This is a genomic window from Nocardia sp. NPDC050712 (genome assembly GCF_040654295.1).
Classification (GTDB): domain Bacteria; phylum Actinomycetota; class Actinomycetes; order Mycobacteriales; family Mycobacteriaceae; genus Nocardia.
Map to the genome: position 1 here is coordinate 115,343 of NZ_JBFAHT010000003.1, position 56,870 is coordinate 172,212.

Sequence of the window (56,870 nt, forward strand, 5' to 3'; positions counted from 1 at the left end):
CGCGCAGCAGCGCCGTGAACCAGCGCGCGAAGCTCGCGACGGTGGTTTCGTCGAACAGATCCGAGGCGTAGGAGAACTCGGCGGGAACCTCCGCCGGTGCCGAACCTTCCCTGTGTCCGGCACCGGCGAAGCCGTCAGTGACCGTCAGTTGTAGGTCGAACTTGGTCACTCCGGTGTTCACACTACTGGTGGAGACCGACAACTCGGGCAATTCGAAACGGATTGCCGCCGCGGTATCGATGGCGAGCATCACCTGGAACAGGGGGTGCCGGGCCTGGGAGCGAGTCGGATTGATGGCCTCGACCAGCTGCTCGAATGGCAATTCCGCGTGCCCGAAGGCCGCCAGATCGGTGTCGCGGACCTGCCGCAGCAACGTCGAGAACGGCGCCGCGAGATCGATCGGCGTGCGCAGCGCCAGGGTGTTCACGAACATCCCGACGAGCTCGTCCAGCGCCCGGTCGCCCCGGCCCGCGACCGGGGTGCCCAGGACGATGTCGGTACTGCCCGAGATCCGCGCCAGCAGCGCCGCGAACCCCGCGTGCAACACCATGAACGGCGAGACGCCCTGCGCCCGCGCGAGTTCGGCGATACCGGCGACGACCGGCGGGGGTAGCTCGAACCGGTAGACCCCGCCGCGCCCGGAGGCGATCGCGGGCCGCGGCCGGTCGGCGGGTAGGTCCAGCTGATCCGGAGCGCCTGCCAGCGCCTCGGTCCAGTACTGCAGCTGCCGAGTGAGCACCGAGTCCGGATCGTCGGCGGCACCGAGCAGTTCACGCTGCCACAGGCTGTAGTCCGCGTACTGCACCGCCAGTGGCTGCCATTCCGGCTCTCGGCCGGAATGGCGTGCGCCGTAGGCGATCATCACGTCGCGGGCCAGTACCGGCAGGGAAAGGCCGTCGGCGGCGATGTGATGCAACACGAATGCCAGGGCACAGCTGCCGTCGTCGACGCGGAGGATCCGCGCGCGGAAGGGGATCTCGCGTTCGAGGTCGAACCCCCGTCCGGCGAACGTGCGCAGCGCGCGGTCCAGGGCATCCGCGCCGACCGGCTCGACCGCCTCGACGGCGTCGGTCTCGGTCAGCACCTCCTGCCGCGCGAACAGGTCCGCGCCGCGCACCGCCGGAAAGACCGTGCGCAGCACCTCGTGCCGGCCGACGACATCGGCCAGTGCCTGCCGCAGGGCGGTCACATCGACCGCGCCGCGCAACCGCACCACGAACGGCATGTTGTAGTCGGCGCCGCCCTCGAACCGGTTCAGGAACCAGATCCGCTGCTGCGCCGGAGACAGTGGAACCAGCGGCGGCCGCGGCCGCGACCGCAGGAGCACGACATCACCGCCGCCGCTGGTTCCCCGCGCCGACTCGATCAGTCCGGCGAGTTCGGACACCGTAGCGGCGCCGAACAATTCGCGAACTCCGAGTCGGCAACCCAGGTCAGCGCCCAACCGCGCCGCGACCTGGGTAGCCATCAAGCTGTTGCCGCCCAAAGCGAAGAAGTCGTCGTCGAGCCCGACCCGCTCGTGCCCGAGCACCTCGCCGTAAACCCGCGCGACGGCCGCTTCGACGGTCGTCGCGGGCTCGCGATACGCGGCGGCGATCCGCTCCGGGGCGGGCAGCGCGCTGCGGTCCAGCTTGCCGGAGGCGTTCACCGGCAGCGCGTCGAGCAGCACGAAGGCGGCGGGCACCATATAGGCGGGCAGGGCACGGGCCGCGACGGCACGCAACCGCTCCACCTCGACCGCACCCGCGGCGGTGCCCACCACGTAGGCGACCAGTTGCTCGTCCCGCACCACGACGACCGCGCGCGCCACGGAATCGACGGCCCCGAGCACGGTTTCGATCTCACCGAGCTCGATCCGCAAGCCGCGCAGCTTGATCTGGAAGTCGGTGCGCCCCAGGTACTCCAGTTCCCCGCGCGGCGTCCAGCGCACCAGATCGCCGGTGCGATACATCCGCCCGCCGTCCGCGCGCGGATCGGCCACGAAACGCTCGGCCGTCAGGCCGGGTCGCGCCACGTAACCCCGGGCGAGCTGTACCCCCGACAGATACAGCTCGCCCGGAGCCCCGACCGGGACGGGCCGAAGGCCGCTGTCCAGGACATAGACCCGGGTATTGAACACGGGTGCGCCGATCGGCACCGTCCGGGTGTCGGCGTCGGTCACCTCGTGGAAGGTGACGTCGACCGCGGCCTCGGTGGGACCGTACAGGTTGTGCAACCGCGCCCCGGTCAGTACCCGCAGCCGTCGCGCCGGCGCCGCGGGCAGCGCCTCGCCCGAGGCGAAGACCGTCCGCAGGGTGGTGTCGCGGGAGCTCGGGCCCTGCGCCAGGAACGTTTCCAGCATCGAGGGCACGAAATGCGCCGTGGTGACGCCGTATTCGGCGATCACCGCGCGTAGATAGGCCGGATCCCGGTGCCCGTCCGGCTCCGCGAGCACCAGCGTCGCGCCGATCTGCAACGGCCAGAAGAACTCCCACACCGACACGTCGAAGGTGGCGGGTGTCTTCTGCAACACCACGTCGTCGGTGCGCAGCCGGTAGGCCTGCTGCATCCAGACGAGCCGGTTGACGATCGCCGCGTGGCTGACCGCGACGCCCTTCGGCAGTCCGGTCGACCCGGAGGTGAAGATCACATACGCCGGGTGCGCGGGCCACAGCGCCGTCGTCCGTTCGCGCTCCCAGACCGGCCCGTCCGGATAGCCGGACAGGTCCAGCTCCTCGAGCACGACGGCCTCCGGAACGCCGGACGGCGCGTCGAGCGCGGTGGCCAGCACGCAGGCGGGTCGCGCGGTCTCGAGGATGTGGGCGGTCCGATCGATCGGATGATCCGGATCCAGCGGTACATAGGCCGCACCGGCCGCGAGAACCGCGTACATCGCGACCACCAGATCCACCGAGCGCCGGATATGCAGGGCGACCAGCGTCTCCGGCCCGACCCCGCGTTCGATCAGGCAGCGCGCCAGCCGGTTACCGCGCCCGGCCAGGTCGTGGTAGGTCAGGGTGTCCGGGCCGGACCGCAGGGCGACCGCGTCCGGCGTCCGCGCCACCTGCGCCTCGAACATCGAGATTAGCGTCGCCGCCGAGCTGCCCGGCAGGTCGAATCCGGTCGCGTTCCAGAGCCGGGTGCTGACCTCGATTTCGAGTTCGGTGGCCACGGCCACCGCGCCCAGCGCCGTCTCCAGATCGGCGTCGACCAGTCGCTCCAGGTAGCGCAGGAAGCGCGCGTGATGCCGGGCCAGGTCCTCGGCGTCGTAGAGGTTGGGGTTGGCCTCGAAATCGAGGTGCACACTGTCCTGTTCGCCGTAGTAGACGTTCAGGCTCAGGTCCTCGACGGGGCCGGTGGACAGCACGTGATAGCGGCCGACGGTGTCGCCGAGGGCCAGATCGCTCTTGAAGAGCATGATGTTGGCCAGCGGCCCGAACAGCGCCCGGTGCGCCGGCCGCCCGTCGTGCGCGGCGTCGCGCCGGATGTCCTCGTGCCGGTAGCGCTGATGCCGCAGGGCGCCGGCCAGTTCCACCCGCATGGCCCGCAGCAGTTCGGCCCAGCGCACCGCGTGACCGGTACCGATCCGCAGCGGAACGATATTGGACAGCATGCCCGCCGAGCGCCGCATGGCCGCGGTGGTCCGCGCCGTCACCGGCAGGCTGAGCACCACGTCGTCGCGATCGGTGAACCGGCCCAGGTACGCCGCGAACGCCGCGAGCAGCACCACCGCGATGGTCGAATCCTGGCTCGCCGCAAGCGTGTTCATCCGCTCGACCAGAGGCGCCGGGAGCGCGCGCCCGGTGACGAGGTTGGCCGCAGCGCGCGGGGCGGAGCGCGGGTCGAGGCTGGTGACCGCGTCCAGCCCGGCCACCCGCTGCGCCCAGTGCGCCCGATCCGCCTGGAATCGGGAGCTTTCCCGGTAGCTGAGCTCGCCGCGCACCAGCTCGCCCAGCGGCGCCGCCCGCACCGGCTCCATCTCGGTGCCGCGCACCCGGGCCGTGTACCGCTCGGCCACCCGCATGGTGTTGGTCAGCGCGCCGTACCCGTCCAGGATCAGGTGGTGCGAGCGCAGGTACCAGAACCAGCGCTGCTCCTCGATCCGCAGGATCGCCCCGGCGTACAGCCGATCCCGGATCAGGTCGATGGGCGTGCCGGCTTCGGCGCGCATCCAATCTCCGGCCGCGGTCACCGGATCCGCGTGCCCGCGGAGGTCGACCAGCGGCAGCTCGAACGGCAACTCCGGATCGAAGCACTGCCGCGGTACGCCGTCGGACTCGTCGAGCCGGACCATCGTGGACTGGAACTCCGCCGCCGCTTCGCGCGTAACCTCTTGCAGCACTGCCACATTCAGTTCACCGCGGACATCCACGTACTGCGCGATGGTGATCGGGATCTCGGGCTCGAGCTGCTGGGCGTACCACAGCCCCAGCTGGGCGGGTGCGAGCGGAAACCACTCCCTGGCAGCTGGTTCGGGCGTAAATCCACCCAACTCCATACCGGGCACCAGGGCCTCCTTCTTTCGGGCAGCGCGAACCAGAGGCCCGAGGCCTCTTGGCACCACAGATGTTTCAGCGAGAGCGCGGGACGATCGGCGTCACCAGCGCGAGATTCCGACTGATTGCATGAGACAGATTCGGCGACCGGTGTCGCCGCGGTGGCCGGCCGCCAGGGCTGGCCGCCGGTGGATGTCTAGCGTTTGATCGTTCCTCCAACTCGGCTGCCGCGGCCGGTTCCCGATGCCGCGACGGTGTTTCCTGCATCACACGCATGTTTCGCGCAAACCGAACATTAGGCCTTTTGTTAATAAAAAGGAACTAAATCCAACAAAATAATCTGGTCACTTGTCCAGTCAACTTGGGGGGCGAAAATGCCAGGGCATAACGGGGCCCGGAACGCCCTGTTTGTGAGCCAGGGCACTTTCAGAACTGCAGACTATGAGCGGGAACGTTGCATCCGCGTTGCATCGGCGCCGAGCCGCCGATCGAGCACCCGAATCTTGGCCTCGATCTGGGCATACAGGGGCGAATCACGATCGACTGTCGCGCGATAGGCGGCCCATGCGGCGGCATCGTCGCGGCCGTCGGCGCCGGCGGTCCAACGCCGCAGCACCCCGGTATCCGCCGAACCCAGCACCGCGGTGCGCAACCGCACCCGCAACTCGTCGCGCAGGTCCACGATCCCGGGCGCGGTGGAGCGCGGCAGCACCGGACCGGCATAGAGCTGTAATGCGGATTCGATATCACCGGAGTCCAGCGCGGCTCGCAGCGCGTCCACATCGGTTGCGACCTGAGAGCGCAAACGGTATGGGCGCGAACCGATCGCGTCCGCGCCCACCACGGTGCGCAAGCGCGACATCGCGGCGCGGATGGTGCCGTTGTCCAGATCGGTGTCGTCCAGCAGCAGCGCCAGGTGATCGGCGCCGAGTCCCTCGGCGTGCTCGGTGAGCAGCAGGAGGATCTCGGCGTGCCGTTGCGACAACGGAACTCGCTCGCCCGCCTTGCTCAGTTGCGGCTGGCCCAGGCCGAGCACGTCGAGCCCGAGCCGGCCGGTCGGCGCGGGCGCCGGATCCCGCGGGGCGTGCTGCGCCGCGCGCATGGCGGCCAGCAGCAGGTCCATCTCCGCGGCGGTCGCGGCCGCCTTCACCAGCGCCAGGATCTCCGGCTTGGCCACCCGGACCCCGCCCGCGATCATCAGCACTCCGACCAAGCGGCCGTCCGGATCGTGCATCGGCGCGGCGGCACCGGTCAGCTGGTGCATCCGATGCAGGAAGTGTTCCGGGCCGTGGATCCAGACGGCGCGCCCGGCGCGCACCACGAGCCCGACGGCATTGGCGCCCACCCGGCGCTCGCTCAGATCGTCGCCCTCGCGCAGCCCGATCTCGGCGGCGACGCCGACCTGCTCGGGATTGCCGTGGATCCACAGCACCCGGCCGAACTGGTCGGCGACCACGACGATCAAACCCGTTCTGGCAGTGTCCTGTACGAGGAGTTTGTCGATCAGGGGCAACAGCGGCGCGATGGGATGCGCGTCGCGGTAGCGCTGGAGATCGGCGCCGCGCAAACCGCGTTCACTGCCCGGGTCCATCGGGTCGATGCCGGCCTGCACACTGCGCAGCCACGATTCGAGGACCAGAGGCCGCAGGAGACCGGCCAGCTGGGACAGCTGGTCGTCACCGGCGGTGAGATAACCGTGGGCCTGTGCGGCATAGGCTTCCAGAGCGCCGAGTTGCGTCCCCGGCTCGACGCCGTGCCGTGGGTGCCGCCCACCTGCGAGATTGCTGACCATTTGCCTTTCTTTCCGTCGCAGACTTTACCGGCGGCAATACCGGGGGTAGGGCGGAAATTCCCGTTTGTCTGCCAGGTCACATCCGGATAGGATCACCGAGTTTTGTGACCTGCGCGTCTTTCACACGGCTTCGAGAAGGAACCCGGCGGCGCGTTCGGCAATCATCAGCACGGTCGCTTGCGGTCCACGGCTCAACGGAACGGGAACAACCGACAGATCCACGACCGACAATCCGGTGAGCCCGTGCACGCGGCAGTGCTCGTCCACTACCGCGCTTTCGTCGTTCGCCGGTCCCATCCGGCAGGTTCCCGACAAATGCTGGGACGTCCCGAGATTCGCGCGTAACCAGGAATCGTCCGGTTGCTGGGCGGCTACTGTGGCACCGGGAATTGCGTGTAGCAGTTCGGTTGCCAGCTCGGCCGCCTCCCGCAATCGCCGCCGATCGTATTCGGCGGCGAGATAACGGAAATCGAGGATCGGAGCGACCCCGGGGTCGGCCGAAGCCAGTCGCAATTCGCCCGTCGAGTGCGGCCGCATGAGTGCCGCGCCGAGCCGCCGGACTTCCGGATCCGGACCGAAACTCACTGCATACGGGCGTAATTCGAGGTCGTCTACAGTAAGCACGTACTCCAGCGCGACGGTGCCGGACCCGGGTGTCGCGGGTGCGCGGTAATCGATTCCGACCTCGGGGTGATCGGTGAACCAGGCGCCGACCGCGGCCGGCGCGACCACCGGAATATCGAGTGCCTGGAGTTGGCCGGGCGGCCCGACCCCGGAGCGCAGCAGCAGCGCCGCCGATTCCACCGCGCCCGCGCAGAGCACGATCCGATCCGCGGCGATTGTGCCGGCCCGCCCGTCGCGCACATAGTCGACGCCGACCGCGCGAGTGCCGCGAAAACGAATGCGAGTCGCCATTGCCGAGTCGTGCACCGTCAGATTCGGGCGGCCCAGCGCGGGCAGCAGATACTCCGTCGCGGGTCCCGCCCGCATTCCGGAATCGACATTGCACGGGACCGGCCCCAGCCCGGCCGCGGGCACCGCCGCCGGGAGCGCGTTCAGGTCCGGTATTTCCGGGAACCCGGCGGCCAGTGCGGCCCGCGCGAATTCGACACTCGCCGGTACCGGATCCACGGTCCGGCGCACCGGAATCGGGCCGTCGCGGCCATGTCCCGGGAACTCGCCGTAATCAAGATCGCGCTCTATTTGCTGATATCCCGGCAGCACCGCGTCGAAAGTCCATTCCGGGCAGTCCCGGGCCCACGTCGCGAAGTCCGTGCCGAGGGCGCGGACGAAATAGCCGCCGTTGATCGCGCCGGACCCGCCGAGCACCCGGCCGCGCACGATGGTTCCCGCGACGGGTCCCTCGGCCAGGCGAACCGGATAGCGAAAGACCCACGGCGAGGCGGGCCCGATCGGCATGCGCCCGGCCAACCGCAGATCCGCGGGCAGCGCGGCGGCGTCGGCCCACACCGGGCCCGCCTCCAGCAGGCACACGGTGTGGCCGGGATCCGCGCTGAGCCGCGCCGCGAGCACACAGCCCGCGGTGCCGCCGCCGATGATCACCGTGCCGGCCGGGCCGCCCGCACCCAGCGCTACCGCCGCCGCCACCGCCGCTCGCTCAGTGCGGGGGCGCCGTGGGTTTCAGCGCCTCGACGCTGCGGGCCCGGTACGCGCCGAGCCACAGGCCGGTGCCGTAGGCGATGTCGTCCAGGCGCTTGTAGGCGATGTAGCGGAACGGATCCAGCCCGCCGGCATCCCGGTGGGTGAACCAGTCGGCCAGCCCGTCCGCGAGCGCCAGGGTCACCGCGATCCGGCGGATGCGGCGCGAGAACAGCATCGCCAGCAGCGTGACCGGCCAGTAGTGCCGGCACACCGCCGACGCCAAACGCCATATGCCGGAGAAGAATCCGCGCGACAGGTAGATCGCCGCGATCCGGGTCGGGTTGTCCAGCCCGGCGAAGACCCGGCGCAGCCGCACCAGCGCCGCCACCAGCGTGAACACGCCGCCGAACAGACCCCACCCGGAAAGCGTGCCGAACAGGAAGGCGGCCACCACCGTCCAGGTCGGCAGCGACAGCGGCGTCACCATCCCCGGTTCGTGCCGCTGCGCCAGGGGCGCGGCGCCGGTGCCGTAGAACAGCTTGCGGCCGAACCACGAGCGGAACGAGACGCGGTGATCGTGCGCGACGTGCGCGGCGGGCTCGTAGCGCAGCCGCCACCCCGACTTCTCCAGCCGCCAGCACACATCGACGTCCTCGGCCACCTCCATGGACTCGTCGAAGCCGCCCTCGGCCAGCAGCGCGCGCCGCCGCACCAGCAGCGCGGCACTGGGCACGTAGGAGACCAGGCCCCGGGAGTGCACGGCGGATTCGCGCCGGCCCAGATCCAGCGACGAGCGGGTGTGCTCGTAGCGGGCCAGCGTGGTGGACTCCGGGTCCAGCGCGACGATGCGCGGCGCGACCAGCGCCACACCCGGATCGCTGAAGTGCCCGAGCATCACCTCGAGCCAGCCGCTGCGCGGCACCACGTCGGAGTCGAGGAACGCGACGTAGTCCGTGGTCGCGGCGCGCAGCCCGGCGTTGCGCGCGGCGGCCGGGCCCTGCCGGCGGTCGTGCCGCAGCACCGTCACCCGGCAGCGCGTCCCGCGGTCCGGCGGGATCTGCACGGGCTGATCCGAGCCGTCGTCGACGACGATCACGTTGTGCCCGCGCAGGGCTGCCAGCAAACGCATGAGGCCCGCGGCGTTGTTGTACAGCGGGACGATGACCGTCACGTCCTCCAGCGACGGCAGCAACCGCGGGCGCGGATTGCCGACCCCGGAGTCGAGCAGTCGCCGTGCAACAACCGCGGATTTCGGATCGGTCACCTCGAGGTAGCCGTCGCCGATCATCTCGGCCGCTTCCGGGGCGAGACGCAGCAACCGTGCGGGCGAGCCGCCGATCAGGATGCGGCCCCCGGAATACGCACGTACTCGTGGATCGATCCGTACCCCGAATCCATCGGGCAGACGATCTTGGCGCATTCCTGGCATGCTAGGCGCAGATTCACGCGTAGGCATCATTGGCACCGGGAGTCGGGCAGAATTCTTTGTGATTGCGTTGCGATGTGATTGCCACGGAGCAGATTCCACCATTCAGCAAACCGATGGCAATTGAAGGTGCCCGGCGCGTCGGCCCACGAATTTCCGCATGCCAGCGCATCACTGGCAACTTGGGCGTGTCCCGCGCGCCGGGCGTGTCTCAGCCCAGCGGGCTTTCATCGCAGGACCGCGACGGCCGACGCGTGGTGAGCGTCAACGGAATCGGCCCCGACTTGCGCGGCTTGCGCGCGGCCTTGCGCGAATGATCCACCGACGACCGCGGAATGGTCCGTCCCGAATCCGCCAGCGCCGCCTCGCCGTAACCCTGCACGCATTCCGGGTCCGGGCCGTCGGCGGGCAGTCCGGTGAAGAACTTCGCCGCCATGCAGCCGCCCCGGCACGAATCATAGTGCGCGCAGCTCGAGCAAGCTCCGCCGCCGCTGGGCGTGCGCAGCTCCGCGAACAGCTCCGAGGTGCTCCACACGCTCTGGAATCCGCCGTCGGACACCACGTTTCCGGCCAGGAAGGTGTCGTGGATGGCGAACGGGCAGGCGTACACGTCGCCCACCGGGTCGACCAGGCAGACCACGCGGCCCGCGCCGCACATGTTCAAACCGGGCAGTGCCTCGCCGAAGGCGGACAGGTGGAAGAACGAGTCGCCGGTGAGCACGCCGTCGCCGTTGGCGACCAGCCAGTCGTAGAGCATGCGCTGCTGATCCTGGGTGGGGTGCAGCTCGTCCCAGACGTCCGCGCCGCGGCCCGAGGGCCGCAGCCGGGTCAAACGCAGTGTGGCGCCGTACTTGTCGGCGATGGCCTTGAACTCGTCCAACTGCGGGATGTTGTGGCGGGTCGCCACCACCGACAGCTTCGCGTCCTGGAAACCGGCCGCGGCCAGGTTCTCCAGGGCGCGAATGGCCATGTCGTAGGAGCCCGGCCCGCGCACCGCGTCGTTCACCTCGGCGTCCGCGCCGTCCAGCGAAATCTGGACGTCCACATAGTCACTGGCGGCCAGCCGCTGCGCGACCTCGGGGGTGATCCGAACACCGTTGGTGGAGAACTTGACTCCGACGTCGTGTGCGGTGGCGTAGTCGACGAGCTCCCAGAAGTCCGGGCGCACAGTCGGTTCGCCGCCGCCGATGTTCACGTAGAAGATCTGCATGCGCTGGAACTCGTCGATCAGCGCCTTGCACTGCTCGGTGCTGAGCTCGCGCGGATCGCGCCGGCCCGAGGAGGACAGGCAGTGCACGCAGGACAGATTGCAGGCGTAGGTGAGTTCCCAGGTGAGACAGATCGGGGCGGCCAGACCGGTTTCGAACCGGTCGATCAGCCGCACCGCCTTGTCCCCGGCGGCACCGTCCGACCGCGGGACCACCCCCGCGTTCGGCCGGACGGCCTGCGCCGGCGCGGGCTCGGCGCCCACGGCGCCGGCCACACGCGTCGGCGCGCCGACGATCATCTCACCCTCGGCCAATTGCGCAAGCGCACGCAGGTACGGCGCGGCGCGATCGCCGGAGATCCCGGCCGCCGCCAGAGCCGTACGCGCCGTGGCGTGTTCGGGCAGCGATCGCACGATCTCGACGATCTTCGGGTTCTTCAGAAAAGACAGCTTGCGCGTACCGAAGTGGTAGAGCAGCGCGCCGAACGGCTCCGGGCGCAGGGACACCCGGGGATGCAGCTGCCATGGCGTATCGAGATCGAGCATCGTTGTCACCCGCGGATCAGTAGACGCCGCACATGCCGTCGATCGAGACCTCTTCGATAAGGGTCTCCTCGACGAGCTCGGCGTTCTCGGTGTCGCTGGGTGCGTGGCACGTGTGCATCATGACAACCTCCGTATGTGTAGTCCCAGTCACACACTAACCAGAAGCGGTACAAAAATGAAACACGTTCCAATCGATGGGACGGGCCCTTGCGCCGCCGCGGCCGGCTCCGCAGGCTCGGGCCGTGCTCCCCAGTCCGCCCCCAGCCCCCCGCGCGCCGACAGCGCCCGTAGTCGGCACTCTAGACTTCCGGTGGAAAGCAGCTGAACAGAACGTGACGGGCGCCACACGCCCGCGGTGCAGAGGTGGCATGGGAGTCGGACGGATGCAGGCCAGCGGGGGCGGCAATACGCTGTCGGAGCCGGAGATCGTCGAGGCCGCATTGCGTGTCGTCCGCGAGGACGGCGTGGAGAAACTGTCCATGCGGCGACTCTCCCGCGAACTAGGCGTTTCGCCGATGGCGCCGTACTACTACGTCGCCGACAAGCGGGAGCTGCTGGACCTGGTCGCCACCGCCGCTCTGGCCGGAGTGCGCAAGCCACCACCGGAATCCGGCCCCTGGCAGGAGCGGCTGCGCGATCTGATCGACCAGATCGACGAGAAGCTGCGCAAGCATCCCGGACTCGGCGATGTGCTGATCGAGCAGATGCTGGGCAAACAGCTGGACCTGATCGCCGCGATCATGGAGATCCTGGCCGAGGCCGGGTTCAACGATCGCAACGTGCTCGCCGCGTACGCGACCATCCACACCTACCTGTTCGGCCGCCGCCGGGTGAACCCGAAGGACCGCTCCCCGATCTCGGAGGTGGCCCTGCCCGACGTGGTGGAGCGGGCCACGAAGTACATGACCGATCTGCGCGGGCACTATGCCTACGACTTCGGCATGGAGGTTCTCGTCGCCGGTCTCGAGGCTCAGCTTGTCCGGCAGCCGGACCCCGACGTACGATAAAATTGAAACACGTTCTAGTTTTGGTCCTGAGGCACAGCCACCAGACCACGTTCGAGAGGCAGCGATGACTACGGTCGAAGTTCCCCACGGCTCCCGGTCCGTCGTGCTGCGGGTTGCCGCGGTGATCGCCGAAACCGCCGACACCTGTTCGCTGGTCTTCGACATCCCCGACGAGTCGCTCGAGAAGTTCGCCTACCGGCCGGGCCAGTTCCTGACGCTGCGCGTGCCCAGCGAGCAGACCGGCTCGGTGGCGCGCTGCTACTCCCTGGCCAGTTCGCCCTACACCGACGACAAGCCGAAGGTGACGGTCAAGCGCACCGAGGGCGGGTACGGCTCGAACTGGTTGTGCGACAACGTCAAAGCGGGCGACCAGATCGAAGTACTGCCGCCCTCGGGTGTTTTCACGCCGAAGGACCTCGACGAGGACCTGCTGCTGTTCGGCGCGGGCAGCGGCATCACCCCGGTGATGTCGATCCTGAAGTCGGCGCTTGCGCGCGGCAACGGCCGAATCGTGCTGGTGTACGCCAATCGGGACCCGCACTCGGTCATCTTCGCCGACGAACTGCGCGAGCTCTCGGACAAGAACGCGCAGCGGCTCACCGTGATCCACTGGCTCGAGCACCTGCAGGGCCTGCCCTCGGTCGACGGACTGGCGACGCTGGTGCGCCCGTACTCGGGCTACGAGGCGTTCATGTGCGGTCCCAAGCCGTTCATGGATCGGGTGCACGACGCGCTCGCCCAGGTCGAGGTGCCGCGCAATCGCACGCACGCCGAGGTCTTCAATTCCCTTGCGGGCGACCCGTTCGCGGATCAGGCGCCGGTCGAGGTCTCCGACGCGGACGCGGCCGACGCCGCCACCGTCGAGGTGGAACTCGACGGCGAGGTGCACCAGCTGGCCTGGCCGCGCAAGCAGACCCTGGTCGACATCATGCTCGCCAAGGGCCTGGACGTGCCCTACTCCTGCCAGGAGGGCGAGTGCGGCTCCTGCGCCTGCACCGTGCTGGAAGGCAAGGTGGAGATGGAGAATTCGGAGATCCTGGATCCCGAGGACATCGAGAACGGGTACATCCTCGGCTGCCAGGCGCGCCCGGTGACCGACCACCTCAAGATCCAGTTCTAGCCGGCTACCGCGCGCGGTAGTGCGCGCGCTGGTCCGGCGTGAGGTGCTCGGTCGCGTAACTCAGTGCGGTGCGGCCCATTCGGGCCGCGTTGCGGTCCAGGAAGCCGAGCAGCAGCAGCCGGTCCACCCGCTTGCCCACCTCGCGCAGCATCCAGCCGACCGCCTTCTGGATCAAATCGCGCCGGTCGTCGAGCAGCTGTTCGCAGAGTTCGAAGGTGGTCGACGCGTCGCCCGCCTTGATGAACGCGAACGTGGACAGCAGCGCGACCCGGCGCTCCCACAGGGAATCCGACTGCGCCAGTGCGAAAAGCAGATCGCGGGGACGCTCCAGGAGCCATGGACCGACGATGTGCTCGGCCGAGCTGTCGACCAGATCCCAGTTGTTCACCCGGCCGCGGTGCACCGCGGCCAAGTAGAACCGCACCATCTGCTCCTGGCCCGCGACGTCGAGCGTGCGCGGTTTGGCCGCCTTCGCGAACCGGGCGTTGAGAATGACCAGCCCGGCCAGCCGCTCCTCGTGCACCGGGCTGTCCAGGAGCTGATCTATCTCGGAAAGCTCCAGTCCGGCATAGCGTTTCGCGATAGCGCGGGTGGCGGGCACGCGCACCCCCAGGAAAACGTCGCCCTCGCCGTACTCCCCCGGCCCGGTCTTGAAGAAGCGTTGCAGATGGATCGCGTCGGCGGGATCGGCGACCTCCGCCAGCGCGGCCCGAACGTGCGCGGCGGTGGGTACTTCGGTCACGGAATCCTCCCGGTGGTCGGCGCTGTGGTCGTGCCAATCCAACACCGCGCGGCGGCGCGCCGCGCTCAGGACGACCGCGCGTTTCGCCGCCGGGGCGAAATTCGGTCGACAAGCATCCCGGGCCCCGGTAGACATGGAGGCATGGTTACAGCACGTCCGCAATCGCGGTAATTCGGCAGGTGTCTCGCAGGCGCGCTGTCGCAGCGCCGCGGACCGACTGCTCGTGCCGTCCCCGGAACGCATCAACTGGGCGAGCGTCTCACATAGACGAAACTAGTTGATGGAATGGGGAATTCCCATGACACGTGCAATGGCCACCGATCTGGGCCGGGTCCGCAACATCGGCATCATGGCGCACATCGATGCGGGCAAGACCACGACCACCGAACGCATCCTGTTCTACACCGGCGTCACCTACAAGATCGGTGAAGTACACGACGGCACCGCCGCCATGGACAAGATGGTGCAGGAGCAGGAGCACGGCATCACCATCGCCGCCGCGGCGACCACGTGTTTCTGGAATCAGCACCAGATCAACATCCTGGACACCCCGGGCCACGTCGACTTCACCGTCGAGGTGGAGCGTTCGCTGCGCGTGCTCGACGGCGCGGTCGCGGTCTTCGACGCCAAGGAGGGTGTCGAGCCGCAGTCCGAACAGGTGTGGCGCCAGGCCGACCGGTACGACGTGCCGCGGATCTGCTTCGTCAACAAGATGGACAAGCTCGGTGCGGATTTCTTCTACACCGTGCGCACCATCGCGGACCGGCTCGGCGCGAAACCCCTTGTGGTGCAGCTGCCGATCGGCGCCGAGGACAGCTTCGACGGCGTACTCGACCTGATCGAGATGCGGGCCCTGCTGTGGCGCGGCGAAACCCAACTCGGGCAGCGCTACGAGATCGCCGAGATCCCGGAGCACCTGCGCGAGCTCGCCGAGCGGTACCGGCGCGAGCTGCTCGAAGCGGTCGCCGAGACCGACGAGGCACTGCTGGAGAAGTACCTCGGCGGGGTGCCGCTCGCGGTCGCGGAGATCAAGGACGCGATCCGGCGCCTGACGGTGCGCTCGGCGGCCTACCCGGTGCTGTGCGGTTCGGCGTTCAAGAACAAGGGCGTGCAACCACTGCTCGACGCGGTGCTCGACTACCTGCCCTCGCCCTTGGATGCCGGTGCGGCCGAAGGTCATTCGCCGGCCGACGAGAGCACGGCGCTGTACCGCGCACCGGAGACCGACGCGCCGTTCGCGGCGCTGGCGTTCAAGGTGTCGGCGCACCCGTTCTTCGGCAAACTCACCTACCTGCGGGTGTATTCGGGCCGCGCCGCCACCGGCGCCGCGGTCGTCAACTCGACGAAAGGACGAAAAGAGCGCCTGGGCAAGCTGTTCCAGATGCACTCGACCACCGAGCATCCGATCCAGGAGGCCACGGCCGGGCAGATCTGCGCGGTGATCGGACTGAAGGACACCACCACCGGTGACACCCTGTGCGATCCACACGATCAGATCGTGCTCGAGTCCATGACCTTCCCGGACCCGGTCATCCAGGTGGCCATCGAGCCCAGAACCAAATCCGATCAGGACAAGCTGGGCACCGCCATCGCGCGGCTCGCCGAGGAGGACCCGACCTTCTCGGTGCGGGTGGACGCCGAGACCGGGCAGACCGTCATCGGCGGCATGGGCGAGTTACACCTCGACATCCTGGTCGACCGCATGAAGCGGGAGTTCAAAGTCGAGGCGAACGTCGGCAAGCCGCAGGTGGCCTACCGCGAAACCATCACCGCCACCGTGGACCGGCACGAGTACACCCATCGCAAGCAGCAGGGTGGACGCGGCCAGTTCGCCAAGGTGGTGATCGCGGTGGCGCCGTTCGCGGCGACGGACGGCGCGGTCTACGAGTTCGAGAGCCGGGTCGTGGGCGGCCGGGTGCCGAAGGAATACGTGCCCGCGGTCGACGCCGGCGCGCAGGATGCCCTGCGCACCGGTGTGCTCGCCGGCTATCCGATGGTGAATGTGCGGGTCGCGCTGCTCGACGGCGCCGCGCACGTGCAGGACTCCTCGGAGTTGGCGTTCCGCGCCGCGGGTGCGCAGGCCGTGCGCCAGGCGATCGCGAAAGCGCGTCCGGCGCTGCTGGAACCGATCATGGCCGTCGAGGTCGTCACCCCGGACGACTACCTGGGTGAGGTCATCGGCGACCTGAACTCCCGCCGCGGCCAGGTGCAGTCGATGACGCAGCGCAAGGGCGCGCGCGTCATCCGGGCACTGGTGCCGCTGAAGGAGATGTTCGGTTACATCGGCGACCTGCGTTCCAAGACCCAGGGCCGGGCGAACTACGCCATGGTCCTGGACTCCTACGCGCAGGTTCCGGCGGCGGTGGCCACCGCGATCATCGCCGAGACCGGCTGAGAACAGGACAGCACCGTCGCTGCGACGGCGGCGGTGCTGTCCTGATTGCCCTTGCGTGTCGCGGGTACGTGTCGCAGTAACGACCCGATATCCCGGCTACCCCTCACCGGCGCGGGAAGGACGCGGAAGTATGGCGAGCTCAGGTCGCTGCCCGGCATGCGGGCACGACGGAATACCGATTCTGTACGGACTGCCGATCACCAAGGCACGAGTCATGGCGATGCTCGGGCAGATTCGACTAGGCGGCTGCACGGTGTCCGCCGACGATCCGCAGTGGGAATGCTCCTCGTGTAAGCAACTGTGGCGAGATCCGGAGGGCGCGGCGCGCGCACTCTCGGCACTGTTCGCCCGGCCGGCGTACTAGGAGGCCGAAAGATTGTCGGTACGCACGGGTAAGGTCCCGGTTTCGTACTACGGCGCGTAGGAGGAATCAATGAGCCGCGACACCGAGCTGGGCATCATCGAGGGTCGGCTGAAGTACGGATTGCCCTTTCTCGCACTGGGTTCCGGGAAACCGCTGATATTTCTGCGCTGGTTCTCCGCCGATCACGCCAATCCCACCGGCTGGATGCGGGACGCGGAGATCAAAACCCTTGCGCCGCTGGCCCGGAACTTCCGGGTGTACGCCGTCGGGCGGGCCCCGGCCATGGCCGCCGACACCACAATGGCCGACATCGCCGCCCAGCACGCGGACGCCTTCCAGTCCGAATTCGGTGCCGCCGTAGATATTCTCGGCATTTCCTCCGGCGGTTCGGTAGCGCTGCAGGTGGCCGCCGATCATCCGGCCGCCGTGCGCAGACTCGTCGTCGCCTCGTCGGGCTATCGACTGGAGCGCGCCGCCTCCGCCTCCCAGGTGAAGTACGCCGAGGCCGCGGCACGCGGCGAACGCGCGCTGCATCACATGGCGTCGGCCGGTTTCCGCAATCCGCTGCTGGCGCGCGCCGCGGCGGCGGGCATGTGGCTGCTGGACCCGCTCGTGCGGCCGAAGGACCCGGCCGACACCCTCGCGTTCGTGCGCGCCGAGGATGCCTTCGATCTGGACGGGCGCCTGTCCGACATCACCGCACCGACGCTGGTGATCGGCGGCGAACGCGACGGCTATTACCCGCCCGCGAACTTCCGTCACACCGCCGACGGAATCCCCAACTCGCACTTGATCATCTACCCCGGCGCAAGTCACATGGGCGCGATCAAGCACCGGTGCTTCGCGCCCGACGTCACCGGCTTCCTCACCACTCGGCAGGGCTAACCGAGCGACACCGGCCAGGGCATCCCGGGGTGCACACTGGACAGATGGCCGAACACGCAACCTGTCCCCGGTGCGGCGCCAACGGCGTCCCGATCATCTACGGCTTCCCCTCGGCCGCGGTCATGGACAAGGTCGAAGCGGGCCTGGCCCAGATGGGCGGCTGCGTGATCACCGGCACCGAACCGCGCTGGGCCTGCCCGGCCTGCCAGAACCGCTGGCGCACCGACACCCCCGGCCAGCCGGCCCAGGTCGCCCGCACGGATACTCCCGAACTCCGGCGCACGAGCCCCGCGCGGCCGCCGGCCGCCGACACCGGCCTGCGCAATGTGCGGCCGGCGGACGCGGCGCCGAGTCCGCGCCGCACGACGAGCGGGGCCGCACGCACCGAATCCGGCCCGCGCACCCGGCGCGACGACACCGGGTCGGGCCGCAAACCTCACCCCAGCTGAGTCATTCCCGCCGCGACCACCTGCGCGATGTTCAGCACCTCGTCGGCGTGCGGCAGGGTGACACCGTCCAGCGCCTGGAGCCGATCGGTACTGGCGAGCGCGAACATCGTCGATACCCACGCGGTCGCACAGGCTTTCACCGTCCCCGGCCGCACCTTGGTGGGCGCGCTGGCCTCCAGCACCCGGGCGGTCACCTCCAGCAGCTGATCACGCAGCCGCCGGAGCTGGCGGCGCACGTCCGGGTGGGTGTCGGCCTCGCGCCACATGATCACCCGCAGCACCGAGGAGTGATGATCGCGCAGGTTCAGCGCGGCATCCAGATTGACCAGGCTGGCGGCCGGATCGCCGGGCGCGACGACGGTGCCGATGTCGGCGATGGGCTGGGCCGGGACCCGCTCGGACATCAGCGCCGAGAGGATCGCGTCCTTGGTCGGGAAGTAGTAGAAGACAAGACCTTTCGGCACGCCGGCGGCGGACGCGAGCGCGGCCGTCGGCGTCGCGTCGAAACCCTGTGCGGCGAACAGCTGTTCGGCGGCGTCCAGAATGAGCTGCCGGGCGTCGCCGTCCACTTTCGCGCTACGGCGGCGCCCGGGCCGCGGGGGTTTGCGCATGCGCGTCAGTGGTGCGGCGCCATGCTGTGCAGACGACTCGACACCATCGGCAGCGCCGCCACTGCGACCACCACCGTCGCCACCCCGACTACCCATGCCGTCCAGGATGCGCCGAAGTAGTCGGTGAAGTCCAACACCCACGGCGACACGAACAGCAGCGCGCCGCACAGCGCCATCGCGTAGCCGAGCGCGGCCAGCGATGCGCGGTAGATCCGCGCCAGACCTGTCAGCGCGATCAGCGCGCCGAGGATGATCAGCGCCCAGAACGCGTTGTCGTTGGTCGCGACCCAGAGCGTGGACAGTGCGGCGAAAACGCCGAGGGCGACGGCGAGACCGTCCTGAGCCCGGTTATCGGTGAACATAATGTGCCTCCTGAAGGCTGAAAATGTGTCCTACCTCCCGGTATATACCTGATTGACCGCCCGATCAATATTTGTGCACACTCGTTGCCGCAGCGACATTCAGATGTGACAGCGGACACAAACCAGGAAAACCAAGCAACCGTTAGGGTGACATCGTGGGCGGACAGCGGACTCGGCAGGTTGCACCGCTGCCGTGGGTGGGTATCCCACGGCAGTCAGACCCGCAGCGCCGTACACCGATTCCTCCTCGTCCGCAGCATTCCCCGGCGGGTCACCCCGCCCCGGCATCGAAAGGTAGGGCGGCATGACAGCGCCGATTGTGATTGTCGGAGCCGGGTTGGCCGGATTGCGCACCGCCGAGGAACTGCGCCGCGCGGGTTTCGCGGGCGGAATCGTCCTGATCGGCGAGGAGTCTCGGCTGCCCTACGACCGCCCGCCGCTGTCCAAGCAGTTCGTGCGCGGCGAAACCGACGACACCACCCTGCGGCCCGCGGAATTCTTCGACGAGAACCAGATCGACCTGCGGCTGGACACCGCGGCGGTCGGCGTGGACACCGCGGCCCGGCAGGTCCGGCTGGCCGACGGCAGCCTGCTCGACTACGACCAGCTCGTCATCGCCACCGGCCTGCGCCCGCGCCGCCTGCCCGGCCTGCCGGATCTGCGCGGGGTGCACGTGCTGCGCGATCACGCCGACGCCACCGCGCTGCGCGCCGAATTGGGCGGCGCGAAAAAGGCTCTCGTGGTCGGCGCGGGATTCATCGGCTGCGAGGTGGCCGCCAGTTTCCGGGCCGGCGGCGTCGACGTCGTGCTGGTCGAACCGCAGGCGACACCGCTGGCCTCGGTCCTCGGCGAACAGGTCGGCGCGCTCGTCGCCCGGATGCACCGCGCCGAGGGCGTCGATCTGCGCTGCGGCACCGGCCTGGACACCTTCCTCGCCGACGGCGCCGGCCGGGTGCGCGGGGCCCGCCTCTCCGACGGCACCGAGATCGCCGCCGACCTCGTCGTCATCGGCGTCGGCTCCCGGCCCGTCACCGACTGGCTCGACGGTTCGGGCATCGAACTCGCCGAGCCCGCGGCCGGTGGCGGCGTGCTCACCGACGAGGTCGGCCGCACCTCCGCCGACGGTGTCTGGGCGGTCGGCGACGTCGCCGCCTGGCTGCACGACACCGGCCACCGCAAGCGCGTCGAACACTGGACCAACGCCGGCGAACAGGCCAAACTCCTCACCTGCGCGCTGCTCGGGCTCGTCGCGCCCGGCGCCGCCCAGGTCCCGTACTTCTGGAGCGATCAGTACGAGGTGAAGATTCAAGCCCTCGGCACACCCAACGCCGCCGACGACGTCACCATCGTCAGCGACGACGGGCGGAAGTTCCTCGCCTACTACGCGCAGGACGGGATACTCACCGGGGTCGTCGGGGCCGGTCTGACCGGGAAAGTCATGAAGACTCGCGCCAAACTCGCCACCCGGACGCCGATCACCGAGCTACTGACGCCGGCGGCGACCTGACCGGATCCCGCGCGCAGCAGTGTTGCTCAGGGGAATGCTGAGGCTGCAATGGGGGTGGCACGCGTCCGCTGTAATACGGTGGACAAGTGATCGTCGCGCTCATCGATTCCGGGTTGGGGCTGCTACCGACGGCCGCGTGGCTGCGTAAGCTGCGGCCGGAGGTCGATCTGCTGCTGCAAACCGATCCCGCCGGCGCGCCCTGGGGGCCGAAGCCGGAACCGTGGGTGGTCGATCGTGTCGTCGAGGCGGCACGCAACTCGCTGCGCCACGGCGCGCAGGTCATCGTGCTGCCGTGCAACACCGCCAGCGTCACCGCGCTCGAGCAGGTGCGCGCCGAAGTCGGCCCCGACGTGCCGGTCATCGGCACCGTCCCCGCCATCAAACCCGCCGCGGCCGTGTGCAACTCGGTCGCGGTCTGGGCGACGGCGGCGACCACCGCGAGCAAGTACCAGGCCAACCTGATCGCCCGATTCGCCGGCGCCGCACGGGTCGTCGGCGTCGCCTGCCACGGCCTGGCCGACGCGATCGACCGCGGCGACCTTGCCGGCGCCAAGGAATCCATCGCCCGCGCGGCCGAACAATCCCCCGCCGACGTCGAGGGCGTCGTCCTCGGCTGCACCCACTATCCCCTGGTCGTCGACGAGATCATCGCCGCCCTCCCCGCCGGCGTCCGCCTCTTCGACAGCGCCGAAGCCGTCGCCGCCCAAACCCTGCGCCGCCTCGACGCGCTGAACCTCGCACCCGGCACCGGCAAAGTCACCGTCCTCACCAGCGGCCGCCCCGGCGCCCTCCCCGCCTCGGCCGCCCACTTCGAACCCGGCCGCCTGCTCGGCGCCACCCTCTGACCCGATTTCTTGCCGGGTGGCCACATCATGATTGTTCGAACACCGAAATAGACTGCGCTACAACACCGTTCGTAGTTATCCACAGCGTGAACGTTATCCACAGGCAGGGGTCTTTCGGAAACTCGGCGGCCGCGGTGCGGCGCATCCTTGCTGCATGGCCGATGAATTGCTGCTTCGGAAGACCGCTTTGACGCACGGCGTGACGGACTACGATCTGCGCCGGGCTTGTGCGAGCGGGCGGCTGACCCGCCTGCGACCCGGTGCGTATGCCCACGGTGCCGCCGACCCGTATGCGCGGCACCGGCTGGCGATCAAGGCGGCGACCGGCGTGCTCGGTGCCGGCGTCGCGATCAGCCATCAGTCGGCCGCGGTGTTGCACGGCCTGCCGCTGACCGAACAACCCGACCGACAAGTGCACGCGACCGTGAATCGTATAACCGGCGGGCGATTGACGAGGAACCTGCACCTGCACAGCACGCGATTCGACGAGGACGAGGTCACGGTGGTCGACGGGGTTCTGGTGACGACCCCGGCCCGCACGATCGCCGACCTGGCCCGCACCACGTCGTTCCGTGATGCCGTGGTCACCGGGGACGCCGCCCTGCGCGGCTACGGGCTCGGCACCGAGCAGCTGATCGACGCCCTGCACCGCTGGCAGCGCAGGCGAGGCTTGTCACAGGCCCGGCAGGCCATCCTTTTCATGGACGGGCGCAGCGAGAGCCCCGGCGAATCCAGCAGCCGGGTCGCCCTGCATTTCGCGTTCCTCCCACCACCGCGGCTGCAGACCGAAATCCTCGACGAGCTGGGCGGTTCGCTGGGCCGGGTGGACTTCCTCTTGCCGGAATACCACGTGATCGGTGAGTACGGCGGCGGATCACCGGACGACCGGCAGCGCGACCGTGCGCTGCGCGCGCTCGGCGGCCAGGTGGTGCGCTGGACCGGTCGCGATCTGGACGACTTCGGACCGGTGGCGGCCCGGTTCCGCCGAGCCATCGCCCGCAGCGCCGCGAGCCGGCCGCCACGCTGGCGAATCCGCTGACCGCGCAGCGAGTTACACGAGGATTTTGGTTACCCTTCCGGCGCCGACGGTGCGGCCGCCCTCGCGAATGGCGAAGCGGAGGCCCTCGTCCATGGCGATGGGCTGGATGAGGGTGACGGTCATTTCGGTGTTGTCGCCGGGCATGACCATTTCGGTGCCCGGCGGGAGCGTGACCACGCCGGTGACGTCGGTGGTGCGGAAGTAGAACTGGGGGCGGTAATTGTTGAAGAAGGGGGTGTGGCGGCCGCCCTCGGCCTTGCCGAGGATGTAGACCTGGGCTTCGAATTCGGTATGGGGAGTGGTGGTTCCGGGCTTGACGACGACCTGACCGCGTTCGACATCTTCGCGCTTCACACCGCGCAGCAGCAGGCCGACCGCGTCGCCGGCTCGGCCCTGATCGAGCAGCTTGTGGAACATCTCGATGCCGGTGACATGGGTTTTGAGGCGCTTGGGGCGGATGCCGATGATCTCGACCTCATCGTTCAATTTGAGGACGCCGCGTTCGATCCGGCCGGTGACCACGGTGCCGCGGCCGGTGATGGTGACGACATCCTCGACCGGCATGAGGAACGGCATTTCGGTATCGCGGACCGGCTCGGGAATGAATTCGTCTACCGCATCGAGCAATTCGAGGATGGACGCGGTCCAGGCCGGATCACCCTCCAGCGCCTTCAACGCGGAAACCCGGACGATCGGCGCGTCCTCGTCGAACTCCTGTGCGCCGAGCAGATCGCGAACCTCGAGTTCGACGAGTTCCATGATCTCCTCGTCGTCGACCAGATCGGCCTTGTTCAACGCGACCAGGATGGAGGGCACGCCGACCTGCCGGGCCAGCAGCACGTGCTCGCGAGTCTGCGGCATCGGGCCGTCGGTGGCCGCCACCACCAGGATCGCGCCGTCCATCTGCGCCGCACCGGTGATCATGTTCTTCACGTAGTCGGCGTGGCCGGGCGCGTCCACATGCGCGTAATGCCTACGCTCCGTTTGATATTCGACGTGCGCGATATTGATCGTGATGCCGCGCGCCTTCTCCTCCGGCGCCTTGTCGATCGAATCGAAGGCGGCCATCGCGTTGAGCCCGGGATACCTATCGCTCAGCACCTTCGTGATCGCCGCGGTCAACGTCGTCTTGCCGTGGTCGACATGACCGATCGTGCCGATATTCACGTGAACTTTGGTCCGGTCGAATTTCGCCTTCGCCACCGGAACACCTTCTCCCTGGGCCTAGCTGGTGGAACTACCCCCCAACCCGACGATAGACCCGGAGAACACCGCTACGCGGCAGCTTCAGCGACGGAAACGCCGAACGGCGCCGCCCCTTTCGGGGCGACGCCGTTCGGTGATCAGCGAGTCAGAGACTCACTTGACGATCTTCGTGACGCGACCGGCGCCGACGGTGCGGCCACCTTCACGGATCGCGAAACGCAGGCCCTCGTCCATGGCGACCGGCTGGATCAGCTTGACGGACATCTCGGTGTTGTCACCGGGCATGACCATCTCGGTGCCCTCGGGCAGGGTCACAACGCCCGTCACGTCAGTCGTACGGAAGTAGAACTGGGGACGGTAGTTGTTGAAGAACGGGGTGTGGCGGCCACCCTCATCCTTCGACAGGATGTACGCCTGGCCCTCGAACTCGGTGTGCGGGGTGGTGGTGCCCGGCTTCACGACGACCTGGCCACGCTCGACATCTTCGCGCTTGATGCCACGAACCAGCAGACCGACGTTGTCGCCGGCCTGGCCCTGGTCGAGCAGCTTGCGGAACATCTCGATACCGGTGACGGTGGTCTTGGTGCTCTTCTCGCGGATGCCGACGATCTCGACTTCCTCGTTCACGTTGAGGATGCCGCGCTCGATACGACCGGTGACGACGGTGCCACGACCGGTGATCGTGAAGACGTCCTCAACGGGCATCAGGAACGGAAGCTCGGTCTCGCGGACCGGCTCCGGGATCGACTCGTCGACGGCGTTCATCAGCTCGACGATGGACTCGGTCCACTTCGGGTCGCCCTCGAGCGCCTTCAGACCGGAGACACGCACGACCGGCGCATCCTCGTCGAATTCCTGCGAGGCCAGCAGTTCGCGGACCTCCATCTCGACGAGCTCGAGGATTTCCTCGTCGTCGACCATGTCGGACTTGTTCAGCGCGACCAGGATGTAAGGAACACCGACCTGACGGGCGAGCAGCACGTGCTCGCGAGTCTGCGGCATCGGGCCGTCGGTGGCAGCGACCACCAGGATGGCGCCGTCCATCTGCGCCGCACCGGTGATCATGTTCTTGATGTAGTCCGCGTGGCCCGGAGCGTCGACGTGCGCGTAGTGGCGCTTTTCCGTCTGGTACTCGACGTGGGAGATGTTGATCGTGATACCACGAGCCTTCTCCTCCGGCGCCTTGTCGATCTGGTCGAACGCGAACGCCGCGTTCAGATCCGGGTACTTGTCAGCCAGCACCTTGGTGATCGCTGCAGTCAGCGTGGTCTTGCCGTGGTCGACGTGACCGATGGTGCCGATGTTGACGTGCGGCTTCGTCCGCTCGAACTTCGCCTTCGCCACTGTGGTGTCCTCCTGGACTTGTTGGTGCGTGCGTTTGCAGCAGTGCGGTTATTACTGGGGGTCGTGCATGACTCCCGGCTGATAGGGGCCAGTCTTACAAACCGGCCCCGATCGGTTCTAGTCGCCGGTCGCCTTGGCGATGATCTCCTTGGACACGTTGGCCGGAACCTCCGCGTACTGGGCGAACACCATGGAGTAGTTCGCTCGGCCCTGGGTCTTCGACCGCAGGTCACCGATGTAGCCGAACATCTCCGAGAGCGGAACCAGCGCCTTGACGACACGGGCACCACTGCGTTCCTCCATGGCCTGAATCTGGCCACGGCGGGAGTTCAGGTCGCCGATCACATCGCCCATGTAGTCCTCGGGCGTGATGACCTCGACCGCCATCAGCGGTTCGAGGATCACCGGACCGGCCTTACGGGCCGCTTCCTTCAGGGCCTGCGAGCCGGCGATCTTGAAGGCCATTTCCGACGAGTCGACGTCGTGGTAGGCGCCGTCGAGCAGGCTGACCTTCAGGTTCACCAGCGGGTAGCCCGCGAGGACACCGTACTGCATGGCATCCTGCGCACCGGCGTCCACCGAAGGGATGTACTCGCGCGGAACGCGGCCACCGGTGACCTTGTTCTCGAACTCGTAGGTCGCGCCATCTTCGCCGATGAACGGCTCGAGGGCGATGATGACCTTCGCGAACTGGCCGGAGCCACCGGTCTGCTTCTTGTGGGTGAACTCGAGCTTCTCGACCTTCTTGGTGATCGTCTCGCGGTAGGCCACCTGCGGCTTACCGACGTTCGCCTCGACCTTGAACTCGCGCTTCATGCGATCCACGAGGATGTCGAGGTGGAGCTCGCCCATGCCGCCGATGACGGTCTGGCCGGTCTCCTGGTCCAGCTTCACCGAGAACGTCGGATCTTCGCGCGCCAGCTTCTGGATCGCGGTGCCGAGCTTCTCCTGGTCGGACTTGGTCTTGGGCTCGATCGAGACCTCGATGACCGGATCCGGGAAGGTCATGGACTCCAGGACAACCTGGTTCTGCGGGTCGCTGAGGGTGTCACCGGTGGTGGTGTCCTTCAGACCGATCACGGCGTAGATGTGACCGGCGGAAGCCGTAGCGACCGGCATCTCCTTGTTGGAGTGCATCTGGAAGAGCTTGCCCAGACGCTCCTTCTTGCCCTTGGTCGAGTTGACGACCTGGGCACCGGAAGCGACCTGACCCGAGTACACCCGGATGTAGGTGAGCTCACCGAAGAAGGGGTGCACGGCGATCTTGAACGCCAGCGCCGAGAACGGCTCGTCGACGCTCGGCCGACGGGTGAGCAGCTCTTCTTCCTTGCCGGGCACGTGGCCGGTGGTGGCCTCGACGTCCAGCGGGGAGGGCAGGTAGTCGATGACCGCGTCGAGCATGGGCTGAACGCCCTTGTTCTTGAACGCGGAACCACACAGCACCGGGTAGAGCTCGGAGTTGACGGTCAGCTTGCGGATGGCGCCCTTGATCTCGTCGAGCGAGAGCTCCTCGCCGGCGAAGAACTTCTCCATCAGCGCGTCGTCGGACTCGGCGACGGCCTCCAGCAGCTCCTGGCGGTACTGCTCGGCCTTGTCCTTCAGGTCGGCCGGGATCTCGACGACTTCGTACTCTTCGCCGAGCTTGGTCTCGCCCTTCCAGACCTTGGCGTTCATCTCGACCAGGTCGACGATGCCTTCGAAGGTGTCCTCAGCGCCGATCGGCAGCTGGATGACCAGCGGCTTCGCGCCGAGGCGGTCCTTGATGGTCTGCACCGTGAAGTAGAAGTCGGCGCCGAGCTTGTCCATCTTGTTGACGAAGCAGATGCGCGGGACGTCGTACTTGTCGGCCTGACGCCACACCTGCTCGGACTGCGGCTCAACACCTTCTTTGCCGTCGAACACGGCAACGGCGCCGTCGAGCACGCGGAGCGAACGCTCCACCTCGACGGTGAAGTCGACGTGACCCGGGGTGTCGATGATGTTGATCTGGTTGTCGTTCCAGAAGCACGTGGTGGCCGCGGAGGTGATGGTGATACCACGCTCCTGCTCCTGCTCCATCCAGTCCATGGTGGCGGCGCCATCGTGGACTTCACCGATCTTGTAGGTGATACCGGTGTAGAAGAGGATGCGTTCGGTTGTGGTCGTCTTGCCCGCGTCGATGTGGGCCATGATGCCGATGTTGCGGACCTTGTTGAGGTCGGTGAGCACGTCCTGTGCCACGGAAATCTTCCCCGCTCTGCTTGTCGTATATCAGCGTGTTGGGATTCGGGTGTCGGACCTTGTCAGGTCCACTATGTCAACGTCGGGAACGGCACCGAAGTGCCGCCCCCGACTGTGACTACCTTCCGGCCCCCACACGAGCGATGGGCCGGGCGGTAATCACCAGCGGTAGTGCGCGAAGGCCCGGTTGGACTCGGCCATCTTGTGGGTGTCCTCGCGACGCTTGACCGAAGCGCCGAGGCCGTTGCTGGCGTCGAGCAGCTCGTTGGCCAGGCGCTCGACCATGGTCTTCTCACGACGGGCGCGGGAGTAGTTGACCAGCCAGCGCAGCGCCAGGGTGTTGGAGCGGCCCGGACGGACCTCCACCGGCACCTGGTAGGTGGCGCCACCGACACGACGGGGCTTCACCTCGAGGGCGGGCTTGACGTTGTCCAGCGCGCGCTTGAGGGTGACGACCGGATCGGTGCCGGTCTTGTCGCGCGCCTGCTCGAGCGCGCCGTAGACGATGCGCTCGGCGGTGGACTTCTTGCCGTCCAGCAGGATCTTGTTGACCAGCTGAGTGACCAGCGGCGATCCGTAGACCGGGTCGTTGATCAGCGGACGCTTGGGTGCGGGGCCCTTGCGTGGCATATCAGCTCTTCTCCTTCTTGGCGCCGTACTTGCTGCGAGCCTGCTTGCGGTTCTTCACGCCCTGGGTGTCGAGCGAGCCACGAATGATCTTGTAGCGCACACCCGGGAGGTCCTTCACACGACCGCCGCGCACGAGCACCATCGAGTGCTCCTGCAGGTTGTGGCCCTCGCCCGGGATGTAGGCCGTGACCTCTACCGCGCTGGTCAGGCGAACGCGCGCGACCTTACGCAGCGCCGAGTTCGGCTTCTTCGGCGTTGTGGTGTACACGCGGGTGCACACGCCACGACGCTGCGGGCTCTCCTTGAGGGCCGCGGTCTTGGTCTTGGTGACCTTGTCGCGACGACCCTTGCGGACCAGCTGGTTGATGGTTGGCATAGACCGGCTTTCCTTGTTTTGTCTAACGCGGTGTCTGGAACTTCATGTCTTTTGTGGTTCGAGCTACCGAACCCGCACGTCCGTCCACGTTTCTCGCGTCCCGAGGTCGGGCGTGTCGCGCTTCGCACACAAACCTATTTCCGGGCACGCCGGGAAGGTCGGCCGCTTTCGCTGGCCTAAGTGGAATCACGAACTTGCCCGCATGCTTCCGGGCACAGCGGTCCACGATACCCGTGACCTCGAGAGAGGTGCAAAACGGGGTCCCGAACCGACCCTTTCGAGCGACCTGCAAGCAGTCGCTACGGCTGCAACTAGCGGGCCCTGTTCAAGGTCAACTCGAGCAGTTGCTTGGCGCCCTGGCACGGATCCGGGTGGCTGGAACCCGCGCGGTAGTTGATCCACCAGCTCACGACGCCGGTATCGGCCGCACTGGCGGTGACACCGCAGGAGTCCGGGTCGTTCGGGCGGCGCGTCTGCAAACCGCGACTGCCCTGTACAACGATGTTCTCGCTGGTGTACCCCAGTTTATCGTTGTTGAGCTTCTCGTTGTTCAGCGAGCCGACCTCGTACCAGGCAAGTGTGACCATTGCCACGCCGCCGGGTGCGTCCTCGATGTCCCACATGCACACGGCGCCGTTGAAGGAACCCTGCACCATCTGAGAATTGCCCACGGCCTCACCGATCTTCTCCGGGGCGACCACCTCGCACTCGCGCAGCAGCTTGTCGAAGTTCGTGTTGATCGACTCACCGGCGCCGCTACCGCCGGCGGGATAGGCCGAGCCCGGCACCGTCTGCCCGCAGCCGGACAGCGTCGCCGCCAGTGCGAGCGCGGTCGCCGCGACTCCGGCGGACCGGAATGCCCCCATGCGCGTGGTCCCCCTCATCCGAGCCGCTGCACAGTCAGCTCGGCCAGTTTGTAGGCGTTGTCACACGGGTTCGCGCTCGCCGCGAACAGGCCGTAGGACATCGACCATTCGAAGAAGTCGTCGTCGAGCTGCACCGCGAGATCACAGATCTGCCCGCTCGGATCCAGCCCCTTCCAGCCCTTGCGGCCGCCCACCTCGATCGTCTCGGGCGCGCGCCCGGCCGTGCTGACCCAGGCCTTCTCCCGATCGATCGGGCTGCCGCGATAGGAGGCGAAGGTGACGCTGGGCGAGGAGGAGCCGGAGGACTCCCAGTTGCAGCCGGTGGAATTCTTGAACGCCCGCGAGATCCGCGGCAGACCGGCCAGGCGCTGCACCTCGTCGTCGGTGACGTGCCCGCACTCGCCGACGAACGGGCCGAGCGAGGCGACCCGCGGCGGCGGCCGCAACGGGGTGTCGTCACCGTCGGAGCCGCCGCCGGACCCGCAGGCCGACAGCGTCAACGCCAAGGCCAAACCGGTGATGAGCGCCGACGAGATCCGCATGCCTGAACTCTACTGGGTTCGGCCGCGACCGCCCCGGCGGTGAGACCCGCTCGGTCGCTTACAGATTGCCGCGGGCCTCCTGCTCGCGCTCGATGGCCTGGAACAGGGCCTTGAAGTTGCCCTTGCCGAAGCCGAGGGAGCCGTGGCGTTCGATCAGCTCGAAGAAGACGGTGGGGCGGTCCGTGAGGGGCTTGGTGAAGATCTGCAGCAGGTAGCCGTCCTCGTCGCGGTCGACCAGGATGCCGCGGCGCTGTAGTTCCTCGACCGGGACCCGGACGTGGCCGATGCGGGCGCGGAGTTCGGGGTCGGAGTAGTAGGTCTCCGGGGTGTCCAGGAATTCGACGCCCTCGCGGCGCAGCGCGTCGACACAGGTCAGGATGTCGTTGGTGGCCAGGGCGATGTGCTGGACGCCGGGGCCGCGATAGAAATCCAGGTACTCGTCGATCTGGGAGCGCTTCTTGCTCACCGCCGGCTCGTTCAGCGGGAACTTCACCCGATGGTTGCCGTTCGCCACGACCTTGCTCATCAGCGCCGAATAGTCGGTGGCGATGTCGTCGCCGACGAACTCGGCCATATTCGTGAAACCCATGACGCGGCGGTAGAACTCGACCCAGTCGTCCATCTTGCCGAGTTCGACGTTGCCCACGACGTGGTCGATGGCCTGGAACAACCGGGCCGGCCGGCCGGGCCGCGGCTCGAAACCGGACTCGCGGGTGACGAAGCCCGGCAGATAGGGGCCGTCGTAGCGGGAACGGTCGACCAGGGTGTGCCGGGTCTCGCCGTAGGTGGCGATGGCGGCGGAGCGCACGGTGCCGAATTCGTCGGTGTCGTCGTGCGGTTCGACCAGGATCGTCGCGCCTTGCTTGCGCGCCTGCTCGATACAGCGGTCCACGTCGGGCACCTCCAGCGCGATGTCGACGATGCCGTCGCCGTGCCGGTCGTGATGACCGACCAGCGGGCTGTCCGGGTCGACGGCGCCGGTGATGACGAAACGTGCCGCGCCGCTGTGCAAGACGTAGGCCTTGTGATCGCGGTTGCCGGTCTCGGGCCCGGAATAGGCCGCCAGGCGCATACCGAAGGCCGATTGCAGGAAGTGGGCGCACTGGGTGGCATTGCCGACCACCCAGACCAGGGCGTCCCAGCCCAGGACCGGGAACGGATCGACACTGGTGTCATGGTCGACGAGGCCGACGAGGCCACGTAGCTCGCCGTCGGAGGGCAGATGCTCGATGGTCATAACCCTAGGAGACCGGCGTCACACGGCAGTAGGCAACAGCGACATTTTTCTGTAGACACTGTGGCGAATTCGGCTAGCTGGAGCTCCCTGATGCTGGACAATTTGAATAGCACAGGCTGCACACCAAGGAGGCCCGCAATGTCGCGCACACCGGCGAAACTGGACGAGCTCGATCTCGCCATCCTCACCGCCATGCACGAGTACCAGAAGGCGGGGATCCTGGAGCTGTCCCGGCGCACCCGCGTCGCCCGCGCCACCGTGCAGTCCCGGATCGGGCGCATGGAGGAATCCGGTGTCATCGCCTCCTACGATCCGCAGATCGACGTCACCGCAGCGGGTTTCGACGTGCAGGCGTTCGTGACGCTGGAGATCGCGCAGGGCGCGCTGGATCTGGTCGCGGCCGAACTCGACGCGATTCCCGGCGTGCTCGAGGCCTACGCCACCACCGGCTCGGGGGATGTCTGGTGCCGCATCGGTGCCGATTCGCACGCGGGCTTGCAGACGGTGCTGCTGAGTATCGACCGCACCAGCTCGGTGGTGCGCTCGCACAGCGTCATCGTGCTCTCGACCGTGGTGCCGCGCCGCACGCTGCCGCTACTGCGCACCCTCACCCCCACGCACAGCAGCAAGGCGCCCGCGTACCGGGAGTCGCACGAGCGCTGAGCGCTACGGGAGCGGCATGATCCGCACGACGGTGGTCGTGGTGCCGCCGACCACGAACCACAGCCGCAGGCCCGGCCGCCCGGAGCGATCGCCCGGCTCGTAGCGGCTGCGCACCATCACGTGCTGGCGCGCGAGCACCGGCGCGACGTACTCGACGATCGCGCGGTGCGGCGCCGCCACCAGCTTCGGATACTCGACGAGGAACTGCTCCACCGCCTGCCAGTAGCAGGCGTTGTTGACGTGGTTGTAGCTGTCGATATCGGTGGCGCGCACCGGGAACGGCAGATCGGTGTCGGATTCCGGCGGCGTCGGATCGGTCAGGTACGGCCGCCAGCGCAGCCGATGCTCCTGCGTCGTCTCGGAGAGATAGCCCAGGCCCTCGTCGCTGATCCGGGCGGGCATGTTGTTCGACTCGCTGATATTGATCCAGAAGCCCTCGGTCTCGATCAGACCGCCGTTGCCGCTGGTGATGCGCACGCGCATGTTCGTCCACCGGGTCGACATGCTCGAGCACCAGCGCAACATCTGCACCTCGTCCGGCCATTGAATCGGCCGGATGACATCGATGACCGTGCGCCGCACGATCCAGTTCGGATCGGTGCGATGCAGCACGGTCTTATGTAGCTGCTCCCAGGCGATATCCTGCAGGTAGCGGGCGACACCGTCGAACCGCAACCGGTCGTATGGATCCACGTCGCCAGCCCGGACAGGCCACGCCGAAGCGAAGCCCATGCCCTCCTGGGGAAGCGGGGCGAGTGGCTGATCGAGTGACACTGGTGCTCCTCGCGCTGCACGGTGTGCCGCGTTTTTTCTTGCGGTGCTCTTCTGAGACGACTTTACGGGGCGTACGTCACACCCTCGCGTCGAGATCGGGGTACTCGCGCGTAGAAGAGCCCGGCATCAGGAAGCGGATCAGTAACCGACGTAGCTGCCACCCGCGTTCATCGCCGCGATACCGGGCACGTTCGACAGCGATCCGTAGCGCTCGATCGCGTACCGGCTACCCGCGATGATGTTGTCCACGGGGTTGTAGATGTCGTCGTGGCCGGGCAACTTGTAGGAGTTGAACGTCGGGTCGATGGTCTGCATCAGGCCCTTGGACGGGATGCCCGCCGCCGCGTTGCTGTCCCACAGGTTGATGGCGTTCGGGTTGCCGCCCGACTCCTTCTCGATCATCTTGGCGATGATGGCGGCATCGCTGTCGCTGATGTCGTAGCCGGCCGCGCGCAGCTCCTGAATGGCCTTCTCGATCCATTCCTTCTGCTCGCCGGTGGGCATGGTGGTCGGCGCGTCGCTGCTGTACTGATTTCCCGAACCGCTGCCCGTCCCGGTGCCGCTTCCGGAGCCCGACCCACTGTTGCTGTTGGACTTCAGGTTGCTGCTCGGGCTCTGCGTAACCGGCTTCTGCGTGACTGCCGGGGTGGTGGGCGCCTGCTCCACATTGAGCTTCGGGTCGCCGAGGCCCTCGTAGGCGGTCTGTAGCTTGGCCACCGCGGTGGCGACCCGGGCTCGGGCCGCGACGGCGACGCCCTCGGCCGCGGCCAGCGCGTTGGCGAGATCCAGCGAACGCTGGGCGGCCGCGAGTTCCTCACCCACGACGGCCATTTCGGTGCCGCCGCGGTCGTCGGAGGTGTCCTCGGTAGTGGCGCCCGAGGTCTTGCGGATCTCCGCGACGCGCGCGGTGGCGGTGACGACACCGGCGTCGGAGACCTCGAAGGCGGGCTTCTGGTTCAGCGCGTCGTCACGGAGCTGGATCACCTTGTTCTTGGCGTTGGTCAGGTTTTCCACCTGCTCGGTGAACGCCGTCTGCACGTCGAGCAGGGCGGCGCTCACGGCCGACGCTCGCGTCTTCTCCGTCTCCACGCGGGCGTTCGCGGCGGCCGCGGCGGTGCCGGACCAGCCCAGGCCCTGGGTGTCGGTGACGCTCTTGGTGAACAGGCCGTCGAGCTTGGTCGAGACCGTGTTCGCGTGCGTGCCCGCGGCCGTCAGCTTGCTGGGCTCCCAGGCGAGTACATCGGGAATCGTGAGTGTCATTTCACCTCCAGGCCGATGGTCTTCAACTTGTCCGCGAAGTCCGCTTCGACCAGCTCGTATTTGCCCGCCGCGTTCTGCATGCCGTCCGCGATCGTGGACAGCCGCTCGTTGATGCGCTCGAGGCAGTTGTTGAGCGTGTCGGTCGCGGAGGTGACCACCGTGCCGAAATCGGTGCCCGGCAGCGCGCCGGAGGCGAAGTTGAAACCCTGGCCCGCGCCCAGACTGGTGACATCGGTCGCCTCGGTGCGCAGGTTGGTCGCAAACTTTTGCAGCGCTTCGGAATTGACCTGCAACGTATCGTTCGGACCGGCCATCGAAAACCCCCTTCTCCCCGTCCTGAATTCGCGGCAAGCTTAGCCAACATCCCACCGTGTGGACAGGCCGCGACGGTGCGGAATCGGCGCCCGAACCACCGGCCGTCCCCACTCACGCCGGGCGCGGGGCTGGTGTGAGACATCTGCAGGCACGCGCCATCGGATCGCCGGTTATGTTGGTCACGGTGTCATCGGCGGCCGGACGGGTCGCCGGGATAGGACAGAGAGGTCGGCCCATGCGCGCAGCTCAGGTCAGCAAACTGGAGGGACCGGAAGCGATCGAGGTGGTGGACATCCCGGAGCCCGCCGGCTACCCGGGCGGTGTGGTCATCGACGTGCACGCGGCGGGTGTCGCGTTCCCGGACGTGCTGATGACCCGCGGGCTCTACCAGATGAAGCCGGAATTGCCGTTCGTTGTCGGCGGCGAGATCGCGGGGATCGTGCGGGAGGCGCCCGCGGACGCCCACGTCGAGGCCGGTGACCGGGTGGTGGCGCTGACGCTGCTCGGCAATGCCCTGGCCGAGGTCGCGGTGGCGCCGGCCCAGATGGTGTTCAAGCTGCCCGACAACATCTCGCTGGAAGCGGGCGCGGGCATTCTCTTCAACGACCTGACCGTGCACTTCTGCCTGCGCAACCGTGGCCGGCTGGCGGCGGGCGAGACGGTGCTGGTGCACGGCGCGGCCGGCGGCATCGGCACCTCCACGCTGCGGATGGCGCGGGCGCTGGGCGCGGGCAAGGTGATCGCGGTGGTCAGCACCGAGGCGAAGGCCGAGGTCGCGCGGGCCAACGGCGCCACGGACGTGGTGCTCACCGAAGGCTGGCTCGCGGCCGTCAAGGAGATCACCGGCGGTCGCGGCGTGGACGTACTGATCGATCCGGTCGGCGGCGACCGGTTCACCGACAGCGTCCGCTCGCTGGGCTCGGCGGGCCGGCTGCTGGTGGTCGGCTTCACCGCGGGCGAGATCCCCACGGTCAAGGTGAACCGCCTGCTGCTCAAGAACGTCGAGGTCACCGGCGCGGCCTGGGGCGAATGGGTGATGTCGCACCCCGGCTACCTGCAGGAGCAGTGGGCCGAGGTGGAGCCGCTGCTGGCCGCCGGCGAGATCGCCCCGCCGCAGCCGGTGCTGTACCCGCTGGACCGGGCCGCGGAAGCCGTTGCGTCGCTGGACAACCGGACCGCCACCGGCAAGGTCGTCGTCACCCTGCGCTGAGGTTCGAACACCGGTCCGCCCGCGGCGGGGCGGACCGGAATCGATCCACAGGTATGCACAGGCTGTTCGGAAAGACAGATGTCCGCTCCGGCTCGTACTGTTGGCGCATCATGAAGCTGTCGAATCGGGTCCTGAACCGGACGCTGCTCGCGCGCCAGCATCTGCTGGAGCGCTGCACGCTGACCACGCCGCAGATGTGTGATCATCTCATCGGCCTGCAGGCGCAGGATGTGCCCCCGCCGTTCGTCGGATTGTGGAGCCGGGTCGCCGATTTCGATCCGGCGACGGTCTCCGACGCGCTCGAGGACCGCTCCCTGGTCCGGATCACCCTGATGCGCGGCACCATTCACCTGGTCACCCCGGCGGACGCGCTGCGCATCGCCCCGCACATCCAGCCGGAGCTGGAGAAGGCCCCGTTCCGTAAGGGTTTCAATTTCGGCGCGATGGTCGGGCTTGATCCCGACGAGGTGCGCGCGCACGGCGAGGCCGTCCTGGGCGACGAGCCGATGTCCGCGGCCGATATCCGGGCCCGGGCCGCCGAGCTCTATCCGGATCGCGATGCCGGTGCGGTGCTACAGACCTGGCTGTACCAGCTGCCGGTGCTGCAGACCCCGCCGCGCGGCCGGTGGAAGGACAACAGCCGCCCGGTCTGGTCCCGGGTGGAGCCGTGGCTGGGCGCGCCGCTGGACCCGTCGTACCCGCTCTCGGAGTTGCTGCTTCGCTACCTCGGCGCGTTCGGCCCCGCCAGCACCATGGATATGCAGGCCTGGTCCCGGCTCACCGGCATCAAGAAGGCCGTCGACCAGCTCGGTGACCGCGTGCGCACCTACACCGACGACCGCGGCCGCACCCTCTACGACGTCGCCGGCGCCGAACTGGCCGACCCCGATCGGCCCGCGCCGGCGCGCCTGCTCGGCTGGTACGACAACGCCGTTCTCTCGCACCAGGACCGCAGCCGCATCGTCCCCGAGGGCAACAGCGCGCGGCTGCGCACCTCCACCACCCTGGTCTCCTCGATCCTGCTCGACGGCTACCTGGCGGGGCTCTACAAGATCTTCCCCAAGGGCGGTGCCGCCCGGCTGCGGATCAGCCCCGCCCGCCCCTGGACCCGGGCCGAATGCGCCGAGGTCGAGGCGGAGGCGCACGCGCTGCTCGCCTTCCTCGAACCGGACCTCGAACCCGTCGTCGAGCTTCTGGAACAGAGCGCTGACCTGCGGCCATGAGGTTTTAACCGCCGCGCAACACGGCGTCGTTAGGCTTCCCGGCACGTCGCTCATGGCTGCAACGGGCGACGCGGGCCGCCGGATCCGGCGGGCGAACCAGCCGCATTTCCTCAGGAGGAATGCCGCATGGTGCCCGCGAGCGCTCAGTCCACCGTTATCACCGACGTCACCGTCTACCTGCGCGACCCATCGGGTCCGCGCTGGACGCCCGGCCAGCAGGTGGTGGTCCGCGACGGCGTGATCACCGAGATCGGGCCGGCCGCCGGAGCCGCGCACCGCGACCTGCCCCGCGTCGACGGCGGCGGCGGTCACCTGCTGCCCGGATTCGTCAACACTCATACCCATCTGCAGCAGGCGGTGCTGCGCGGTATCGGCGAGGGGCTGCCGCTGCTGGCCTGGCTGCAATGCGTCGGCGAGCGCACGGTCGCGGCCACGCCCGAGCAGACCTATCTGTCCGCGCTGGCCGGTGGCCTGGAGTTGCTGCGCGGCGGGGTCACCACCGTGGTCGAGCACATGTGGCCGAATCGCTCGGAAGCGGTGCACGACGCCATGATTCGCGCCCTGGACGAGCTGGGCATCCGGGTGATTCTCGGCCGCGGTCTCGCCGACCGGGCCGACGCCTCCCGGCGCTGGGGTCTGGATCCCCGGTTGATGCAGCCGCTGCCGGAGGTCTTCGCGCATATCGAGGATCTCGACGCGCGGCTGCGTGGCTCGCGGATCAGCACGGCGCTGGCGGTGCCGAATCCGCGCTGCCTGACGCCCGAGGGCATGGCCGCCACCCGGGAATTCGCGGTGCGCGGCGGCAAGACCGTCTCGATACATGTATTGGAGACCAGTACCGACGAGGACATGTGCCGATTGCATGCGGGCCGCGGCGCCGTCGACTATCTCGACGACTCCGGGTTCCTCTGGGATCGCACCCTGGCCGTGCACTGCGTCAACCTGGACGCGCACGGCCGCAGCGTTTTCGCCGACCGCGGCGTCGCGGTCTCCTACAACCCGCTGAGCAACATGCGCCTGGGCAGCGGTGTCGCGCCGGTGCTGGAGATGCTGGAGGCGGGTGTCGGCGTCGGTCTCGGGGTCGACGGCGCGGCGAGCAACGACACCCAGGATCTGCTGCTGGCCCTGCGCATGGGTTCGTATCTGCAGCGGGTCACCCGGAAACGCGCTGATCTCCTGGGTTTCGACGAGATGCTGCGGATGGCGACCACCGGGGCGGCCCGGGCGCTCGGCCGGTCCGGCGCGGCCCCGGGCGTCGGCGTCGGGGACCGGGCCGATCTCACGCTGGTCCGCTTCGACCGGGACTTCGCCTGCCTGCCGGTGCTCGACCCCGGCGCCACGCTGCTGACCACCGCGTCCCCCCGGGTGGTGGACACCGTCTGGGTGGACGGCGAGGCGGTCATTCGCGACGGCCGCAGCACCCGGGTGGACACCGAGCTGCTGGTTCGGCAACTCAACAGCGTGTGATGACAAGTTAATCCGCCGGAAACGGGACGGCGATTACATGTAATTCACCGCAGACAAACTGAACTCACGCACGGGGTTGCACGCAAAGACCGTGACCCAGCGAGGGAAGGCACGAACAGTGACACTCTTCGACACATCGCGAGACGCCGACGCCCGGACCCTGCTGTCCGGCCTCGAAGTCTCCTTCGCCAAGGCGAGCAAGCGATTCGGTGACGCCACGGCGCTCACCGACATCGACCTCGACATCGCGACCGGCGAATTCGTCGCCGTCGTAGGGCCTTCCGGCTGCGGCAAGTCCACCCTGCTGCGGCTGGCCGCGGGATTGGTCCGGGTCAGCTCGGGATCGGTGGCGGTGCAGACGGACTCGATCGGCTTCATCTTCCAGGAGGCGACGCTGCTGCCCTGGCGCTCGGTGCTGCGCAATGTCGAGCTCGCCGCCGAATTGCAGGGGCTCGACCGTAAGACCCGGCGGGCCCGCGCCACCGCCGCGATCGACGCGGTCGGGTTGACCGACTTCGCGAAGAGCCTGCCGCACCAGCTTTCCGGCGGCATGCGGATGCGGGTGTCGCTGGCCCGGGCGCTGACCCTGCAACCGCGATTGATGCTGCTGGACGAGCCGTTCGGCGCGCTCGACGAAATGACCCGCCTGAGCATGCAGGAGGAGTTGCTGCGGCTCTACCGCGACGAGGCGTTCACCGCGCTGTTCATCACGCACTCGGTGTCCGAGGCGGTGTTCCTGGCCTCGCGGGTCGTGGTGATGTCCGCGCGCCCGGGCCGGGTGCACGAGGTGATCGAGGTGGATCTGCCCTACCCGCGCGATCGGGAATTGCGGTTCGACCCCGCGTTCACCGAATTGGTCGCCCGCACTTCGCATTCCCTGAAGGAGGCCCGCTGATGCCCCGTCCCGTCAAACTGGCCGCGCCGATCCTGTCCTTCGGCCTGGCCATGGCGGCCTGGTACGCGGTGTCGCTGCTGGTGCTGAGTCCACAGCGGCGCTTCCTGTTGCCGCCGCCGCACGCCGTGCTCACCGAATCGCTGGCCGACCCGGCCAAGCTGGAGGTGATGCTGCGCGCGCTCGCGGTGACCGCCCGGGTCGCGGTGACCGGGCTCCTGATCTCGGCCGTGCTCGGCGTCGCGATCGCGGTGCTGATGAGCCAGACCAAGGTGATCGAGCGCGTCGTGTACCCGTACTCCGTTGTGCTACAGGCGATTCCGGTGCTGGCCGTGGTGCCGCTGATCGGACTCTGGTTCGGCTACGGCATCGGCTCGCGCACCATCGTCTGCGTGCTCATCGCGATCCACCCGATCATCGCGCTGACGCTGTTCGGCATCCAATCGGTGGACGGCAACCTGCGGGAGCTGTTCGCCCTGGGCCGCGCGGGCCGGATCCGCACCATGGTGGCGCTGGAACTGCCCGCGGCGCTGCCCTCGATCATGACGAGTCTGCGGACCGCGGCGGGCCTTTCGGTCACCGGCGCGATCATCGGCGACATGTTCTTCGCCCAGGGCAAGCCCGGCATCGGCACCCTGCTCGACACCTACCGCGCCCGGCTGCAATCCGAGGATCTGCTCGCCGCGCTCCTGCTGGCCGGCCTGTTCGGCGTGCTCGTCTTCGCCATTTTCACCGCCGCACAGCGGATCACCACCGGCGGCTGGCACGCCGCCGGTCGCTAGCCCATCTCTGGAGGATTCCATGCGTATACGCACATTCGGCGCGATAGCCCTCGCCGCCGCCGTGATCGGTTCCGGGGCGGCCTGTTCCGGCACCGACACCGAGACCGCCGCCGTCGACCTGCCCGCCGCACCGGCCGAGCAGCAGCTCGCCGGGGTCTGCCCCGCCAAGGTCGTGGTCCAGTTGCAGTGGGAACCGGAATCCGATTCCGGCCCGATCTTCGGCCTGCTCGGCCCCGGCTACCGGGTCGACGCCGATCGCAATCTGGTCTCCGGCCCGCTCGCGATCGACGGCAAGGACACCGGCGTCGACCTGGAGATCCGGGCCGGTGGGCCGGCCATCGGCTTCCAGACGGTGCCGTCGCAGATGTACGTCGACCCGTCGATCACTCTGGGGCTGGCGCACTCCGAGCACGCCATCGCCGCCGCGGCCACCCAGCCGATCGTCGCGGTGACCACGCTGCTGCGGGCCAGCCCGCAGATGCTGATGTGGGATCCCGGCAGCCATCCGGACTGGCGCGGCATCGCCGATATCGGGAAATCCGGTGCGCCGGTGGTGGTTTCCCAGGGCCAGCTGTACCCGGAGTGGCTGGTCGCGCGCGGCTTGGTCAAGCCCGAGCAGATCGACGCCTCCTACGACAACTCGCCGTCGCGGTTCGTGGCCGGGCCCTCGTTCGCCCAGCAGGGCTTCGCGAACTCCGAACCCTATGTCTACGAGCACGAGGTGCGGGCCTGGGGTAAGCCGGTCGGCTATCAGCTGCTGCGCGATGTCGGCTACGAGGGCTATGCCCGCACCGTCAACGTGCGCGCCGACAAGCTCGCCGAACTGCGGCCCTGCCTGCAGCGGCTGGTACCGATGATCCAGCGGGCGACCGCGCGGTTCCAGGCCGACCCGGCGCCCGTGAACGACGTCGTGGTCGACGTCGTCGCCAAGAGCCCGAGCTTCAGCCCCTACAGCCCCGAGCTCGCCGAATTCGGTTCCCGCGCACTGATCGACGGCGGGCTCGTCGGGCCCGACACCGACGGCATCGTCGGCAGCTTCGACGAGGCCCGGGTGCAGCGCGTCATCGCCGAATTCACCCCGATCCTGCGCCGCGGCGGCGCACAGGTGCCGGACGGCCTGTCCGCCCAGGCACTGGTCACCAAGGAATTTCTCGACCCGACCGTAAGGAACTGAGCATGGCAACCAGCTACGACCTGTCCGAAGTCTCGCGCGAGAAGCAGATGGGCGGCCTCGGCACCGAGACCGAGCGCGAGATCCGCGTCATCGACCTCACCGATTTCGAGGACCGGCGCGCCGAGATCACCGAGCAACTCTGGCAGGCCGCCACCGAGATCGGCTTCTTCCAGCTGTCCGGGCACGGCATCCCCCAGGCGCAGATCGACGACGTCTTCGCCCGCACCGCCGGGTTCTTCGGCCTCCCGGAGACCGTGAAAGGCCAGTACCCGCTGGTCAAGGCGAACAACGCGGGCTGGGAGAGCCTGAGTCAGGTGCGCCCGTCCATCGGGGTGCCCGACCAGAAGGAGTCGTATCAGATCACCCGCCCGCACATGGACCAGCTCTGGCCCAGCGAGCAGGAACTGGCCGGATTCCGCGCCACCCTCCTGGATTTCGAGCATCGCACCTGGGCCGTCGCGATGCGGGTGCTGTCCTGCTTCGCCGACCGGCTCGGGATGGACCGCGAGCACTTCACCGCGGCGCACGACCCGGAATCACCGCAGTACCAGAGCACCCTGCGGCTGCTGCACTACTTCGCGGTGCCGGCGGAACTGCGCGGCGTCCCGGGCCGCTGGCGGGCCGGCGCGCACACCGACTTCGATTGCCTCACCCTGCTTTTCCAGCGTGACGGCCAGGGCGGGTTGCAGGTGTGCCCCGGGCGGGAGATGGACGAGCAGGAGTGGACCTCGATCACCCCGTCGTCGAGCCTGATCACCTGCAATATCGGCGATATGCTCACCCGCTGGAGCGATGACCTGCTGCCCTCCAACTTCCACCGGGTCCGCAGCCCGGGCGAGGGCGAGTACCAGGGCGAGCGCTACAGCATCGCCTACTTCGCCCAGGCCGACCGGGACGCCGTCATCCAGGGGCCGGGTGGCACCTATCCCCCGGTCACCGCCGCCGATTTCCTCACCCAGCGGGTGCAGGCCAACTACCGGCCGCAAGGATAATCAGGACACCCGCAGGAAGGGGACCACTGTCATGACCGAACCGGACGCGCCGCCCACCGCCCTGCTCGGCCCGCACGTGTACGGGCAGGTCCGTCAACTGGTCCTCTCCGGGGAACTGGAAGCCGGCCGGCCACTGAGCGTGCCCGCGCTGGCCGCCCAGCTCGGGGTCAGCCGTAGCCCGGTACGCGAAGCCGTCCAGCAGCTCATCTACGAGGGCCTGGCCGTCAACGTGCCGCACGCGGGCGCCCGGGTGGCCGCGCTGGACGACGCCCAGATCCGCGATGTGCTCGCGGTCCGGGCTGCACTGGACGGCCTGGCCGCGGCGCACGCCGCCACCCGGCTCACCGACGCCGAGCTGGACGAGCTCGCCGATCTGGTTGCGGCACAGGAGGACAACCTGCGCGGCGCGGCCGACACCGCCCGCGACACCGAACTGGATCTGGCCTTCCACCGCTTCATCCGGGACCGGGCCGACAACCGGACGCTGGCCGACGAACTCGCCCGCCTCGAGGCCCAGGCCCACCTCTACCGGGGCGACCTGTGGCACTCCACCCGCAACCGCCACACCGCCCTGCGCGAGCATCGCCACATCCTGCGCGCCCTGGAATCCGGGCACCCCGAATCCGCCCGGGCCGCGGCCGAATCCCATGTGCACGGATTGATCACGCGGCTCGGGCGGAGCTGACGCCCGCGAAAGCCGTTAGCCGCGAGCGGCTTTCAGCAGGTCCTCCCGGGTGGTGAACTTGACCCGCGGACGGCGGGCGGCCTTGCCCGCCGTCTTCTCCGCCTGATCGATGGTCTTCCAGCCGGTGCGGTCGACCAGATCCGGCTGCCGCGTGCCGACCAGGGCCTTGAGGGCCGCGCGATCGCCCTGTGGCTTGGTCAGCTTGCCGCTGGTGAAGTCCGAGATCAGTTGCTCCACCGTCTCTTCGGAGTCGGTGCGGTTGGAGCCGATGACACCGCGCGGGCCGCGCTTGATCCAGCCGCTGACGTAGACGCCGGGCAGCGGGGCGCCGTCCTCCCCGATGACCCGGCCGTGCTCGTTCGGGATCACGGCGCGGAACTCGTCGAAGGGCAGGTCGGCGACCGGCTCGCCCTTGTATCCGATCGAGCGCAGCACCAGGCCGGTCGCCAGGCTCTCGGTACGGTCGGTGGCGCGGGCCACGACCTGGCCACCCTCCTCGACCAGTTCGTTGTGCACGAACTCGATGCCCTCCACCTTGTCGGTACCGGTGAGCGCGGCCGGGGAGCTCAGGTACCGGAAGACGATGCGGCGATTGGCCGGATCGCGGCGGCCCGCGGCGTACTCCTGGGCCAGGGTGTACTTGAGCTGTAAGTGCGGCTCCACCTGCGGGTCGTCCAGCAGCGCCCGGCTGGTCGCGTCGAGTTCCAGGTCGGCGTCCTCGACGACGATGTCCACACCCTTGAGGTGGGTCAGCGCCAGGAACTCCGGCGAGGTGTAGGCCGCCTGCAGCGGGCCGCGCCGGCCGAGCACGACGACCTCGCGGATGTTGCTGCGGCGCAGCGCGTCCAGGGCGTGGTCGGCGATGTCGGTCTTGGCCAGCTCGTCCGGCTGCACGGTCAGCACCCGGGCCACGTCGAGGGCGACGTTGCCGTTGCCGACGATGACGGCGCGCTCGGCCGACAGGTCGAATTCGCGATCCGCGAAGTCGGGATGGCCGTTGTACCAGTTGACGAACTCGGTGGCCGAGTGGCTGCCGGGCAGCTCCTCACCGGGCACGTTCATCCGGCGGTCCGAGGCGGCGCCGACGGCGTAGAGCACGGCGTGGTGATGCTCGAGCAACTCCTCGTGCGAAATGTGGGTGCCCACTTCGACGTTCAAGTAGTACTGCAGGGTCTCGCGCCGGAACGCGGACTCGAACAGGCTCGACACCGTCTTGGTGCCCGGATGGTCCGGGGCGACGCCGTTGCGGACCAGACCCCACGGGGTCGGCAGCCGGTCGAACATCTCGACCTCGACGTCGCTGCGGCGCAGCAATTCATCGGCGGCGTAGCAGGCGGCGGGGCCCGCGCCGACGATGGCGACGCGCAGCGTGCCGAGCTCTTTCGGCGGGCGCGCGGGCGTCACGATCGGATCGAAGTTCGACTCCAGCGGGTGCCGCTGGAAGTAGGCGGCGTTGATGTCGCGGTAGCGCGCCAGCGAGGCGGTCAGGTCGTCCTCGGAGAAGATGGCCTCCACCGGGCACGCGTCGACGCAGGCACCACAGTCGATACAGGTGTCGGGGTCGATGTAGAGCATCTCGGTCGTCGCGAACTCCCGCTGGTCCGGGGTGGGACGAATGCAATCGACCGGGCACTCGGAGACGCAGCTGGCGTCGTTGCAACAACGCTGCGTGATGACGTAGGCCATAGTTTGCAGATCCTCGAAATGTGCGTGGGCTGTATGCCACCCGGTGGTTTGCGGTGTCCGCGGCGTCACGGCTGATGCGGTTGCGCGGATGTGACGCCGCTTTCAGTGTGCCCGAAGAGTGGCGCACGCCTCTCTCCGGACCGACCACGGTCCTATCACAGCGGGTCGCGGGGGCGTCAATCCCCCACCACATCGTGAGACGGGCGCGGTCGCGGCTTACGGTAGGCACATGGCGCGGACCTTGATCCTCATGCGGCACGGCAAGTCCGGGTATCCGGACGGGGTCGCCGACCATGAGCGCCCGCTGGCGCCGCGCGGGGAGCGCGAGGCCACCCTGGCCGGGCAGTGGCTGCGCGAGACGCAGCCGCCGATCGACGCGGTGCGCTGCTCCACCGCGGTGCGGACCCGGGAAACCCTGGCCGCCACCGGCATCGACGCACCCGTGGTCTTCGAGCGCGGCATCTACGAGGCCTCCCCGCGCACGCTGATCGAACTGGTCCAGCTCAGCGACGACGACGTGTCGACCCTGCTGCTGATCGGCCACGCGCCGGGCATGCCCTGGACCGCGTGGGAGCTGGCGGCCAACCGGAATTCCGAGCAGGCGATCGAACTGAGCCGGAAATTCCCCACCTCAGCGCTCGCGGTCCTCGAATTCGACCGGCCCTGGGCCGACATCGATCCGGGAACCGGGGAACTCACCCACTTCCACGTGGCGCGCTAGCGGAGCAGCTTGCCGCCGATCACGACGACGCCGCCGAGGATCAGCAGCAGCACGAAGGCGACGAAGCCGTTCGTCAGCCACCACACCACGCCGAGCGCGAGCAGGACCGGTGCCACCGCGACCGCGGTGATGAAGGGACTTTCCCGGACCGTCGCCAACGCGGAGCGAGCCCGGACGCGGTCAATTTCCTTAGCCATGTCCACCAGGGTAGGCCGGGAAATCGAGCCCGGCCGGATGTCCTGGAATCGGATCGTTTGCCCTGCGTATGTGGGTACGCGGTGGCAGGCTGGCAGCATGGATTGGAAAATCGAGCTCATCGCGATTCCCGTGACCGATGTCGATCGAGCCAAGGATTTCTACACCTCGATCGGCTTCAACGCCGACCACGATCACTCCCCCAGCGACGACGTCCGCTTCGTTCAGCTGACGCCGCCGGGTTCGGGTTGCTCGATCTGTATCGGCCGTGGCCTCACCGAGGCCGCACCCGGCAGCGTCGAGGGCATGCAGATGGTCGTCGCCGACGCCGAACAGGCTTATCAACAGCTCGTCGCCGCCGGCGTGGACGCGACGCCGGTCAAGGACCTGGGCTGGGGCCTGTTCACCTTCTTCGCCGACCCCGACGGCAACAAGTGGGCCATCCAGCAGTTGCCGAAGTACGACTGACCGACCCCGGCGCGCCTTCCGGCCCGCGGCGAAAATTACTCTTGCTTGGAGTGCACTCCAGGTGGGTAGCGTCGTGCGTGTTCTTCGAGAAGGGCGAGGCAATGGGTCTTCCAGCAGGTCACACCGATATCAGTGCGTCGGACCGGCCGCAGTACTCGATCGGCGACGCCGCCGAGCGTTCCGGGTTGAGCCGGGACACGCTGCGCTGGTACGAGCGGATCGGCCTGATGGATTACGTCGGTCGCGACCACACCGGCAAGCGGCGGTTCAGCAATCGGGACCTGGAGTGGCTGGCGCTGATCGGGCGCCTGCGCACCACCGGGATGTCGGTGGCCGACATGGTCCGCTACGCCGAGCTGGTGCGGTCCGGGGCGGAGACGATGCCGGAACGCTTGCAGATGTTCCGGGATACCCGCGCCGAAGTGCTCGCCCAGATCGAGGAGCTCCGCAAGACCGTCGAGGTCCTGGATTACAAGATCGCCTTGTATTCCGGTGACGCCACGGCGGTGCGGCCCGCCCTTCTGATCGCGCACGACAGCAAAGGAATCCAGCAATGACCCTTCCAGTCACCGCACTCGGCACCAACGGCATCCAGGTCGGCATCCAGGGCCTCGGCTGCATGGGGATGAGCGAGTTCTACGGCGCGTCCGACCCGGCCGAATCCCGCGCGACGCTGGAGCACGCGCTGGAACTCGGCGTCACCCTGTTCGACACCGCCGACATCTACGGCTCGGGCCACAACGAGGAATTCCTCAGCGATTTCGTCCAGGCCAACCGGGACCGGCTGGTGCTGGCCACCAAGTTCGGCATCGTCCGCAAGGCCGACGACCCCGCCTACCGCGGCTTCGACAACTCCCCCGACTACATCCGCCGGTCCGTGGACGGCAGCCTGCGCCGGCTCGGCATCGACGTCATCGACCTGTACTACATGCACCGGCGCGATCCGCGGGTGCCGATCGAGGAGACCGCCGGCGTGCTGGCCGAACTCGTCGCGCAGGGCAAGATCCGGGCCATCGGCCTGTCCGAGGTGACCGGTGACGAGCTGCGCGCCGCGCACGCCGTGCACCCGATCGCCGCGGTGCAGTCGGAGTGGTCGCTGTTCTCCCGGGATGTCGAGCGCACCGCGGTGCCCGCCGCCGCCGAACTGGGCGTCGCGTTCGTGCCGTACTCCCCGCTGGGCCGCGGCTTCCTCACCGGCAAGCTGAACACGGCGGGTCCGGGCGACTACCGCTCCGGCATGCCGCGGTTCTCCGGTGACAACGCCGCGCACAACGCGGAGCTGCTGGCGCCGCTGGCCACCATCGCCGCGGCCCGCGATGTCACCCAGGCCCAGGTCGCGCTGGCCTGGGTGCACGCACAGGCCGCCGTGCACAACCTGCCGGTGGTGCCGATCCCGGGCACCCGTAGCCGCACCCGCCTGGCCGAGAACGTCGCGGCCGCCACCCTGGCGCTGACCGCGGACGAGCTGGCCACCCTGGAGCCGATCGCCGACAAGGTGGCCGGGCCCCGCTACGCCGACATGTCCTTCACCTCCGCGGGCCGCGAGTAGCCCGGCGAACTCCGGCCCCGGCGCGTTCGCGCGCCGGGGCCGTTCCCTGTCGCCGGCATGGACAACCGGCTCTTTACGCGGTATGAACTAGAACAGGTTTCATTTCTGGCACATGCGGGAGATTCGATGGATAGCGCGGCTGTGGGCGAACTGGTGATGGCCGGGTTCCAGAAGCTGGGGTTCATCCAGTACACGGGGATTCAGGCCGCGGAGTTCGGGCCGGGCCGCAGCGTGGTCTCGATCGCGCCGAAACCCGAGCACCTGAACCACAACGGCGATCTGCACGCCGCCGTGCTCTTCGGACTGGCGGAGACCGCCGCGATGGGCGCGTCGGTATCCGGGATCGTGGACCTGATGGGCCAGACGTTCATCGTCGCCCGCAACGGCCGGATCGAATACCTGGCCCGGGCCCGCGGCGAGGCCGGGCCGTTCCTGGCCACCTCCGACATCGAGCCGGAGACGCTCGAGAAGATCCGCGCCCAGATCGCCGAGCAGGTCGACATCGAGCTGGAGGTGCCGGTGACCATCACCGACAGCACCGGAAAGAAAGTCGCCGCTTCGGCTTTCACCGCCGTGATCCGGCCGCGGCGCAAGTGAGCTAGCCGCCGCTGGGTTGCATCGCCCGCCAGCGGGCGCGGTCGACCGCCGTGTTGTAGACGGCGGCCGCGTCCACGCCATGGTCCGCGGCGACCACCCGGGCCCATCGGCAGGTGTCGGTATGCGCGCCGGCGCGCTCGGCGGCGGTGACATCGGCGGTGACCGCCGCCGCGCCGCGCAATCGCACGGCGTCGGCGGTGTCCGCGATGACCACGGAAACGACGGCGGCAGCGGCGGATTCGGTAGTGACCTCCACCATCCGGACCACACCCGCGAGCACCGCCGAGGCCGCGGCCTCGTCGTCCGCGCAGGCCCGCAGGAGCAGCGCGACGGCGGCCCGCAATTCGGCGGCGCGGTAGGCCAGCACCTCGTTGCCGGTATCGGGGATCCCGTACAGGTGATTGCGCAGATGCGCCCGGATGGCGCCGGCCTCGGCGGAGCGGGCTTCCAGCACATCGCGCACGGTAATACTCACGGCAGGAACAACTTTCGCTCGACTTCCTCAGCAGCTATACAACCAGCTGCGGCAATACCTCGCTGATCGAGCCGCGCAGGACGACATCGGCGATCCCGTCCAACCGGGTGGGACTGCGGTTGACGATGACCAGCCGCCCCCTGGCCGCGGCCAAGCGCGCCAGACCCGCGACCGGGAACCGCGAGAGCGTGGTACCGACGGCGAGCAGCAGATCGGTCCGGCGGGCCGCGGAGATCGCGCGGGTGTGCGCCTCGGGATCCACCTCGCCGGTGCCCGAAAGGACAGCGGGCCTGAGGATCCCGCCGCACACGCACCGCGGGTCGTCGTTCCCCGCCTCGACGACGTCGAGCACGAGGTGGGTGGGGATGCGGCTGCCGCAGGCCAGGCACATGGCGACGCGGCGGTCGCCGTGGTACTCGATCAGGCGGCGCCGGCTGTTGCCCGCCACCAGATGCAGGCCGTCGACGTTCTGGGTGACCAGCGCGCCGAGGCGGCCCGCGCGCTCCAGGTCGGCCAGGGCGTGATGCCCGGCGTTGGGCCGACCGGCACGGAGAAAGTGCGCCAGCGCGCGCCACACGCGCCGGCGGCCCGGTGCGTTAGCGGTCCAGTCGATGGCCTCCCGGCCGGTCGGCGCGGGAATGCCCGAGTCGGTGGAGATTCCGGCACCGGTGAGCACCAGCAGGTGCTCGGCGTCCCGGATCCAGCCCCGGGTACGCGCCACCTGGCACGCGCGGTCGACGGAACCGTGAGCCGACAAGATCCGCACGCCCTCCATTCCGGCCGTTATCCAGTGCAACCCTCAATCATGATGTCTCGCACTACAATTCGAACCTACAATCTGAAGTGACTTCCATCACAACTCGGCGTGATGGTCGCGGTCCTGATGGGAGGGTGTGTGCATGACGGCGAGTGTGGCCATACCACCGCTACCGACGCTCGGGGATTTCGTCAGGGTGCGCCGACTGCGGCTCGGCTGGTCGGCCCGGGAGCTGGCGCTCGAAATCCCGGTCGCCGAGAGCTATATCCGTCAGATCGAGTCGGGCGAGCGCACCAATCCCAACGACAACATCTTGACCAGGCTGAACACCCTGTTCCACCTGCGCGGCGACGAACAGAACCATCTGCTGATGCTGGCCGGGCGACCTGTCACCTCCACGACGACGGTGCCGGTCCCCGAGGAGATGCTGCCGCGGATGCTGGAGGCGCTGGCGCCGCATGCGGCGGGGCGCGTCCTGGATTGGAAACTCACCCACGCAAACGCCCAGTTCCGCCGCTTGTGGCCCGGACTGCTCGAAGCGCCCAACATGCTGCACTGGTGGCTCGGCGAGCAGGCCCGGGCCGCCCACCCCGCCTGGGAACGGGAAATAGCGGTCATGGTCGGGCTGTTCCGCGATTACGCGGCCCGGCCCGGCTGCCAGGACAGCGCCGCCGAAATCCTCGACAGCGTCAAGCATCTGGACCATTTCTGGCCGCTCTGGCAATCGGGCGTCGTCTACTCGGCCCGCCCCGACCCGTTCCGCCGGGTCCGGCCGGCCGACGAGCACCGCGAAGTGCTGGTGCAGGACACGATCATGCTGTGGCCGCAACTGCACGAGCGGCCCGGCATCCTGATCATGGGCATCGTGCACCACGAATTCACCTAGTTGACCAGTGCCGCACAGTCAAGCGTTCGGTCCGCACTACACCGCGTCATCGGTACCAGCCACTTTCGGTAGACACGTGACCAGCGGCTCCGGTTGTATTCATACCGCGCCGATGCCCCTTCGGAGGGGAATGGGGCAGCAGCGCACGCCGTGCCAGGGCCGGGCTAGGCCTGCGCGGTCGTCTCGGCCGGCACGGCGCGCCGGGTGATCAACCAGCCGACCGCCGCCGCCAGCGGGAACATCAGCACGCCGTAAACCGCCGCCGGAACCGCCATTTCGGTGCTGTCGAGCACGCTGATCGCCACCGTCATCGCGATCGTGCTGTTGTGAATGCCGATCTCCATCGAGCAGGCGATCGCCTGCCGGTCGGTGACGCCCAGCCAGCGCGGCACGAAATAGCCCGCGGTCAGGCTGATCAGGCAGAACAGCGTGGTGACGGCGCCGACGTCGACCAGGTAGCCGGTCAGGTTCTCCCGCTCGGCCAGCATGGTGCCCACGATGACCAGCAGCAGCGTCACCGCGGAACCGATCCGGACCGGGCGGTCCATCCGCTCCGCGAAGCCGGGCGCGCGGTTGCGGGTGAGCATGCCCAGCGCGACCGGGATCAGCACGATCGCGAAAACCTGGGCGGCCTTGCCGAATTGCAGGCCGACGTCACCCGCGCTGCCGCCCGGCTCGAAGTAGTCGATGGCGAAATTGGTGACCAGCGGCAGGGTTACGACGGCGACGATCGAATTCACCGCCGTGAGTGACACATTCAGCGCGACATCGCCGCGGAACAGGTGACTGAACAGGTTCGCCGTGGTGCCGCCGGGCGAGGCCGCCAGCAGCATCATGCCGACCGCGAGCAGCGGGGGCAGGTCGAACAGCAGCACCAGCCCGAACGCGGCGGCGGGCAGGATGAGCAGCTGGCAGGCCAGCGCCACCGCCACCGGCTTCGGATTGCGCGCGATGCGCCGGAAGTCCTCGACCGTCAGCGACAGCCCCAGCCCGAACATGATCACGGCCAGCGCGAGCGGTAGCGCCACCGATACCAGGGGAGAATTCATGCTTTGTCCTCATCACTCATCCGGCCCTCAGCAGCCGAGATATCTGAACCCGGCGGGTGTCAGAATTTGCTGAGGATAGCCGGACTGTGACGAGCGTCGCAATAGCCGGCCAGATTTTATGGCTGACCGGTCACGTACGCGACGGCCGCGTCGATGGATTCCTGACCACCGGCCTGGTGCAGCGCGGCGAAGGCGCCGATGACACCGCCCACCACCGTGGTGATCGGCACCGTGACCACATCGAAGACGAACAGCCCCAACGGGAATCCGGCCAGGAAGCCGATCGCCGCACCGATCGCCGCACCCTCCAGGATCTGCGGCTGATACCGCTCGATATCGGCGAAAAAGCGCTCCTGCGAGCTGATATCGCGCACCGGAGCGTCGGCCGGGACGGACGGGGCCAGCGACAGGCGGGTACCCGCCTCCTCGATGACCGGGCGCAGATCGATCTTGCGGCCCTCGATGTCGATGGTCATCGGCAGCGCCGCGATCACGTTCCCGGCGTCGTCGGCGACCGTCACCACCTTGTTGTCCGCGACCAGCGCGAAACGGCCGTGCTGGAGCGTGGTGATCGTGGACTTGTGATCCTGCGCGACCGCGACCTGATAGGCCACGTCCTTGAAGCTGCCGCGCAGGTCGAGCGGGGTATCGACCGGCTCGGCGTGCACCACGCCGCTCGCCAGGCCGGTGGCCGCCAAGGCCGCGAGGGCCGTCGCGGCGATTCTGCTGATCCTCATCGTGAACTCCTCAGCGCGCTGATTGGTTCGTACGAAGATACCCACGCGGCGGCGACATCAATAGGGGCACAAACGGATTGGTTCGCTCAGCCGACCGGCTGCGGACGGCGGGCGTAGTCCGGCGCGTGCTCGGCGCGCAGGCCGATCCCGCCCAGATAGGCGGTCAGCCCGGCCAGCGGCGGGAACTTGTCGACCAGCCGCAACGGCGCCGGCACCGCGGTCAGGGTGCCAGCCAGCGCGGGGCGCAGCAGCATGTCGTGGTCGCCGAGCTGGGACCGCTGGATCAGCGCCGTCGGCAGCGCTCGCCGGCGCTGCACCCGGGCCAGCTCCGAAACCGTTGCGGCACCGCGCCGCAACGGCTCGGCGAGGATGCGGGCCGCGGCTACCGCGTCCTGAATCGCCAGGTTCACGCCCACACCGCCGACCGGCGACATGGTGTGCGCCGCGTCGCCGATACAGAGCAGACCGTCGGTGTACCAGCGCTTCAGCCGGCCCATGGACACCTCGAGCAGCTTGACGTCGTCCCAGTCGCGGAGCGCGGCGAGCGCGTCCGCCTCCCAGCCGAACAGCTCCGCCAATTCGGTACGGAACCACTGGATGTCGTGGGTACGCAGGGCGTGATCGGCGCCCTTCTCGATCAGGTAACCGGTTTGCAGATAGTCGCCGCGATCCATGGTGACCGCGGCCCGGCCGTCGCCGAAACTGGCGAACACCATGCTGTCGTTGCGGCGGCGCGCCGGCATCGGGATGCGGACGTACCAGATATCCATCGGCACCTCGAACATGTGCTGCCGCAGTCCCGCCGCGGCGCGCACGACCGAATCGCGGCCGTCGCAGGCGAGCACCAGATCCGCGCCGAGACGGCCGTGGGTTCCGTCCGCGGTGCGGTAGTCGACGCCGGTCACCCGGCCCGAATCGGTGTGCAGGCCGGTCACTTCGGTGGACATGCGCAGGGTGAAGCACGGTTCGGCCGCGGCCGCGGCGGCCAGCAGGTCCAGGAAGTCCCACTGCGGCACCATGGCGATGTAGCGGTGCGCGCCGGGGATGCGCGCGAAATCGGCGGCCACGATGGTGCAGTCGGCGATCTGCATCCGCATCTGCTCCAGCTTGCGGTGCGGGAGTTCGGCGAACTCGGCGCCGAGGCCGAGTTCGTCGAGCAGGCGCAGAGTGGAGGGGTGCACGGTGTCGCCGCGGAAGTCGCGCAGGAAGTCCGCGTGCTTCTCCAGCACGGTGACCTCGAGGCCGGCGCGCGCCAGCAGCAAGCCGGCCATCATGCCCGCCGGACCGCCGCCGACTATGCAGCACGTGGTGTTCTCCATGATTGCCCCCTCTATGCGACTCCAGATCTACGACAAACCGTAGTAGATAAAGTCGCGCCGGTCGAGAGCCGAATCCGGAAATGATTCGGCCTCCACCCGATTGACAGGTGGAGGCCGGAACACGTTGTTCAGCAGCGAAATTCAGGAGCGTTCCGCGCCGATCCGCCGCTTGCGCGGCTTTAAATGCAGGGCGGGCAGCGGCGGAGCCGGAATGCGCTGCTCCGGTGGATGACCCGCGATATCCGGGAAGCGCCGCACCTCGTGGCCCTCCCAGTCGTCGCGAGCCGCGACGATCTCCTCGTGGCTGCGGCCGACGAAGTTCCACCACATCACCAGCTCCTCGCCGAACGGCTCGCCGCCGATCAGCAGGAAGTGCGCGCCCGCGGAACTGGTGAGCCGCAACTCGTTTCGCTCGGTGCCCAGATAGAGCAGCGGGCCGGGAGCGAGCGGGGCGCCGGCGATGGTCGCATCACCCTCGATCAGCAGCACCGCGTGCTCGAAGGCCGGATTCAGCGGCAGCGTCACCTCCGCGCCCGGCTCGACGCGCACGTCGGCGCCGACGATCGGGGTGTAGGCCCGAGCCGGTGAGGTGTGGCCCGCGAGCGTACCGATCAGCACGATCGCCTGGAGGCCGGCGGCCCGGTACACCGGCAGCTCGCGATGCTGCTCGAAATGCGGGTCGACCCCGGTCGCGTTGCCGGGCAGGGCGATCCAGAGCTGCAGGCCGTGACCGGCCGGGGCGTCGGCGGAGTAGTACTCCGAGTGCGCGATCCCGCGCCCGGAGGTCATCAGGTTGAGCTGACCCGGGTGGATCTCGACATCCGAGCCGACCGAATCGCGATGCCGGATCTGGCCGGTGAACGGCCAGGTCACCGTCTGCAAACCGATATGCGGGTGCGGATCGATATCGGGCGGCGCGTCGGTCTTGGTGACCGTGGGCGAGCCGAAATGGTCGAAGAAGCACCACGCGCCGACCGTCGGCAGATCCCGTTGCGGCAGCACACGTTCGACGAACACGCCGCGCACACCACCCAGCGGTACCTCGCGGGCCGGGAACAGCTCGGCGACCGGGCCCGGACCCGCGGCCGGCTCGCAGAGCTGCTCCGCCGGATGCTCCTCCAGGTCACTCACCGAGTGACACCCTTACCGACCACCTTCGCGTCGTACTCCGGGTGCTTGTCCAGGTAGGCCTTGATGAACGGGCACACCGGGCGGATCACCCGATCCAGCGCGATGGTGTCCTCGATGGCCGCCTTGGCCAGCACCTTGCCCAGGCCCTTGCCGGAGAAGGCGTCGTCGATCTCGGTGTGGGTGAACACCGTCTCGTCGCCGCGCTGCTCGTACTCGGCGAACCCCGCGAGCTTGCCCTCGTAGGAGACCTCGTACCGGTTCTTCTCGTCGTTGCGGACAACCGTGGTCTCGGGAGTCGATTCGGTCATATTCTGCTCCTTCTGTACTCGTACCGGATGCGCGCTCAGGATGGAGACGCGGTTGAACGCGGCGATCGTCGTCGCCACCCAGATCACGGCCGACAGCTGCGCGTCGGTGAGCGAGCGCCTGGCAAAAGCGTACTCACGCGCCATCGTCGCCTCGTCCGGCAACGCGGCCGTGACTTCGGCCAGCGCCAGCGCCGCCCGCTCCCCCGCGGTGAACAACGACGTCCGCCGCCAAGCCGGCAACACCGCCAGCTCTTGCTCCGAGGCCCCCGCCGCGACCGCCGCCCGATGGTGCACGTCCAAGCAGGTGGCGCACCCATCGATCTGCGACACCCGGACATTCACCAGCTCGATCAGCTTCCGATCCAGCCCCGCCGCGGCCACCGCCGCCCGGACCGCCACCGCCACGCCGTTCAGCGCGCGAAAGACCTCCGGATGCTGCTTATCGATCCACACGCGACGTTCCGGAACTACTGAGTCCATACCCCGGATAACCAGTCCACTACCCGAATTGTTCCGGACCGCAGTCCGTTTGCTATCGAACGAGCCGATCGAGCTCGATGGTGAGCCGACATGGCAGTTCGGTCGTATACGCCCCGGTCACTTCTCCGTTGTCGACGTAGCCGAGTTCCTCGGTCAGACGTAACGGCAGCAAACTGATCGGCGGCGTGAGGTCGATAATCCAGTACTGCGCGATGCCCGCGTCGGCGTACTCACTGCGCTTGATCTTGTTATCCATCCGCCGCGAGCCCGGCGACACGATCTCGATAGCGAGGTGTACGTGCGAGGCGCGCAGAATGCCGCCTTCCGCCTGCACCCGCTTGTGCTCGGCGGTATCCACCACGACCAGATCCGGGCAGCGAACCGTCGCCGGACCTTCTTCGGGCACGAGTTCCAGATCCACATCGACAGCCGTGAAGGACATCAGCTCCGGCGGAAGCTGGACCTCCAACTGGTGGTCGAGCCTGCTGCCCACCTTCTGATGCGACGGTGTCGGCGACGGAGACATCACGAGAACCCCCTCCTGCAGTTCCCAGCGGAACTGATCGTCCTCGCCGAGCGCCAGGTAGTCGGAGATGGTCAACGGCCGCCTGGACGCGATAGCGGCAGGCCACCGCTGCTCCGGTTCTGGAAGTGCCGTCACCTTCACTCCTTCGCTAGCCCGACCCCGCACTCGGCTCCAGTGTCCCACGCAACCTACTCGATCGAGCGCAGGCGAATTCGCACTTCAACGGAACGCGATTCGGCCCCCGCTCCTGACGGAGCGGGGGCCGAATGCGCTTGCCTGCCTACTGGTTAGCGGTAGTCGCTGAAACCGTAGTCGTCCAGCGGCACCGCGGCACCGGTGGAGGCGCCGAAGCTGTCCGGGCTGTAGTAGGTGTCGTCGTAGGACGGCACCGCGTACGCGGCCTGGCGGGCTTCTTCGGTCGGCTGCACCTGGATGTTGCGGTAGCGGTTGATACCGGTACCGGCCGGGATCAGCTTGCCGATGATCACGTTCTCCTTGAGGCCGATGAGCTTGTCGGAGCGGCAGTTGATCGCCGCGTCCGTCAGGACTCGAGTGGTCTCCTGGAAGGACGCCGCCGACAGCCACGAATCCGTCGCCAGCGACGCCTTCGTGATACCCATCAGCACCGGGCGGCCCGCGGCGGGCTCGTTGCCCTCCGCGACGACGCGACGGTTGGAGGCTTCGAACTCGGCGCGCTCGGTGAGCGAGCCGGGCAGGAACTCCGTGGCGCCCGAATCGATGATCGTGACGCGCCGCAGCATCTGCCGCACGATGACCTCGATGTGCTTGTCGTGGATCGACACACCCTGCGAGCGGTAGACCTCCTGGACCTCGTGGACCAGGTGGACCTGCACCTGACGGGGGCCCATCACGCGCAGCACCTCGTGCGGATCCGCCGCGCCTTCCAGCAGCTGCTGGCCGACCTCGACATGATCACCGTCGGAGAGCAGACGCTCGGTGCCGTCGTCGTGCTTGAACACCCGCAGTCGCTGCCGCTTCGAGAGCTTGTCGTAGACAACCTCTTCGGAGCCGTCGTCCGGAATGATGGTGATCTTGTAGAAACGATCGTCATCCTCCAGCCGCACGCGGCCGGAGATCTCCGCGATCGGCGCCTTGCCCTTGGGCACACGAGCCTCGAAGAGCTCCTGCACACGGGGCAGACCGCCGGTGATGTCATCGCCCGCGACACCACCCTGGTGGAAGGTACGCATGGTCAGCTGGGTACCCGGCTCACCGATGGACTGCGCGGCGACGATGCCGACGGCCTCGCCGATGTCGACCAGCTTGCCGGTCGCCATCGAGCGGCCGTAGCAGGTCGCACACACGCCGGTGCCGGTGGTGCAGGTCAGCACGGAGCGGACCTTCACCTCGGTGATACCGGCGCCGAGCAGCGCGTCCAGCGCCGGATCGCCGAGATCGGCGCCCTTTGCCACGACGACATTGCCCTTGGCGTCGACCGCGTCGGTCGCCAGGGTGCGTGCGTAGGTGGAGGTTTCCACGTGCGCGTCCCGGATCAGCGAGCCATCGGCCATCTTCTCCGCGATCGGCACCACGATGCCGCGCTCGGTGCCACAGTCGTGCTCGCGCACGATGACGTCCTGCGAGACGTCCACCAGACGACGGGTCAGGTAACCCGAGTCGGCGGTACGCAGCGCGGTGTCGGCCAGACCCTTACGGGCACCGTGGGTGTTGATGAAGTACTCGAGAACGGTCAGGCCCTCACGGAACGAGGACTTGATCGGCCGCGGGATGAA

55 protein-coding genes and 1 pseudogene (2 of these 56 running past the window's edge) are annotated in these 56,870 nt (G+C 68.3%); 24 read left to right on the forward strand and 32 right to left on the reverse strand.

All coding sequences use genetic code 11. From position 1 onward, the window contains the following. The 7 genes and pseudogenes from AB0H76_RS20870 to mftA form a co-directional block, all read right to left on the reverse strand. Positions 1-4,477: the start of a non-ribosomal peptide synthase/polyketide synthase gene (locus AB0H76_RS20870; RefSeq protein WP_357329779.1), read on the reverse strand. 13,322 nt of this gene lie to the left of the window's left edge; the window shows 4,477 of its 17,799 coding nt (coding positions 1-4,477); it begins with the start codon at positions 4,475-4,477; its stop codon lies off the left edge, out of view. 437 nt (positions 4,478-4,914) lie between these two features. Further along, positions 4,915-6,267 carry a GAF domain-containing protein gene (locus tag AB0H76_RS20875; protein ID WP_357326404.1) on the reverse strand — a complete coding sequence of 451 codons (1,353 nt, stop codon included), beginning with the start codon at positions 6,265-6,267 and terminating at the stop codon, positions 4,915-4,917. A gap of 120 nt (positions 6,268-6,387) precedes the next feature. Then, the gene (mftG, locus tag AB0H76_RS20880) at positions 6,388-7,875 is read right to left on the reverse strand and encodes a mycofactocin system GMC family oxidoreductase MftG (RefSeq protein WP_357326407.1); all 1,488 of its coding nucleotides are present in this window, start codon (positions 7,873-7,875) and stop codon (positions 6,388-6,390) included. Positions 7,876-7,885: 10 nt separating this feature from the next. Next, positions 7,886-9,289 carry a mycofactocin biosynthesis glycosyltransferase MftF gene (gene mftF / locus AB0H76_RS20885; protein ID WP_357326410.1) on the reverse strand — a complete coding sequence of 468 codons (1,404 nt, stop codon included), beginning with the start codon at positions 9,287-9,289 and terminating at the stop codon, positions 7,886-7,888. Between the two features lie 217 nt (positions 9,290-9,506). Beyond that, positions 9,507-10,718, reverse strand: a complete 1,212-nt coding sequence (mftC, locus tag AB0H76_RS20890) for a mycofactocin radical SAM maturase (RefSeq protein WP_357329781.1) — start codon at positions 10,716-10,718, stop codon at positions 9,507-9,509. Between the two features lie 87 nt (positions 10,719-10,805). Further along, positions 10,806-11,048 (reverse strand): annotated as a pseudogene (mftB, locus tag AB0H76_RS20895) (mycofactocin biosynthesis chaperone MftB); the annotation flags it as partial. A gap of 16 nt (positions 11,049-11,064) precedes the next feature. After that, positions 11,065-11,166: a mycofactocin precursor MftA gene (gene mftA / locus AB0H76_RS20900; RefSeq protein WP_357329783.1), complete on the reverse strand. Its 102-nt coding sequence runs from the start codon at positions 11,164-11,166 to the stop codon at positions 11,065-11,067. A 250-nt stretch (positions 11,167-11,416) separates the two neighbouring features. Between mftA and mftR2 the strand changes: the two genes are divergently transcribed. Together mftR2 and AB0H76_RS20910 are read left to right on the forward strand one after the other, a co-directional pair. Beyond that, positions 11,417-12,055, forward strand: a complete 639-nt coding sequence (gene mftR2, locus AB0H76_RS20905) for a mycofactocin system transcriptional regulator MftR2 (RefSeq protein WP_357326412.1) — start codon at positions 11,417-11,419, stop codon at positions 12,053-12,055. Positions 12,056-12,119: 64 nt separating this feature from the next. Then, the gene (locus tag AB0H76_RS20910) at positions 12,120-13,175 is read left to right on the forward strand and encodes a ferredoxin--NADP reductase (RefSeq protein WP_357326415.1); all 1,056 of its coding nucleotides are present in this window, start codon (positions 12,120-12,122) and stop codon (positions 13,173-13,175) included. 4 nt (positions 13,176-13,179) lie between these two features. Here the strand turns inward: AB0H76_RS20910 and AB0H76_RS20915 are convergent, their stop codons facing one another. After that, positions 13,180-13,917 (reverse strand): DNA alkylation repair protein, encoded by a 738-nt coding sequence (locus AB0H76_RS20915; RefSeq protein WP_357326417.1) that lies wholly within the window; start codon positions 13,915-13,917, stop codon positions 13,180-13,182. A gap of 298 nt (positions 13,918-14,215) precedes the next feature. On the opposite strand from AB0H76_RS20915, the gene fusA (AB0H76_RS20920) reads away from it, so the two are divergent. From fusA (AB0H76_RS20920) to AB0H76_RS20935, 4 genes are all read left to right on the forward strand, one after another. Further along, positions 14,216-16,312 carry an elongation factor G gene (gene fusA, locus AB0H76_RS20920; protein ID WP_357326420.1) on the forward strand — a complete coding sequence of 699 codons (2,097 nt, stop codon included), beginning with the start codon at positions 14,216-14,218 and terminating at the stop codon, positions 16,310-16,312. Between the two features lie 130 nt (positions 16,313-16,442). Further along, positions 16,443-16,676, forward strand: coding sequence for a hypothetical protein (locus AB0H76_RS20925; RefSeq protein ID WP_357326423.1), 234 nt, complete (start codon positions 16,443-16,445; stop codon positions 16,674-16,676). Positions 16,677-16,745: 69 nt separating this feature from the next. After that, positions 16,746-17,561 carry an alpha/beta hydrolase gene (locus AB0H76_RS20930; RefSeq protein WP_357326426.1) on the forward strand — a complete coding sequence of 272 codons (816 nt, stop codon included), beginning with the start codon at positions 16,746-16,748 and terminating at the stop codon, positions 17,559-17,561. 44 nt (positions 17,562-17,605) lie between these two features. Next, positions 17,606-18,010: a hypothetical protein gene (locus AB0H76_RS20935; RefSeq protein WP_357326428.1), complete on the forward strand. Its 405-nt coding sequence runs from the start codon at positions 17,606-17,608 to the stop codon at positions 18,008-18,010. On the opposite strand, the gene AB0H76_RS20940 is transcribed toward AB0H76_RS20935, so the two are convergent. Both AB0H76_RS20940 and AB0H76_RS20945 read right to left on the reverse strand, forming a co-directional pair. Beyond that, a complete protein-coding gene (locus AB0H76_RS20940; RefSeq protein ID WP_357326431.1) occupies positions 17,998-18,621 on the reverse strand; it encodes a helix-turn-helix domain-containing protein in 624 nt (207 codons plus the stop codon). The two genes, AB0H76_RS20935 and AB0H76_RS20940, sit on opposite strands and share 13 nt — an antisense overlap. 5 nt (positions 18,622-18,626) lie before the next feature. After that, a complete protein-coding gene (locus AB0H76_RS20945) occupies positions 18,627-18,983 on the reverse strand; it encodes an SPW repeat protein (protein ID WP_357326434.1) in 357 nt (118 codons plus the stop codon). A 304-nt stretch (positions 18,984-19,287) separates the two neighbouring features. On the opposite strand from AB0H76_RS20945, the gene AB0H76_RS20950 reads away from it, so the two are divergent. From AB0H76_RS20950 to AB0H76_RS20960, 3 genes are all read left to right on the forward strand, one after another. Next, the gene (locus AB0H76_RS20950) at positions 19,288-20,490 is read left to right on the forward strand and encodes an FAD/NAD(P)-binding oxidoreductase (RefSeq protein WP_357326436.1); all 1,203 of its coding nucleotides are present in this window, start codon (positions 19,288-19,290) and stop codon (positions 20,488-20,490) included. Positions 20,491-20,576: 86 nt separating this feature from the next. Further along, positions 20,577-21,335, forward strand: a complete 759-nt coding sequence (locus AB0H76_RS20955) for an aspartate/glutamate racemase family protein (protein WP_357326439.1) — start codon at positions 20,577-20,579, stop codon at positions 21,333-21,335. Positions 21,336-21,489: 154 nt separating this feature from the next. After that, positions 21,490-22,374, forward strand: a complete 885-nt coding sequence (locus AB0H76_RS20960) for a hypothetical protein (RefSeq protein WP_357326442.1) — start codon at positions 21,490-21,492, stop codon at positions 22,372-22,374. A gap of 12 nt (positions 22,375-22,386) precedes the next feature. Here the strand turns inward: AB0H76_RS20960 and tuf (AB0H76_RS20965) are convergent, their stop codons facing one another. The 8 genes from tuf (AB0H76_RS20965) to hppD all read right to left on the reverse strand — a co-directional run bounded on the left by tuf (AB0H76_RS20965) (position 22,387) and on the right by hppD (position 30,795). Beyond that, entirely contained in the window at positions 22,387-23,577 is a 1,191-nt protein-coding gene (gene tuf / locus AB0H76_RS20965; protein WP_357326445.1) for an elongation factor Tu, read from the reverse strand. Positions 23,578-23,733: 156 nt separating this feature from the next. Continuing rightward, positions 23,734-24,924: an elongation factor Tu gene (tuf, locus tag AB0H76_RS20970; RefSeq protein WP_357326448.1), complete on the reverse strand. Its 1,191-nt coding sequence runs from the start codon at positions 24,922-24,924 to the stop codon at positions 23,734-23,736. Between the two features lie 117 nt (positions 24,925-25,041). Beyond that, positions 25,042-27,144, reverse strand: a complete 2,103-nt coding sequence (gene fusA, locus AB0H76_RS20975) for an elongation factor G (protein ID WP_357326451.1) — start codon at positions 27,142-27,144, stop codon at positions 25,042-25,044. Positions 27,145-27,303: 159 nt separating this feature from the next. Beyond that, entirely contained in the window at positions 27,304-27,774 is a 471-nt protein-coding gene (rpsG, locus tag AB0H76_RS20980; RefSeq protein ID WP_150399709.1) for a 30S ribosomal protein S7, read from the reverse strand. Position 27,775: 1 nt separating this feature from the next. After that, on the reverse strand, positions 27,776-28,150 hold the full coding sequence (gene rpsL / locus AB0H76_RS20985; protein WP_297627061.1) for a 30S ribosomal protein S12: 375 nt from the start codon (positions 28,148-28,150) through the stop codon (positions 27,776-27,778). A gap of 311 nt (positions 28,151-28,461) precedes the next feature. Beyond that, complete coding sequence (locus AB0H76_RS20990; protein WP_357326454.1) at positions 28,462-29,016, reverse strand: DUF3558 domain-containing protein; 555 nt, start codon at positions 29,014-29,016, stop codon at positions 28,462-28,464. 14 nt (positions 29,017-29,030) lie between these two features. Beyond that, complete coding sequence (locus AB0H76_RS20995) at positions 29,031-29,558, reverse strand: DUF3558 domain-containing protein (protein ID WP_357326457.1); 528 nt, start codon at positions 29,556-29,558, stop codon at positions 29,031-29,033. Positions 29,559-29,616: 58 nt separating this feature from the next. After that, on the reverse strand, positions 29,617-30,795 hold the full coding sequence (gene hppD, locus AB0H76_RS21000) for a 4-hydroxyphenylpyruvate dioxygenase (RefSeq protein WP_357326459.1): 1,179 nt from the start codon (positions 30,793-30,795) through the stop codon (positions 29,617-29,619). 138 nt (positions 30,796-30,933) lie between these two features. Between hppD and AB0H76_RS21005 the strand changes: the two genes are divergently transcribed. Next, the gene (locus tag AB0H76_RS21005) at positions 30,934-31,458 is read left to right on the forward strand and encodes an Lrp/AsnC family transcriptional regulator (protein WP_357326462.1); all 525 of its coding nucleotides are present in this window, start codon (positions 30,934-30,936) and stop codon (positions 31,456-31,458) included. A gap of 3 nt (positions 31,459-31,461) precedes the next feature. On the opposite strand, the gene AB0H76_RS21010 is transcribed toward AB0H76_RS21005, so the two are convergent. The 3 genes from AB0H76_RS21010 to AB0H76_RS21020 form a co-directional block, all read right to left on the reverse strand. Further along, a complete protein-coding gene (locus tag AB0H76_RS21010) occupies positions 31,462-32,232 on the reverse strand; it encodes an acyl-ACP thioesterase domain-containing protein (RefSeq protein WP_357326465.1) in 771 nt (256 codons plus the stop codon). A 138-nt stretch (positions 32,233-32,370) separates the two neighbouring features. Beyond that, on the reverse strand, positions 32,371-33,492 hold the full coding sequence (locus AB0H76_RS21015) for a transglycosylase SLT domain-containing protein (protein ID WP_357326468.1): 1,122 nt from the start codon (positions 33,490-33,492) through the stop codon (positions 32,371-32,373). Then, complete coding sequence (locus AB0H76_RS21020; protein ID WP_357326470.1) at positions 33,489-33,806, reverse strand: type VII secretion target; 318 nt, start codon at positions 33,804-33,806, stop codon at positions 33,489-33,491. Before AB0H76_RS21020 ends, AB0H76_RS21015 begins: the two co-directional genes overlap by 4 nt. A 236-nt stretch (positions 33,807-34,042) precedes the next feature. On the opposite strand from AB0H76_RS21020, the gene AB0H76_RS21025 reads away from it, so the two are divergent. From AB0H76_RS21025 to AB0H76_RS21060, 8 genes are all read left to right on the forward strand, one after another. Then, a complete protein-coding gene (locus tag AB0H76_RS21025; protein ID WP_357326473.1) occupies positions 34,043-35,017 on the forward strand; it encodes an NADPH:quinone oxidoreductase family protein in 975 nt (324 codons plus the stop codon). Between the two features lie 110 nt (positions 35,018-35,127). Continuing rightward, positions 35,128-36,240 (forward strand): winged helix DNA-binding domain-containing protein, encoded by a 1,113-nt coding sequence (locus AB0H76_RS21030; protein WP_357326476.1) that lies wholly within the window; start codon positions 35,128-35,130, stop codon positions 36,238-36,240. A 126-nt stretch (positions 36,241-36,366) separates the two neighbouring features. Then, a complete protein-coding gene (locus tag AB0H76_RS21035) occupies positions 36,367-37,707 on the forward strand; it encodes an amidohydrolase family protein (protein WP_357326479.1) in 1,341 nt (446 codons plus the stop codon). Positions 37,708-37,825: 118 nt separating this feature from the next. Further along, complete coding sequence (locus tag AB0H76_RS21040) at positions 37,826-38,602, forward strand: ABC transporter ATP-binding protein (protein WP_357326482.1); 777 nt, start codon at positions 37,826-37,828, stop codon at positions 38,600-38,602. Continuing rightward, a complete protein-coding gene (locus tag AB0H76_RS21045) occupies positions 38,602-39,381 on the forward strand; it encodes an ABC transporter permease subunit (protein ID WP_357326485.1) in 780 nt (259 codons plus the stop codon). Before AB0H76_RS21040 ends, AB0H76_RS21045 begins: the two co-directional genes overlap by 1 nt. A 19-nt stretch (positions 39,382-39,400) precedes the next feature. Next, entirely contained in the window at positions 39,401-40,555 is a 1,155-nt protein-coding gene (locus AB0H76_RS21050; RefSeq protein ID WP_357326488.1) for a nitrate ABC transporter substrate-binding protein, read from the forward strand. Positions 40,556-40,557: 2 nt separating this feature from the next. Further along, complete coding sequence (locus AB0H76_RS21055) at positions 40,558-41,547, forward strand: 2-oxoglutarate and iron-dependent oxygenase domain-containing protein (RefSeq protein ID WP_357326491.1); 990 nt, start codon at positions 40,558-40,560, stop codon at positions 41,545-41,547. A 31-nt stretch (positions 41,548-41,578) separates the two neighbouring features. Further along, a complete protein-coding gene (locus AB0H76_RS21060; RefSeq protein ID WP_357326493.1) occupies positions 41,579-42,232 on the forward strand; it encodes a GntR family transcriptional regulator in 654 nt (217 codons plus the stop codon). A gap of 15 nt (positions 42,233-42,247) precedes the next feature. Here AB0H76_RS21060 and AB0H76_RS21065 read toward each other — a convergent pair whose 3' ends face one another. Further along, on the reverse strand, positions 42,248-43,918 hold the full coding sequence (locus AB0H76_RS21065) for an FAD-dependent oxidoreductase (protein ID WP_357326497.1): 1,671 nt from the start codon (positions 43,916-43,918) through the stop codon (positions 42,248-42,250). 229 nt (positions 43,919-44,147) lie between these two features. Between AB0H76_RS21065 and AB0H76_RS21070 the strand changes: the two genes are divergently transcribed. Continuing rightward, on the forward strand, positions 44,148-44,639 hold the full coding sequence (locus AB0H76_RS21070) for a histidine phosphatase family protein (RefSeq protein WP_357326500.1): 492 nt from the start codon (positions 44,148-44,150) through the stop codon (positions 44,637-44,639). Here AB0H76_RS21070 and AB0H76_RS21075 read toward each other — a convergent pair. Next, positions 44,636-44,836 (reverse strand): hypothetical protein, encoded by a 201-nt coding sequence (locus AB0H76_RS21075; protein WP_357326503.1) that lies wholly within the window; start codon positions 44,834-44,836, stop codon positions 44,636-44,638. The two genes, AB0H76_RS21070 and AB0H76_RS21075, sit on opposite strands and share 4 nt — an antisense overlap. Before the next feature lie 97 nt (positions 44,837-44,933). On the opposite strand from AB0H76_RS21075, the gene AB0H76_RS21080 reads away from it, so the two are divergent. The 4 genes from AB0H76_RS21080 to AB0H76_RS21095 all read left to right on the forward strand — a co-directional run bounded on the left by AB0H76_RS21080 (position 44,934) and on the right by AB0H76_RS21095 (position 47,448). Continuing rightward, entirely contained in the window at positions 44,934-45,302 is a 369-nt protein-coding gene (locus AB0H76_RS21080) for a VOC family protein (protein WP_357326506.1), read from the forward strand. A gap of 101 nt (positions 45,303-45,403) precedes the next feature. Next, on the forward strand, positions 45,404-45,859 hold the full coding sequence (locus tag AB0H76_RS21085; protein ID WP_357326509.1) for a MerR family transcriptional regulator: 456 nt from the start codon (positions 45,404-45,406) through the stop codon (positions 45,857-45,859). After that, entirely contained in the window at positions 45,856-46,851 is a 996-nt protein-coding gene (locus AB0H76_RS21090; protein WP_357326512.1) for an aldo/keto reductase, read from the forward strand. The genes AB0H76_RS21085 and AB0H76_RS21090 overlap by 4 nt, the downstream gene beginning before the upstream one ends. 126 nt (positions 46,852-46,977) lie before the next feature. After that, positions 46,978-47,448 (forward strand): PaaI family thioesterase, encoded by a 471-nt coding sequence (locus AB0H76_RS21095; RefSeq protein WP_357326515.1) that lies wholly within the window; start codon positions 46,978-46,980, stop codon positions 47,446-47,448. Between the two features lies 1 nt (position 47,449). Here the strand turns inward: AB0H76_RS21095 and AB0H76_RS21100 are convergent, their stop codons facing one another. Both AB0H76_RS21100 and AB0H76_RS21105 read right to left on the reverse strand, forming a co-directional pair. After that, positions 47,450-47,923 carry a hypothetical protein gene (locus AB0H76_RS21100; protein ID WP_357326517.1) on the reverse strand — a complete coding sequence of 158 codons (474 nt, stop codon included), beginning with the start codon at positions 47,921-47,923 and terminating at the stop codon, positions 47,450-47,452. A gap of 34 nt (positions 47,924-47,957) precedes the next feature. Next, positions 47,958-48,689: a Sir2 family NAD-dependent protein deacetylase gene (locus AB0H76_RS21105; RefSeq protein ID WP_357326520.1), complete on the reverse strand. Its 732-nt coding sequence runs from the start codon at positions 48,687-48,689 to the stop codon at positions 47,958-47,960. 133 nt (positions 48,690-48,822) lie between these two features. Between AB0H76_RS21105 and AB0H76_RS21110 the strand changes: the two genes are divergently transcribed. Beyond that, the gene (locus AB0H76_RS21110; RefSeq protein ID WP_357326523.1) at positions 48,823-49,566 is read left to right on the forward strand and encodes a helix-turn-helix domain-containing protein; all 744 of its coding nucleotides are present in this window, start codon (positions 48,823-48,825) and stop codon (positions 49,564-49,566) included. A gap of 164 nt (positions 49,567-49,730) precedes the next feature. Here AB0H76_RS21110 and AB0H76_RS21115 read toward each other — a convergent pair whose 3' ends face one another. From AB0H76_RS21115 to AB0H76_RS21145, 7 genes are all read right to left on the reverse strand, one after another. Beyond that, positions 49,731-50,615, reverse strand: coding sequence for a bile acid:sodium symporter family protein (locus tag AB0H76_RS21115; RefSeq protein ID WP_357326526.1), 885 nt, complete (start codon positions 50,613-50,615; stop codon positions 49,731-49,733). A gap of 116 nt (positions 50,616-50,731) precedes the next feature. Next, the gene (locus AB0H76_RS21120; RefSeq protein WP_357326529.1) at positions 50,732-51,352 is read right to left on the reverse strand and encodes a hypothetical protein; all 621 of its coding nucleotides are present in this window, start codon (positions 51,350-51,352) and stop codon (positions 50,732-50,734) included. 86 nt (positions 51,353-51,438) lie between these two features. Continuing rightward, complete coding sequence (locus tag AB0H76_RS21125; protein WP_357326532.1) at positions 51,439-52,671, reverse strand: FAD-dependent oxidoreductase; 1,233 nt, start codon at positions 52,669-52,671, stop codon at positions 51,439-51,441. Positions 52,672-52,812: 141 nt separating this feature from the next. Further along, positions 52,813-53,802 (reverse strand): pirin family protein, encoded by a 990-nt coding sequence (locus AB0H76_RS21130; protein ID WP_357326535.1) that lies wholly within the window; start codon positions 53,800-53,802, stop codon positions 52,813-52,815. Further along, positions 53,799-54,563, reverse strand: a complete 765-nt coding sequence (locus AB0H76_RS21135) for an N-acetyltransferase (RefSeq protein WP_357326538.1) — start codon at positions 54,561-54,563, stop codon at positions 53,799-53,801. Before AB0H76_RS21135 ends, AB0H76_RS21130 begins: the two co-directional genes overlap by 4 nt. A gap of 79 nt (positions 54,564-54,642) precedes the next feature. Further along, the gene (locus AB0H76_RS21140) at positions 54,643-55,251 is read right to left on the reverse strand and encodes a Uma2 family endonuclease (RefSeq protein ID WP_357326541.1); all 609 of its coding nucleotides are present in this window, start codon (positions 55,249-55,251) and stop codon (positions 54,643-54,645) included. Between the two features lie 152 nt (positions 55,252-55,403). After that, positions 55,404-56,870, reverse strand: partial view of a DNA-directed RNA polymerase subunit beta' gene (locus AB0H76_RS21145; RefSeq protein ID WP_357326544.1) — the end only. The gene runs 2,487 nt beyond the window's last position; the window shows 1,467 of its 3,954 coding nt (coding positions 2,488-3,954); its start codon lies off the right edge, out of view; the stop codon is at positions 55,404-55,406.

Bases quoted from the DNA above. Each gene is read 5' to 3' on its own strand.
- AB0H76_RS20875 (WP_357326404.1), bottom strand. From the start codon at position 6,267: ATGGTCAGCAATCTCGCAGGTGGGCGGCACCCACGGCACGGCGTCGAG.
- mftF (WP_357326410.1), bottom strand. From the start codon at position 9,289: ATGCGCCAAGATCGTCTGCCCGATGGATTCGGGGTACGGATCGATCCA.
- mftA (WP_357329783.1), bottom strand. From the start codon at position 11,166: ATGCACACGTGCCACGCACCCAGCGACACCGAGAACGCCGAGCTCGTC.
- mftR2 (WP_357326412.1), top strand. From the start codon at position 11,417: ATGGGAGTCGGACGGATGCAGGCCAGCGGGGGCGGCAATACGCTGTCG.
- AB0H76_RS20910 (WP_357326415.1), top strand. From the start codon at position 12,120: ATGACTACGGTCGAAGTTCCCCACGGCTCCCGGTCCGTCGTGCTGCGG.
- fusA (WP_357326420.1), top strand. From the start codon at position 14,216: ATGACACGTGCAATGGCCACCGATCTGGGCCGGGTCCGCAACATCGGC.
- AB0H76_RS20925 (WP_357326423.1), top strand. From the start codon at position 16,443: ATGGCGAGCTCAGGTCGCTGCCCGGCATGCGGGCACGACGGAATACCG.
- AB0H76_RS20930 (WP_357326426.1), top strand. From the start codon at position 16,746: ATGAGCCGCGACACCGAGCTGGGCATCATCGAGGGTCGGCTGAAGTAC.
- AB0H76_RS20935 (WP_357326428.1), top strand. From the start codon at position 17,606: ATGGCCGAACACGCAACCTGTCCCCGGTGCGGCGCCAACGGCGTCCCG.
- AB0H76_RS20940 (WP_357326431.1), bottom strand. From the start codon at position 18,621: ATGCGCAAACCCCCGCGGCCCGGGCGCCGCCGTAGCGCGAAAGTGGAC.
- AB0H76_RS20945 (WP_357326434.1), bottom strand. From the start codon at position 18,983: ATGTTCACCGATAACCGGGCTCAGGACGGTCTCGCCGTCGCCCTCGGC.
- AB0H76_RS20950 (WP_357326436.1), top strand. From the start codon at position 19,288: ATGACAGCGCCGATTGTGATTGTCGGAGCCGGGTTGGCCGGATTGCGC.
- AB0H76_RS20960 (WP_357326442.1), top strand. From the start codon at position 21,490: ATGGCCGATGAATTGCTGCTTCGGAAGACCGCTTTGACGCACGGCGTG.
- rpsG (WP_150399709.1), bottom strand. From the start codon at position 27,774: ATGCCACGCAAGGGCCCCGCACCCAAGCGTCCGCTGATCAACGACCCG.
- rpsL (WP_297627061.1), bottom strand. From the start codon at position 28,150: ATGCCAACCATCAACCAGCTGGTCCGCAAGGGTCGTCGCGACAAGGTC.
- AB0H76_RS20990 (WP_357326454.1), bottom strand. From the start codon at position 29,016: ATGGGGGCATTCCGGTCCGCCGGAGTCGCGGCGACCGCGCTCGCACTG.
- AB0H76_RS20995 (WP_357326457.1), bottom strand. From the start codon at position 29,558: ATGCGGATCTCGTCGGCGCTCATCACCGGTTTGGCCTTGGCGTTGACG.
- hppD (WP_357326459.1), bottom strand. From the start codon at position 30,795: ATGACCATCGAGCATCTGCCCTCCGACGGCGAGCTACGTGGCCTCGTC.
- AB0H76_RS21005 (WP_357326462.1), top strand. From the start codon at position 30,934: ATGTCGCGCACACCGGCGAAACTGGACGAGCTCGATCTCGCCATCCTC.
- AB0H76_RS21015 (WP_357326468.1), bottom strand. From the start codon at position 33,492: ATGACACTCACGATTCCCGATGTACTCGCCTGGGAGCCCAGCAAGCTG.
- AB0H76_RS21020 (WP_357326470.1), bottom strand. From the start codon at position 33,806: ATGGCCGGTCCGAACGATACGTTGCAGGTCAATTCCGAAGCGCTGCAA.
- AB0H76_RS21025 (WP_357326473.1), top strand. From the start codon at position 34,043: ATGCGCGCAGCTCAGGTCAGCAAACTGGAGGGACCGGAAGCGATCGAG.
- AB0H76_RS21030 (WP_357326476.1), top strand. From the start codon at position 35,128: ATGAAGCTGTCGAATCGGGTCCTGAACCGGACGCTGCTCGCGCGCCAG.
- AB0H76_RS21035 (WP_357326479.1), top strand. From the start codon at position 36,367: ATGGTGCCCGCGAGCGCTCAGTCCACCGTTATCACCGACGTCACCGTC.
- AB0H76_RS21045 (WP_357326485.1), top strand. From the start codon at position 38,602: ATGCCCCGTCCCGTCAAACTGGCCGCGCCGATCCTGTCCTTCGGCCTG.
- AB0H76_RS21050 (WP_357326488.1), top strand. From the start codon at position 39,401: ATGCGTATACGCACATTCGGCGCGATAGCCCTCGCCGCCGCCGTGATC.
- AB0H76_RS21055 (WP_357326491.1), top strand. From the start codon at position 40,558: ATGGCAACCAGCTACGACCTGTCCGAAGTCTCGCGCGAGAAGCAGATG.
- AB0H76_RS21060 (WP_357326493.1), top strand. From the start codon at position 41,579: ATGACCGAACCGGACGCGCCGCCCACCGCCCTGCTCGGCCCGCACGTG.
- AB0H76_RS21065 (WP_357326497.1), bottom strand. From the start codon at position 43,918: ATGGCCTACGTCATCACGCAGCGTTGTTGCAACGACGCCAGCTGCGTC.
- AB0H76_RS21070 (WP_357326500.1), top strand. From the start codon at position 44,148: ATGGCGCGGACCTTGATCCTCATGCGGCACGGCAAGTCCGGGTATCCG.
- AB0H76_RS21075 (WP_357326503.1), bottom strand. From the start codon at position 44,836: ATGGCTAAGGAAATTGACCGCGTCCGGGCTCGCTCCGCGTTGGCGACG.
- AB0H76_RS21080 (WP_357326506.1), top strand. From the start codon at position 44,934: ATGGATTGGAAAATCGAGCTCATCGCGATTCCCGTGACCGATGTCGAT.
- AB0H76_RS21085 (WP_357326509.1), top strand. From the start codon at position 45,404: ATGGGTCTTCCAGCAGGTCACACCGATATCAGTGCGTCGGACCGGCCG.
- AB0H76_RS21090 (WP_357326512.1), top strand. From the start codon at position 45,856: ATGACCCTTCCAGTCACCGCACTCGGCACCAACGGCATCCAGGTCGGC.
- AB0H76_RS21095 (WP_357326515.1), top strand. From the start codon at position 46,978: ATGGATAGCGCGGCTGTGGGCGAACTGGTGATGGCCGGGTTCCAGAAG.
- AB0H76_RS21110 (WP_357326523.1), top strand. From the start codon at position 48,823: ATGACGGCGAGTGTGGCCATACCACCGCTACCGACGCTCGGGGATTTC.
- AB0H76_RS21115 (WP_357326526.1), bottom strand. From the start codon at position 50,615: ATGAATTCTCCCCTGGTATCGGTGGCGCTACCGCTCGCGCTGGCCGTG.
- AB0H76_RS21120 (WP_357326529.1), bottom strand. From the start codon at position 51,352: ATGAGGATCAGCAGAATCGCCGCGACGGCCCTCGCGGCCTTGGCGGCC.
- AB0H76_RS21125 (WP_357326532.1), bottom strand. From the start codon at position 52,671: ATGGAGAACACCACGTGCTGCATAGTCGGCGGCGGTCCGGCGGGCATG.